Genomic DNA, 57,322 nt, shown 5'->3' on the forward strand with positions numbered 1-57,322 from the left:
GGCCCAACGCTCATACCAGAGCAGCAGCCTGTTGCCAGCGATATAGTTGATAAGACCGTATAGCGCATAGGCACCCGAGGAAATGCCGATCCAGCGCAGCAGTTGAAATGCGCGATCCCTGTCCCGCCCGAACTGCAAGGCGAGCCAGAATATGCCGCCAAAGGTCAGGAGCCGGATCAGTGAAGCGAGCCCGTCCTGCGGCGCGATGGTAACGCTAGCCGCGAGCGGCCTGCCGAGCGCGGTGCCCGCGATCGTCCAGAGCGGATGCGCCCAGCCCTGCACCGGCGTGGTGATCGCCTGAAGCAGCACCCAGATGACCACGACGAAATAACCGATCACGGCTGGCCACAACATGCCCCGCCAGACGATAGGCACGCGTCTCGCCGCCGCAAGCCACGCCCAACCGAGAAGGAGCAGAGCGATGACCAACCCCGCGAGGCTCCAGGCCCAGGGACGATAGCCGCCGAACGGCAAAGCCAGGAGGCTCAACGTCAGGAGCAGCGCGATCCACGGCGCACGTATCATCAAAGCCCGGCCTTTCGCTTGGCGACGAGCTTGGCATAAGCGCTCTCGAAATTTCGAGACAATTCGGGTTCGGACCACAAGGCCGCGCGGATGAAGGGCTCGGCTGCATTCGCGCGCGCGACCTTCGCCACACCCGATCGGCTATTCCGCATGCTCAGCCGCACCTGATCCGCGAGCAACTCGGCAAGCTCGGGATCAACGATGGGGAACATGCGAAAGCCGAGTTCGAGCCGCGCGTTCATCAGCCCGGGGACATAGCGCCCAGTAAGCACCGACATCTGCCAGGCCTGCTGCGCGCCTCGCTTGTCGTTCGCGGCCAGCCGCAGCGCGGCGAGGCGCGCCCAATTATAGGGTGAGGCCGGCGCCGCGGCCAAGGCATCACGCAGCAGCCGTTCGACATCCGCCACATCCCCGGCCGATCGTCTCTGGCTCGACGTCAATTCGAACAGGGCGATCGCCGCATTCGTCCGGTAGCGGGCGGATTCGAAGAACGCTGCCGCGCGCTGATTGGCGCGCGCCGCATCGAGCAATGCATCGCGCGATGGCGATTGCCGTTCCTGGATCTGCGCGAGCGTCGTATCCGCCGAAAGCGCGGTGCATGCGGCGATGAACGAAGGAAGCGACAGCGACAAAAGCAGAATGGCCGGAATGAGGGCAATCAAGATTGGCGCGAGGCGCATCCCGCCACCTCTATGAAGGCGGGTCACGCCTTCGCGCCCTCTGCTTTCGCTATCCCTTGCGAATGGCTCCCCGCTGCCATGGCACCAAAACCCCCTCAGGCTTTGGTGCCATAATAAGCGCCATATCGCGAATAATGATAGCCATAGTCGCCATAGCCGTAATTGGCCTGGCGGGAGATATCGACGCGGCTCAACACCGAGCCGACCAGCGGCGCGCCGACGCGATAGATCTGCTTTATCACATTCTGGACGACCGGCACCGGCGTATGCCCCCAGCGCACGACCAACACCATCTTGTCAACCATCTTGGCGATGATCTGGCTGTCGGTCATCGGCACGAAGGGCGGCGTATCGATCACGACCAGATCGAATTCGGCGCGCAGCCTTTCCAGCAAGCTCGCCATGTGATCGGATCGCAACAGATCAGGCGGATTAATGGCGCCATGACCCGCTGGCAGGACAAGCATGCCGCTCTTGTCGTCCTGCTGCAGCGCCGCCTCAAGGCTCACCTCGCCGCTCAGCACCTGCACCAGACCGACATGATTCTCGACGCCCAGCGCCTGATGCACGCGCGGATGCCGCATATCAGCATCGATGAGCAGCGTACGCGCGCCGGACTGGGCGGACACTCGGGCAAGGCCAACGCTGACGAAGGTCTTTCCTTCCGCCGGCACGGAGGAGGACAGCATCACCAGCTTGGGCGGATTATCGACATCCGACAGCGCCAGTGCGCTCCGCAAGGTTCTAAGCGATTCCGCAGCCATCGCCTGTGGGCGGGCGGTCACCACTTCCTCGGGTCGCTCATAGCCGCCCGTCACGACCGGGACGAAAGCCAGGGTTGCGCCGCCGCCAAGCCCCTCGAGCGCCTCGGCACCGCGCACCGTGTTATCCAGCTTCTCCAGGGCGAGCGAAAGCAGGATGCCGATCACGAGTCCCGCCATGGCCGCCGCTCCGATCGTCGACGTGACACGCGGATAGGTCGCGTTGAGCGGCACGATCGCGGAAGAGACGATACGCGAATCCGCGGTCTGGACATCGACCTGCTGACGCGTCTCCTTCAGCCGGTTGAGGAACAGCTCATAGACCGACTTGTTGGAGTCCGCCTCGCGCTGCAATTCACGAAGCCGGACACTCGCCTGGCCACCGCGACTGACCCGTCCCTCGATGGACCCGAGGCTCGACGCGAGCGTCGATTCCCTTGCCCGCGCAATGGCGACGTCATTGGCAGCGGAAGCAGCCACCTTGCGAACCTCATCCTGGATCTTGCTGCGCAGATCGCGCAGTTCGGCATTGGCATTGATGATGCGCGGATGCCGCTCGCCATAGGTCGCCTGCAGCTCGGCGAGCTTGCGAAGCACTTCGCTTTCCTGTTCGCGCAGGCGTTGGATCAGCGGCGATTCCAGGATCGCGCCAGATGTCTCCACGCCATTCTCGCCGCCACCGGAGCTCAGCGCGCGGAGCTGCGCAAGCTGGGCTTCCTTCGCGGCGCGCTCCGATCGGGCGACGATGAGCTGGGAGTTCAGCTCCGAAAGCTGCTGCGTATCGATGGTGCTTCCGTCTACGGCCCCGACCAGGCCACTCTGGGAGCGATAGAGTTCGGCCGCCCGGTCAGACTGCACCGCCTGCGCGCGTAGCTCGTCGACGCGGTCCTGCAGATAGGCTGAGGCACGACGCGTGGCCTCATATTTCGCATCGATGCCGTCCTGAATGTAGAGGTCGGCGAGCGCATTGGCCATCGCCGTCGCCTTCTGCGGATCAGAAGAGGTCGCGGTGATCGACAGGACATAAGAGCGCGGCACCGCCTCGATGGCAAAGGCCTTGGCGACGGCGGACACGATCGCCGTCCGCCGCTCCGCCGCCTTCAATGGGCTGAGCTTGCCTTCGGGCACCTTCGGCTTTTCCTGCCCGAACCAGCTCTTGGGATTCCACAGGACGAAGCCGCCACTCTTGCGAAGCGCAGAATTAAATTCCGGATCGCGATCCAGCTTCAGCCGATCCACCACCTGTTCCGCCAGCCGGGTAGCGCGCAGGATGGAAACCTGCGTTTCCATCGTCGCCGTATCGGGCGCGAGATTGCTGACGACGTCCTGAACGTCGACCAGCTGTCCCTTTTGCGTCTGTACGGCAACCGTTGCCGTGGCCGAATAGCGCGGAGTTGCCTGCAGCACGACTAGCGCCGCAATCAGCGCCACGATCAGCGCGGTGCCGAGAATATATGCCCACCGCCTGCGGAAGAAGCGGAAGATCTCGCTAAGCTCCGCGCGGGGCTCCTGCGTGGCAAGACCCGTTTCGTGAAACGGCAGGGCGGACGCATATACCATGACGCTCAACTCGCTTGGGGCGGAATTCCGCGATTAAAATTGCGTGCCGACCGCGACCCAGACCTTGTTCCTCGAGAAATTGGAACCACGAACGATCGCAGTCGAATCACGCTTTACCCAGTCATAACCCAGACTTGTGTAGAGATTCCGGTTCAGGGCATATTTTGCAAGGAGGGAGGCCCCATAAACATCATCATTACGGCGGGGGGCAAGGCCCGTATTGGCTCGAACATAATCATTGTGCGAATAACGCGCCGAAGCGGTCAAAGTGAGCGTCCGCAGCAGCTCATGTTCGACGTTCAGGGTGAAGCTGCTCGCCAGGAAACCGCGGTAATTGGGAGTCACCGTCTCCTCGACCTTCCGGTCGGCGGTCAGGCGCACTGCGGTAATCTCGGTAGGGTACCAATTCAATGCCGCACCGAACGAAGCCCGGCTGATCCCGCCGAAGCGAGAATCATCATAGCTGCGATGGAGATATCCGGCGCTGACCTCGCCGATGAGCAGCCGTGTCAGCTCGAAGCCGACACCCGCGGTCGCACGCCATCCGCGGGAGTCGCGATCGAAGGTTGCGTCGTCGAAAGGCAGCCGATAATCGACCTGATCCCATTGAAACCGGCCGATTAGAGCATAGCCGGGCGAGAATTCGTAGCCCAACCGCCCCTCGACCAGATATTCATGCCGATCGCGATCGTCATTGTTCGTGATGCCGCCGCCGATCTGCTCGGCATCATTATAATTATAATATTTATATCCGCCGACAATTCCGGCGCGCAAACGGGCGAGATCCCGCGAAAGGCCCGCCCCCAGCTCGGTCAGCTTATAGACGTTCGGCCGCAAATTGGTGAAGGACGAGTTGGGATCGCCGCGATCTTCATGGCTGCGGCTATAGCCTGCATTGCCCGTCAAATAGGTCCGCTCGGCCAGTTCATAGCGGTTACCACCATTGACGGACCAGTCCGTGCGGCTTTCGCTGTCCCTCTTCGAATACTCGAAACGATCCAACCTGCCCCGCAGATTGGTCGTATAGCGGCCCATATCGCCCTGGATCCCGATACTCGGCGAAAGCCGGATGACGGCATCGTCGGTCTTGTCCTCCAGCGCATAGATATTGTCATCATACATCAAGGCCGCTTCCGCCTTGGGATAGATGATGAAGGAGCCGAGACGCGCGCCCACCGGCTCCAGCGCCGCAGCTTCCGGATCAGCCGCGCGAGGATCGGGAACAGGCACGACAGGCTCCGGCGCGACTTGCGCTGATGCCACCGTCGGAACAGCCACCACACACAGCGCGGCGACCGAAGCCGCGTGAAGACGGCGAGACAAAGCAACCATGCAGCCCCCCCAAAAAAGCTGATAAATGACGCAACAAAGGTCTTGATATATCGGATTATACCGGGCTGGCGTTCGTTGCCGCCGGTTCGGGAACGATCAACGTATCGGCGACTTCAGGCCCCTCACCAGACTCGATAGATCCCGGCAGGTTCCGATCGCCCTCCGCAGCAAGAACTGCGGCCAGATCGACATTATTCGCATTCAGGGCCAACTGGGCCGCCTCGCCGACATCACAAGCTCCGGGCGCCACATCCCGGGTCGCCACCGCGCTCGCCAGGGCCTCGGCCGAGGCCCGGCCGGCCGAACCGACCGAAGCAGCCTTGACCACGACGGCAGCGGACGCCACGCAATCCGCGACAGGAAGCGCATCCAAAGACGCAATGGCGATTACCGCAGGATCGACCGCAGGAACGGCCGCAGCAGCTGAAACGATCCCGGCAACGAGACCGGGCGACGAGGCCACGGCGGCGGCGACGATGGCCGACGCCTGGCCGGGCAAGGCGGTCAGCGCCGCGGTGATGATGGCGGAGGCCGCCGCAGGATGGGCCGTGATGGCGGCCGCGACGATCGCGCTCGCCTGAGCGGGATTTGCCTGCACCGCCGCGGAGATCAGCGCGCCAATCTCCTCCGGCGTCTTGCCCGCGAGCGACGCGACCGTCGCGCCGGCAATTCCGGCAGGATCCTGGCTGGCAACCACCGCCGCCAGGTTCGCCGTGCCGGTGCGCGCGCCGGCAACTGCGACTGCGACCTGCGCTCCAGCCGGAAGCGCCGAAATCACCAGCGCAGAAGCCGAAACGAGCAATCCGATCTTCCTAAAGTCTGCGTCGATCATTACTCAGCCCCCCGCTCGTTATCTTCCCAACATCCTCGATGTCATAAAGTTCCCGGAACATTTAGCATAGGAATTAACTAGAATCCACTTTTTTCGCGGATGCAGCATGACCCGGAAATCGATGCGTTATTCGTCGACCAGCCGCTCCGCCCGATCCGCCTCGATGACGACGCAGGACAGGACACCCGTCGCATAGGCCCCTGTATCCACGGCGATTCTATTGGGCGCGAACAGCGGCTCCTCCACCACCGTATGTCCATGGACCACCCGCCAGGGCATTACCTCCGAAGTGGACAAGAAAGGCTCCCGAATCATCAGAAGATCTTCACGTTGCTGGGCAGCAAGCGGACGACCGGGGCGAATGCCGGCATGGACGAACAGATAGTCGCCCAATTGAATCCACAGTTCGAGCGATTCGAGAAAGCGGCGATGCTCCACCGGAAGCTGCGTCAGCAGGCCGAGACGAAGCTGATTCATCCGGTCGATGCCCGGCGCCCCTTCCGGCCTCACGCCATAGCTTACCAGCGTCGCCATGCCGCCATAAGCGAACCAAATGGGGCCGACCGCCGGATCATCGAGAAAGTGCAGCATCGCATCCTCATGGTTACCCATGAGGAAACGGGCAGGCATGCCGGCAAATCGACCGCCGAGCAGAGCGTCGATCACACCGCGCGACTCGCCGCCGCGATCGATATAATCGCCCAGGAAGATCACCAGCGCCTCGCCCTCGGGAAAGGCTTCGCGATGCCGCCCTATCGCCTGTTCGATTCGCGACAGACAATCGAGGCGACCGTGAACATCGCCCACGGCGTAGACGCGCAATCCCTCGGGCAGGCGAAAGCTGCGCCCGGTCGGACGTCTTGGCCACAGGAAATTGAATAGACTACGGGACATCTCAGCCAATATCCCCTATACAGCGATCGGGTGAATTCAAGACAAGGGATAGGCGCGATATGCGTAACGTTTCCGGGTTCGGTTGGCTGGGAGTGTCCCTATTGTTGCTGACGCCGGTCAGCAGCGCGGTACTTGCAGCCCAGCCCGCAACGACTGCCAGCGACACTCCAGCCATTGTTTCCAACACCCCTCCGGCGAGCGAGACGCCCAACCTCGCCGCGACAACATCCTCCGATGTCGACGTTAACGCCTATCGGCTGGGTGCCGGCGACAAGGTACGCGTCACCGTCTATAATGAAGACACGCTGTCCGGCGAATATGAAGTCGATGGATCGGGCAATCTCGCAATGCAACTCATCGGCGCGCTGCCGGCGGTCGACCGTACCATTCCCGAGATCACCCGTGCGATCGAGGACAAGCTGAAGGACGGCTATATGCGCAACCCGTCCGTCGCCGTGGAGGTGCTGAACTATCGCCCCTTCTATGTCCTCGGCGAGGTGAAGGAGCCGGGCAAATATCCCTATGTCAGCGGCATGACGGTGCTTAACGCCGTAGCACTGGCCGGCGGCTACACCTATCGCGGCCGCAAGGACCGGGTGATGATCGTGCGCGCGGCCGATCAGGACAAGAAGGAACAGCGGGCGGCTCCCACGGAAACCGTCATGCCCGGCGACATTATCCGCATTCCCGAACGATTCTTCTAAATCCCCATCCGACAATTGGCTCCATGTGCCAATTGTCGGGAAGTGGCACCCGTCCGGCCATCCACTGGCGATAATATCGCCCGATGCCGGGCGGGAACGGATTCGTACGACCGTACTCAAACAGGCCACGAATCCAATTATGGTTAACGACTTATAAACCATTCCCGTTAGGGATGACTTGATGGTTGCCCGCGTAGCCTGACACCCGCCACGAACAAAGCGGGTGAACGACATGACTGTTCATGAACTGGCCAGCGGCCTTATCGGAGCAGCCAGGAAGCCAAAGCATTTTGTGCAAAGCCTGAAGCGGGCCGCAGCTATCGCTACGCTGCCTGCGGCCTTCGCCCTGGCGGGCTGCGCCACCATGCCGGCCGCCCCTGCAGGAGGAGCCGCCGCGATGCGCGATGGCGGCATCACGCTTCCGCCGCGCGGCTGGCTCGATTATTGCGGACGCAACGCCAAGGACCCCTCCTGCCTTGCCGTCCAGTTCGACAAGGAGCATTGGCAGCAACTCCTTAACGTACAGGCTTCGCTGCGCGCCATCCGCAGGCAGGATGACAGCCGCAATTCCGGCAAGGCGGATTTCTGGCAGGTCGCCAGCAAAGAGCAGAGCGCGGACTGCGAGGATATTGCGCTTGCCGCGCGCAAGCAGTTGCTCGATGCCGGCTGGCCCCTCTCGGCGCTGCGGCTCGCTACCGCCTGGACGGAAAGGGGCGAATATCATGTCGTACTGACTGTCGACATGATGCGCGAGGGCGAAAAGGCGACCTATATTCTCGACAACCGCTTCGCGACGGTGCTCAGCTATCAGAAGCTCGCCAGCCTGGGATATCGTTTCCACACGCGGCAGGCGGCGCGGGGACCGAACTGGGTCGTGATCGCGTCATGATGCGAACGCCGCGCGCGCCGATCGGGACGCGCGGGCCCATCCACCGCATGCCAGGCAACCGGCGATCCGATGCCCTGATGACGGAAGCCGGCGCAGGAAGCCTCTTCGGAGGAGGGATGTTGCGCCGACCGAGGAGGGATAAGAAGGGGTTCCGATGGAAGGAAGGATGTCAGGCCGAACTGCCCTTGCCATTGGCACGGGCGGGATCGCGATCCCGAACCCATCGGCCGAGGCCATTCTTGATGAGCGGAGTGCCGCAATGCCGGCAGCGCGCGACATAGGCCCGCCCATTGTCACGAACGGACCGACCGGAACGCTGGTGAAGACCGAATAGACAGAAAATAATCATCAATGTCCCCGCCCTCGATGGATATCGGGCATCCTTCGGCTGGCCGGCTCCCATCCTCGCCGGATTATCGCCCTTCACCTTACCATGGGCATGCTGCGGCGCACCATGCCGGTCGACATGACACGGAACAATATCCATGGAAACAGGCGGGCCGAAGCGGGCTGCAGGCGCGGCAGGATGCCCTCCAGCCATATCTACCGTCGGCATGTCGCCTGCTTTCGGGAGATGAATGCGCGTGGGATTCGTTCGCATTTCGAACAATCAAAGGTCCACGGGATGAGAAGATCCATGCCGGGATCGGACGAGCCGCTCGGTACAGCGGAGATTTAGGGCCTTCGATCGCGAGGGAACAGCCCGCCCTTTTAGGGACCGAGTCGGCCCTACCTATATGGAAGAACTGTTCCCGAACCTCCGGCTCAACGACATAATGATGTATCGGCTGCTGCGGAAAGTGCTCGATAGAATGGCACGACCCGCCGCCGTGCCGGCGGGCCTGCGCATTTACGCCATTGGCGACATTCACGGCCGGCGCGATCTTCTCGATTCCCTCATCGCCATGATCGACGAGGACGATCATCGCCGGCGTCCAGCCAAGACGATGCTGATCTTTCTCGGCGATGTCGTGGATCGAGGGCCTGATTCGCGCGGCGTGATCGAACGGCTGATCACTCTCGGCGATTCCCCTCAGCAGACCCTCTTCCTGATGGGCAATCATGAAGAGATGCTGCTTCTCGCGCATGATGGCGATCCGCGTGTCGCAAGCCAGCTCGATCATATTGGCGGACGGCAGACGCTGGCGAGCTACGGCGTCGACGACAGGGAATTCGATCGCAGCGATCCTGAACGCCTCGTTCGGCTCCTAAGGGAGCGCATCCCCAAACAGCATATCGATTTTCTCCGCAGCTTCAGGGATGCAATAGTGATCGGAGACTATCTCTTCGTCCATGCCGGCATTCGCCCCGGCATTCCGCTTGCGGAACAGAAAAGTTCGGATCTCCACTGGATCAGGCACGAATTCCTGGATCATCAGGGCGACCATGGCGCGATCGTGATCCATGGCCACAGCATCAGCGATCGGCCCGAGCAACGCCCCAACCGTATCGGCATCGATACGGGCGCCTATGCCAGCGGCCGGCTGACGGCGATCGGCCTGGAAGGAAGTGATCGCTGGTACCTTGCCACGGACGAGGCGTGATACGGATTCAGCGCCGGCCGGCGCCGGCAAAGGTAATGGGGCTTTCCGCACCATCGGCCGACAGCGCGGACACGCCGAAGAAATTGTCGTCTATATTGACGTTCCGGAGAAACAGCATTGTCTCCTTCTTGACGTCGCGGCTCTCGGTCCAGTCCTGCCGGTCGGCGCGGCGCCAATGGACGCGATAAGCGGCAGCGCCTGGCACCGGATCCCAGGAAATGCTGGTATCCGCGCTCAGCGCGCCGCGAAGAACCGCATTTCCGGGCGCCGCCGGCGCGCGCGCGATCTCGCGAACAGCGGCGATGTTGAGCGCCGTCACCCTGGCCAGATAGGAAAAATCGACGCCGTCGATCGTATCGCCATAGCGCCGGCCATTTTCGGTGCGCAGATCCTGATGCTGGCGATCATAATTCTCGGTCGCCTCGCTGATCCGCACCGCCGGATAGCCCATTTCGAGAAAGGGCGTCTGGTCGCCACCCCGGCCGAAACGGTCGGCGCGGCGGACGGAGACGATCTCGAGCCCGCCCTTGCGTGCGGCGCCGACCCGCTCGATGAGCCGCGCCAGCGCGCGCGATGGCCCGTCATCCTCGCCGCCGCCCGCGCGGCGCGCGCGGATCGCCGCTGCATCCTCCGACAGGAGAATGCCCTCGCTGAACACACGGACCCGATCATCGACATGGTCGCCGCCCTGGCCATGGCTGTTGCCGACGATATCATTGTTGAGCACGGCCGCGATCTTCCAGCCGCGCGCCTTGGCCGTCGCTGCGAGCAGCTTGCCGCCCCACAGCCCCTGCTCCTCGCCCGAAAGCAGCGCATAGACGATCGTCGCCGGGAATTTCTCCTTCGACAGCAGCCGCGCCGCCTCGATCACCAGCGCGCTGCCCGATCCGTCATCATTCGCGCCCGGCGCATCGCTGAGAGCATCCATCACGTCGCTCACGCGGCTGTCGATATGGGCCTGGATGATGATGACGCGTTCGGGATCGGTGGTGCCGCGCTGGATCGCGACCACATCCTCGATGCGCACACCCTGCGGCGCGCGCGGCCCTTCGAAGCGGTCGGCGATCCGTTCGACCGCGAGGCAATTGCCGCAGGCCGCCGAAATCTCGCCGAAACGGCCGGCGGCCCAGTCGCGTGCCGCCCCGATCCCGCGTCGCGGATCGATCGTGGAGGACAGGCTGTGGCGCGTGCCGAACGAAACGAGCGTCTCGATGCTGTGACGCAGCTCCGCCGGGCTGGGCTGCGGCGCTGGAGCAGCCGCGAGAAGCGGCAAGGCCGTGACGAGGCGAAATAACCGTTTCATGGCCGGATCGTTGGGGCATTTTTCTGCCCATCGCAAGCCAATGCCCGGATGAAGCCGTCCGTGCGATTATGGATCGGCGCCCCCGACATGGGATCGGCCAAACCTCCACGCCACATGCCCGGTTCGGTAGTCTTACCGACCAAAGAACCCAGGAGGCTTGGCTTTCCATTGCTTTAGGCGGATGATGCCGTCTCCTCGCAACCGCATCGCGAAATCGGGTGCGGGGATATGCCCTTCCGTGACATCCTTAGCGACAAGGGCATGAGAGGAGAGACGTAGGCCGTCCAGACGATCGAAAAGCCGAAACATGGTGAGACGGGGGATGTTCATGCCTGAACCCAGCCGTGCGGATTCTCTTCTGGATGCGGCCGGCGAAGCCGCGACCGGCGAGAATGAACTGGATTGGATCCTCCTCAATTGTGCGGACCGCACCGAGGCCGATCTCGTCATCCTCGCCTATCGCAGCTTCGGCTTTCCATCCTATAATGTGATTGCAAGCGCAGGCGACGGACGGCTGCTGGGCACGGCGCTGGCGCGCGTGGCCGACATTCCCCTGTCCTCCTCCCCCCTGTTCCGGCGCTGGGCCGAGCCGCCGCTGGTCTGGCTGGATGCCGATGGCGGGCCGATCGGCGGCATTCTTCATATGGGCCTGCAATCCATGGCCGAGCGGCAGCTCGCCCTGATCGCCGTCTATCGACGGGAATCCGCCCTGGCCGCGGACCGGATCATGCAAGTCGCGGAGCGGCTGCATCCTTTCTTCAGTGGATATTTCCGCCTCTGGCAGCTCCATCGAGGAGACAGCAAGCGCATTGCGGGCCTCGAATCCGCGCTCAACCTGTCCCAGCTCGCAACTCTGATCCTGGATGCAGCCGGCGAGGTGATCTTCGCCAATCCGCAGGCGCTCCGACTGCTCGACGCGCGGGACGGGCTGCGCCGGAAGGGCCGCTCGATCGCCGCCATCGCGCTTCCCGATGCCGTGGCGCTCCAGGTCGCGATCGATCATGTCCTGGCCCAGCATTCCCCCAGGCCGCGCGCGGAGCCCCGCAAATCGCCCCTCCTGCGGCTCACCCGCCCGGACGGGCGCCGTCCGCTGGTCGCGACCATCCTGCCGGTCGATCATGCTCCCGGCGAGCGCACCGATCCGGCCGTGATCGTCTATGCGCTCGTGCCCGACGGCGATCTTCGCGCGATGCTGGAGCCGGTATGCAAGCTCCATCATCTGTCGCCCGTCGAAACGCGACTGGTGGTGGAACTGGCCAGCGGGCTTACGCTCGACGAGGCGGCCGAGCGGCTGCATGTGAAGCCGCAGACCGCCCGCTCCTATCTCAAGCAGATCTTCGTCAAGACGGATACCAACCGTCAGGCTGAACTCGTCCGGGTGATGCTTTCAAGCCTGCTGCATATCTCCGCCGAGGCCGAACCCCTCGCCAATAGCGATCTCTGAACGCCGCCCCGACGCCTCTTCCGAGCGGGCTTCGCGCCCGCGCATCTCGCAACGGGATCGTTGCGCCACCATCCCCCCGATCAAGGGCCAAGCCTTTGCCCGGATAGGGGCAAAGGTCACCCGCCGTCAGGGGCAACCTCTCCGACCGCTCAAGATTAGGAGGGTTCCAGCTCCGGGTGGTCCGGGGCTGAGCGAGCCCGAAGGACGCCGGCTTCCCCGGGGGAGGATGATGGCCGTTCCCATGGCGACACCGTTGAACAGAACGGGATGGATAAAGATGAAAACGAACCTTTTGCTCACATCGTCGGCCGTAGCGCTGATGGTGGCGTCCCCAGCCTATGTTCGGGCGGCCGATCCGCCCATCAACACTGTCGAAGCGGGAAGGGCCGCGGCGCAGGACGATGCGAGCGCCAACAGCGACTCCTTCAATGACAATTCCGATGACTCGGATAATTCCGATAATTCCGACAACTCCACCACGGATAATTCGGACAACTCCGATAACTCAGATAATTCAGCAACAGATAATTCGGATAACTCCGATAACTCCGATAATTCGACCACAGATAATTCCGACAACTCGGACAACTCTGACAATTCGGATAACTCCGATAACTCAGACAACTCGACCACCGATAACTCCGATAATTCGGATAACTCAGACAATTCTGATAACTCCGACAACTCAGATAACTCGACTACAGATAATTCCGACAACTCAGACAACTCTGATAATTCGGACAACTCCGATAACTCTGACAATTCGGATAACTCTGACAACTCAGATAACTCGACCACAGATAATTCCGACAACTCGGACAACTCTGACAATTCGGACAACTCCGATAACTCAGACAACTCCGATAACTCAGACAACTCCGATAACTCAGACAACTCCGACAACTCGGATAATTCGGACAACTCCAGCCAAGCCTCGAATGACGGCAATGGCGCAGTCTCCAATGGGGGAGATGCCGAATTCACCGACTCGTCCGTGAGCCAAAGTGGAGAGGCTACCGCCGATACCGGCGCTGCGGCACTGACCAACCAGTTCGGTGCGAATGCGATCGTCGCCTCGGCGAATCTGGCCAGCTATGTCACGGACATCTCGGTGCGCTACGACTCGCCGGAAGGCGATGGAGGTGTCGCCGACAACAGCCTCACGACCGGCGACGCCGCCTTCCAGAACTTCGCCGGCCTGCAAGCGCTCAACTTGAACACGGGAATAGCCAGTTCGCAAAATGCGGCGGTCAATGTCACCGCATCCACGGGTGACATCAATCTCGGCCAGTAATGGCAGCGACGGGCGCGGGGGCGGGCAGCCGCCCCCTCACCTGCAGGAGAGGACCATGAAATCCCTTGTAGCAACCAGCCTATTGGCCATCGCCCTCTCCACCGGGACGACCGCACAGGCGGAACCGGCAGAGGCGACGAATGCTCCGGCCGCGATCGAGGCCGAGCAGGCCTCGCCCTTCGCGGAGGCAACACCCATCAGCACCCGGCAATTGGGCATGGTCACGGGCCAAGCCGATCTGGCGCAGGAGATCCGCGCCCAGAATAACAGCACTGTCAGCCGCAACGTGGTGAGCGGAAACTCCGTCACCGGAACGATCAATTTCGACGATCAGGCCTTTCAGAATCTCAACGGCCTGTCGGTGCTCAACGCCAATACGGGCAATAATGTCGCGATCAACGCATCGATGAACGTGAATGTCTCACTTCAGCCCTGATGCCGCGTCCAGCGCGCGAAAGGCGGGCAGGGCTTGGCTGCTTCTGGCCTGCGCCGCGCTCGGCGCCTGTTCGGCCCGCCCCCTGACCGAGCAGGGAAACCGAATGACCTTCGGCAGCATGCTCGACTTCGGCCTTCCCGTCGAAAGCATGATGGGCCGCAGGTTCCACACCGTCATCCGCCAGCAATATGATTTCAGTTGCGGCTCGGCCGCGCTCGCGACGCTGCTGCGCTATCATTATGATGATCCGCAGAGCGAGCGGAGCGTGTTTCTCGGCATGTGGCGCGATGGCGATCGCGCGCAGATACGTCGCGCCGGCTTCTCGCTGCTGGACATGAAGCGCTATCTGGAGGCGCGCGGGATCACGGCGGACGGCTATCGGGTTGGCCTCGACCAGATCGAAAAGGCCCGGCTTCCCGGCATCGCGCTCATCGATTTCAACGGATATCGCCATTTCGTCGTGGTGAAGGGCGTCGAGGCGGGAAGCGTCCTGCTCGGCGATCCCTCGCTCGGCCTTCGGCGCGAGAAGCCCGCTATCTTCGCACGCCAGTGGAACGGCGTCTTCTTCGTCCTCAACGGTCGCATTGCGGCAGCCCGCCGCCATTTCAACCAGCGGGCGGATCTCGATCTCGCGCCCACCGCCCCGCGCTATGGCGGGGCGGCTCCGCTGGGGCTGGCGGCGCTCGCGCTCACCCGCCCGCTCCCGGGTGAATTCTAGGAGGAAGGGACATGACGGCGCGGCATCTCCTCTCCCTTCTCGCGCTGGCCGCGCTCCCGTCCGCGGCGGCGGCGGCCGTGCCGGATGACAATCCCTTCGGTGCGCCGCCCGTAGCGGATTCGCAGCTCGCTACGATGCGCGGCGGCGTTCGCCTGCCCAATGGCTTCGATGTGGCGATCGGCATCGACATACAGACGCGGGTGAACGGCGCGCTCGCACTCCAGACCGTCTATGCGAGCGAGGGGCCCAATGCGGGCCTCCACGTCTATACCGGTGATGGCGAAACGAGACCCTTGGCTCCGTCGACGGTCCGGATCGAGACGGCTTCGGGATCGGCACGGCCGACGGTGAGCGTGACGAACGGCACGCCACAGAACTGGCCGGTACCGGCCGGCCAGACGCTCGTTCCAGTGGTCGCGAACGGCCCCGGCATGGCCGGACAGGCAGGCCTCTTCAGCCTTCGGGAGGATGATCGGGGCATGGTGGTGACGCTCGATGCGCCCGCGCTCCAGATCCGTCATCTCGTCGGCGAAGCGACGGGTGTCGCGGTCGCCAACACCGCCGATAGCCGGACGATCGACACGGTAAGCGCGGTCAATATCGATCTGAAGGGGGTCGGCTCCCTGTTGGCGCCCGGCATCATGGCTGCCGAGCGGGTGATGCAGGAGGCGCTTCGCGGCCGCTGAAAAGACCGAATCAGGGAAAAGGGAGGGGAAAATGCGCGGGCGATCATTAGCTGCTGTCTCTGGCCTGATGCTGGCCGGCATGTCCTGGGCCAACCCGGCCTTCGCCCAGGCTCCTGCCAAAGACGACAAGGCCGCGCTGCTGGAGGAACTGGCGCGCGAACGGGCCGCGCTCGAGGCGCAGCAGCGGGCGCTGGACGAGCAACGGGCCCGGCTCCGCGCGCTCGAGGAAAGACTGGCCGGCCGGCCCGCGACCGGCCGAGATCGGCCCAATGCCGGGCCGCCGGGATCGGTACCGCTTCCCCCCTCCCCGGCCCCGGTGGCATCCGCACGGACCGGTGCCCAGCCGGTCGGCGAGGCACCGAGCGACCAGCGGCAGGTACAGGTCGCGGTGTTGGGCGAACAGGGCGGCATCATCACCCGGGCGGGCCGGCTCACGGTGGAAGCATCGCTGGAATATGCACGCGCGGACCGCAATCGCGTCATCTTCCGGGGCATCGAGATTCCCCAGTCGGTGCTCGTCGGCGTGTTCGACATCAATGAAAGCCGCCAGGATGTGCTGACCGCGGCGGCGACATTGCGCCTGGGACTGACCGGGCGCCTGGAGACGCATGCGCGCCTTCCCTATGTCTATCGTTCGGATCGATCGGTCCTGGCGCCCGTCGCCGATCCGGCGAACCCCAATGCCGGCCAGATCGACCATCCCGTCACCAATGGCGGGATCGGCGATGTCGACTTCGGCCTGCGCTATCAATTCACCAATGGACGCAACGGCTGGCCCTATCTGATCGCGGGCATGCAGGCGGTGGCACCCACCGGCACCAATCCCTTCAAGGTGCGACGCGATGCGCTCGGCAATGCGCTCGAGGCCGCGACGGGCGCGGGCTTCTGGGGAGCAACGCCCTCGCTCACCGCCATCCTCCCGACCGATCCCGCGGTCCTCTTCGGGACGCTCGGCTATACGGTGAATTTCGGTCGTGACATCGGCCGCCGCATCGGCCCGGCCTTTGTCGATCGCGTCAAGCCGGGCGACGAGCCCGCCGCCAGCGCGGGCATAGCCGTCTCGCTCAATCCGCGCACCTCGCTCAGCTTCGGCTATGCCCATACCTGGTCCTTCGGCACGAAGACGCGTCTGCGCTCGATCGATCCGCGCACGGGCGAACTTGGTGAGCTGAGCAGCACCAAGACACGCGATCTCCAGCTCGGCCGCTTCCTCTTCGGGATCAGCTATCGCACCAACCGGCGGACGACGGTGAACTGGAATGTCGAGCTCGGCGCCACCGACGATGCGACCGACCTGCGCACCACGCTGCGCATCCCCCTGACGATCGACCCCTGACGATCCCTTCCGAAGATGGTCGTGAGCCGGTCGTCAGCCGGCAGCCCTTCGACGCGCGCGCGGCAGGATCGCGCCAAGGGCCGCAGCATAGACATGCTTTCGGCGCTCGCCCAATTCGGCGAGCAGCAAGACGATGCCGATCGTGCCCGCAAATATGATGAGAAGCCCGGCTATGCCCTGCCCGCCGTCCGGAACGATTGCCATGAGCAGGAACAGCACCGGCAGATGCATCAGATAGAGAGTGAAGCTCGCGCCCGACAGCCATTTGATCGGGCGGCGGCACCATTGGAGCAGCGCCGCGCGCTTCCCGAATAGCAGCGCGAAACCGACGATGTTCATCGCCGCGCACAGCCCGATACCGTGGAAATAAGTCCATGTCCGCAACATCTGGTCGCCGTCGCGCACGTGGAAGATCCCATATTCCGCCCCGGCGAACAGACCATATTTGAGGATGAGATAGGCGAGCGCGCTCCCGCCGAACAGGATCATGCCGACTGTCCGTCGGCCGGACAGGAGCCGATACCGGTACAGTAGCTCATACGCGCCCACGCCCAGCATCCACAGCGGCAGATAGAGGATGATCTTGGGCCCGCAGATCAGCGCCCAGGCGGCGAGCGCCAGCCATCGCGCCCGGCCATCGAGATAAAGGGCGAGCCCGAAGAAGATATAATAGCAGACCTCGAAGCCGAGCGACCAGAAAGGGATGTTGGACCCCAGCACGACATGGCTCAGCCACAGCTCATTGGCGAAGATCATGGAGGACAGCACGTCCGGCAAATCCCCCGGCCCGTCGAAATAATAGCGATCCGCCAATATCTGCGGCGCCAGAGCGAGCGTCGCCGCATCGCAGACCAGGGTGACGAGTATGGCAAGCGGCACGACCGAATAGAGCCGCGCCGCCCGCGCCGCGACATAGCTGCGCCACGACGCTTCCCGCTCGACCGTGACGAAGCGGATCACGAAGCCCGACAGCACGAAGAAGAAGGCAACCGCCTCCTGATGATGATTGCCCAATATCGCCGGAATATCGGGGTCGGCGTAGAGGCGCATATGGCCGAGAAGCACCGCGAGCGCCGCAAGCGCCCGCATCAGCTCCAGATAGAGAGATAGTCCGCGTCCCATCCGGATCATCCTCTTCGGCCTGGAACGGAAGCATCGCCGGGAATAGGCAAGAGGCAAAGCCCGGACGATTACCTAGCGCCGGGCCCGGCCGTCGGATGCTCCGGAAAGTTCTGTTTCGGTCAGGAGCCGTTGCGCCATCGCAACGGCCATGCAAGCGCATCGCATGGGAATCTACACGCATTCAGGCGGCGCCGACGCGGCGCTGGCGGTCTGAGGAAACGCAGCGGCGGATGTCCGGGTGAAGCTGCCGAGCGTGAGATCGCCCTTGATCAGCGCGGGCAGCTCGTTCGCGAAATGCTGCATGTGCGGGCGCTCGAGATGCGCGGCCAGTTCCTCGGGCGAGCGCCAATTTTCATGGACGAACCACAGGTCTGGATCCTCGTTCGACTGGTGGACGTCATAGGCGATGCAGCCCGGCTCGGCCCGGCTGGGCGCAATCAGCCCGGCGAGGCGCCGGCCGAGCGCCTGCGAACAGCCGGGACGCGCGCGGATGAAGGCGATGTGCGTGAGCGGAACCATCAGAGTCTCCATCGATAGGTAAAGTCCGAACGCGCCCGCTTGCGGCGCGGCTCAGTCGACCAGCGCTGGCGCCACGCCGTAGCGGGCGGCGGAATGGCGGAGCGAGAGGTTCGGGACGAGCTTGCGGCGCGCATCCTCGAGCTGCCGCCAGTCGGCGATATCGGGCAGCGCCGGGATGGTCACCACTTCACCCATGTCGAGCCCGGCCAGCGCCGCGTCGACCATTTCATGGACGTCCATCACGATCTCGGCCGGCAGATCATCAAGGCTATGGCCCGAACGTTCCCAGATTTCGGTACGCGTGGCTCCCGGCAGCACGACCTGCACGCGGACGCCCTGCGGCTGAAGCTCGCTATGGAGCGCCTGGCTGAAGGCGAGGACGAACGCCTTCGTCGCGGGATAGGTCGGTTCGAACTGATCCGCGAACAGCGCCGTCACCGAGCCGATATTGACGATCGCGCCCCGCCCCCTGGCCGCAAAGCCGGATGCGGCCGCCGCCGCAAGGCGCGTGAAGGCCAGCACGTTCAGGCGGATGAGCGTCTCCAGCCGGTCGGGATCGGCGGTCGCGGCCGGCCCGCCGCCGGCCATGCCCGCATTGTTGACGAGCATGGTGATGCCCCCATCCTCGCGCAGCCGCCGCTCGACATGGCCGAGGTCGGCGGCATCCGAAAGATCGGCCTGCAGCACCTCCACGCTTATGCCATTTTCCTCGATCAGCCGCGCCGCGAGCGCCTCCATCCGCGCCTTGTCGCGCGCGACGAGGATGAGGTCGTGGCCACGCTTGGCAAAGCGGTCGGCATAGGTCGCGCCGATACCGGCCGATGCGCCGGTGATCAGGATCATCTCTTTCGTCATGGCGAATCTCCTCGATGGGATGGCCGGACGCGGCGGCATCCGGCGTGGAATGCGCGGCGCGGCCGCAGGGACCATTTGCCCTGACCTTGTCACCCGGTCGCGCCGCGGCTGCCATCAGACGAGCGGTCAGATCCCTCATATCTTGGTATGGGGAGGACGTAGCCGCGCGCCACCACGCAGGGCGCGGCACTTAAACCAGCGTATGATTTTCACGCGTCCGGTGGCGTGCGAATGCCATGATGCTCCGTGTCATCTGCGGACATGTGCAAGAGGATTTTCGCGTGCCCGATGACATATTGATCTCGGTGATCGACGATGACGAGTCGCTTTGCCTGGCGATGGTGGGGCTGATCCGCTCCTTCGGATATCGGGCAAGCGGCCACGGATCGGCCGAGGCATTTCTTCGATCGGGCGAAATGGCGCGGGCGCGATGTATCGTCACGGACATCCATATGGCGGGCCTGAACGGGCTCGAGCTCAAGCAGCTGCTCGACGAGCAGGAGTGCCATGTCCCGGTGATCATGATGACGGCGCGCACGGAAGAAGCGCTGCTGATGCGCGCGCGAGAGAGCGGTGCGCTATGCCTTCTGCAAAAGCCGTTTCCGGCCGATGCATTGATCGGCTGGATCGACAAGGCGCTTGCCACCTGAATAGCGGACGGCGCAATGATATTGCTTCGCCCATCCTTCGAGGCGCGGCCGCGAAGAGAGAAGCCGGGGACGATAGCAAGCCCATGATCCGATCTGCGCCGGAGCGTCCGGAAGACATTTTGGATCTCGTCACCGAGAGCGTGATCGTGCGTGGCCTCGACGGACGCATCCGCCTTTGGAACGACATGTCCGAAACCATCTATGGCTGGCGGCGGGAGAACGCGCTTGGCCGGCCTCTGCATGGGTTGCTTCATTCGCATCATCCCTTGACCATCGCCGGCATCGAAAGCCTGCTCGCGGAGAAGGGCGTCTGGGAAGGCGAGCTGACCCGCAGCACGGCAGACGGGCGGGAGGTGCGCATCGAGACGCGCTGGATCATGCGCCGCGACGATCATGGTCGGCCGGTGGACATTGTCGAGACCGGACGGGACATGACGCACTTCCCCGAACTCGAACTGGAAACACGCCTCAACACGCATCGCTATCGCAATCTTTTCCAGGCGATGGCGGCATCCTTCTGGGAATTGGACTTCAGCCTCGTCCGGCGAATGATCGAGGATCTGGTGAATGACGGCGTCCGTGATCTGCGCGCCTATCTGGCCGCCCATCCCGATTTCATCCGACGCGCCATGGCGGCAACGCATGTCATCGACGTGAACGAGAAGACGGTGCAGCTTTTCGGCGCGCAAGGACGAGCGCAATTGCGGGGCATGAATGTCGCGCCCTTCTGGCCGTGCGCGAGCGAGTATATCTATGCGCAAGCCCTGGTCGCCGCCTTCGAGAGCCGGCCGCACTATATAGCCGAGACGAAGGTCGCGACGCTCGACGGGCGCGAGATCGACGTGATCTTCACGGTATGCTGGCCCACCGAACATAAGGGGCGGGGCAGCGTGCTCGTCGGCATTATCGACATTTCGGAGCAGGTCGCGGCGCGCGCTGCGCTCGAGCGGATCCGGGCGGAGCTCGCCCATGCCGCCCGCGTATCGATATTGGGCGAGCTCGTCGCGTCGATCGCGCATGAGGTGAATCAGCCGCTCGCCGCGATCGCCACCAATGGCGAGGCCGGCCTGCGCTGGCTGGCGCGGCCCGAGCCGGACGTCGAGGAAGTACGCATGCTCACCGGCCGGATGGTGGCCGATGCGCGCCGCGCCGCCGACATCATCGCCCGCATCCGGGGCATGGCCGCCAAGCGCGCGCCCGAACCGACGCTGATGTCGCTGAACGGCCTGATCGAGGAAGCGATGCTCTTCCTGCGCCATGAGCGCCAGGCGCATGACGTCGCGCTCACGCTCGATCTCGCGCCCGACCTCCCGCCGCTGCGCGCCGACCGCACCCAGGTCCAGCAGGTCGTCGTCAATCTCGCCGTCAATGCGATGCAGGCGATGAACCAAGCCGGCAGCCCCGAACGCGCCCTCAAGGTCCGCACGCGCCCTGCCGGCCCCGCGACGCTGCTCTGCGAGATGGAGGATAGCGGCCCCGGCATCCCGCCCGACCATCTCGAGCGGCTGTTCGACAGCTTCTTCACCACCAAGGAAAGCGGGCTCGGCATCGGCCTTTCCATCTGCCGCTCGATCATCGAGGCGCATGGCGGCGAGATCCGTGCCGCCAACCTGCCCGGCGGCGCCTGCTTTTCCTTCACCTTGCCTGCCGGACCGGCACCGGCGGACCATGCGGCAATTGTGGAATGAAGGGGGGAACCGTCACATGCGATTGCGCGTCAAGGCCGCCTATGCGGCGCCCGGCATCGGCCTTGCGGGGCTTAGCCTCCCGCTCCTGATCTATCTGCCGACATTCTACACGGCCGAAATGGGCCTGCCGCTGGCTGCGGTCGGCGCCGCTTTCCTCATCGTCAGGCTGCTCGACATCGGTTTCGATCCGCTGGTCGGCGCCGCGATGGACAGGACGGGCTCACGCTTCGGCCGGTTCCGAACATGGTTCGTGGCGGGCACGCCACTGCTCCTCCTCTCGGTCTATGGCCTGTTCATGCCGCCGCCGGGGACGGGCCTTATCTATCTCGCCGCCTGCCTCGTCGGAACCTATGCGGGCTGGTCGATCTGCTTCGTCGCGCAACTGGGCTGGGGCTGCACGCTTTCGGACGATTATGCCGAGCGCAACAGCATCTTCGCCTGGTGGCAGATGGCCTATCTTCTGGGCAGCCTGATCATCACCATGCTCCCGCTGCTGCCGCATCTACGCAGCGATCCGTCGCTGACGGTGCCGACCATGGGATGGTTCATCCTGCTCGCGGTGCCCCTGGGCGTGCTGACGGCAATATGCGGCGTATCGGAGAGGAATTCGACGGCCCGGCGCGCGCCTCCCCCGCTGCGGGATTATCTGCGGCTCGTCGTCCGGCCCGGCGTCACGCGGCTGCTTGCCGCCGATCTGCTCATCGCCATGGCGGTCTTCACCAACGGGGCACTGTTCTTCTTCTATTTCGCGGCGGCGCGCGGCATCGGCCGGCCGGACGCGGCGATGCTGCTCTTCCTGACGAATGCGGGGGCACTGCTCGGCGCCTATGGCTGGGGCCGGCTGGGCAGCCGCGTGGAGAAGCATCGGGCGGCCGCGATCGGCTTCGGCTGCTACGCATTCCTGCTCGCGACGCTGCACCTCCTGCCCTTTTCCGGCCTCCTCGCCGGCGGCGCGATCATGGCGCTGTTCGGCGCCACATTGTCCGCCGGCCCCGTGCTCATCCGCTCCATGCTCGCCGATGTGGGCGATCAGGAGCGGTTGCTGAGCGGCGCCGACCATACCGGCCTGCTCGCAGCCCTCTTCTCCAATTCGAACAAGCTCGGCGCGGCGATCGGCCCGGCGATCAGCTTCCTGCTCCTCAGCCTCGCCGGCTTCGATCCGCGCGCGGCCATGCCCACGGACGCCGCCCTTTCGACGCTCACGGGGCTCGCGATCTGGGCGCCCGCGATGATCGGCTTTCTCTGCGCCTGGCTGATACTGGGCCATAGGCTGACCGCCAGCGCGCACGCCGCGATCCGGGCAAAGCTGGCCGGCGCAGAGGCGGCGGCCGGCTGATCACTCATATCTTGGTTTAACCGCGTCAACTCCATGGACGATTGGCCGGCCATCGTCCCGGCCGCATCATCATCGCGACCAGAGCCGATCGTGCACCTCCCCGCCGCAGATCGCGCATGATGCCGATGGAGATATTTATGGCCGAAACGACCGAGAAGCAGCCTACAGGCTATGACGCCGCGCGCACCGCGCTGCTGTTCGTCGATCCCTATAACGACTTTCTGGCGGAAGGCGGGAAGCTCTGGCCGATGGTGGCCGACGTCGCCACCGCCGTCGGGCTGCATGACAATCTGCGCGCGATCACCGCCGCGATCCGCGCGGCCGGCATTCCGATCTTCATCGTGCCCCATCATCGCGCCGAGCCCGACGATTTCGCCGGCTGGGACCATCCGACACCCTATCAGCTCGGCGCCGCGCGCTTCCAGGTCTTCGCCAAGGGAAGCTGGGGCGGCGAATGGCATCCCGATTTCGCGCCGCAGCCCGGCGACATCATCGTCAAGGAACATTGGGGCGGCAGCGGCTTCGCCAACACCGATCTCGACATGCTGCTGAAACAGAAGCGGATCAGCCATGTCATATTGATCGGCCTGATCGCCAACACCTGCATCGAGACGACCGCACGCTTCGCAGTCGAGCTTGGCTACCATGTCACGCTGGTGCGCGACGCCACCGCCGCCGCCAGCCGGGAGGTGATGCATGCTGCGCATGACATCAACGCGCCCACTTTCGCCCATGCGGTGCTCAGCACCGTGGAGCTGCTCGCGGCGCTTCCCTCCGCCTGAGATCCATCGAAACAAAGGAGTATCGCCATGTCGCTGGTCATGGAAAAGCAGACGGCGCGCACCGTTCCGACCCGGTTCATCGAAACGAACGGCCGCACGCTCGCCTATCGCATGTTCGGGGACGGCCCGCCGCTTATCCTATGCCTTCGCCTGCGCGGCGTGATGGACGTATGGGATCCGGCCTTCCTCGATGCGCTGGCCGAGAATTTCACCGTCATCATCTTCGACTATAGCGGCCTCGGTCAATCGACCGGCACCGCCACCTATGATCGCGCGTCGCTCGCCCGCGATGCGAAGGATCTGATCGACGCGCTGGGCATCGACAAGGTCGTCATCGGCGGATGGTCGCTGGGCGGTGTCGCGGCACAGATCTTCACCGCCCTCTATCCGGAACGCACCAGCCATGCGATCCTGATCGGCACCGTCCCGCCGGGCGAACAGCCCCATGGCGCCGAACCCATCTTCCTGCCGACCGCGCTCAAGCCCGATTATACGCTGGAAGACGAATATATCCTCTTCTTCGAACCTGAATCGGCCAAAAGCCGCGCGGCGGCCGATGCCTCGCACGCGCGCATCGCCTCGCGCACGGCGGACAGGAGCCCGCCCGTGCCTGAGGAAACCTATCTGCGCATCGTGCGGGAATCGCATGATCCCAAGGCGGTCTTCCCGGATCATTCGGGCCGCTATGCCGAGTTGCTGGCGAATGGCGCGGTGCCGCTGCTCGCCATTTGCGGCGACCATGACGTCGTCTTCCCGGTGGAAAATTGGTATGCGCTCAATCGCGAATGGACGTCGCTCCACATAATGACCTTCCCGCAGGCGGGGCATGGTCCCCAGCATCAGCATCCCGAGCTCTGCGCCGACATGATCGCGAGCTTCGTCCGCAACACCGCATGAGCCACCTCTGACAGAGACCGATGGCATGCTGTGCCGAGGGTTGCGCGGCTGCCCCCGGGGCCTACATGCCGATGGCGAGCACCGGCCCGTCTCCCGCGGGCGGGCCGGCCTCTCGCATTCCATCCTGTCAGCCGAAAGAGAGCCGATGATCACAGCACAGGGCTATGCCGCCCAAAGCAGCGACACGCCGCTTGCGCCCTTCACCTTCGAGCGCCGCGCGCTGCGGCCCAACGACGTCAGGATCGACATTCTCTATTGCGGCGTCTGCCATTCCGATCTGCACACCGCGCGCGGCGAATGGCCGGGGACGCTCTATCCTTGCGTGCCGGGCCATGAGATTGTCGGCCGGGTGACGGAAACGGGCGAGGCGGTCACCAAATTCAAGCAGGGCGACATTGTCGGCGTCGGCTGCATGGTCGATAGCTGTCAGCATTGCGATGCCTGCGCCGACGGGCTGGAGCAATATTGCGAAAACGGCTTCACCGGCACCTATAATGGGCCCGATCGCGAAACCGGCGGCAACACTTATGGCGGCTATTCGGACGTGATCGTCGTACGCGAGGAATTCGTGCTGAAGATCGGCCATGCGGAGGCCGATCTCGCCGCCGTCGCCCCCCTGCTCTGTGCGGGCATCACCACCTGGTCGCCGCTCAAGCACTGGAAAGTCGGCAAGGGCCAGAAGGTCGGCGTCGTCGGCATAGGTGGCCTCGGCCATATGGGCATCAAGCTCGCCCATGCGCTCGGCGCCCATGTCGTCGCCTTCACCACCTCGCCCGCCAAGCGCGAGGATGCGCTGAAGCTTGGCGCGGACGAGGTCGTCGTCTCGCGCGACGAGGAGGAGATGGCGGCCCATGCCAACAGCTTCGATTTCATCCTGAACACGGTCGCCGCCCCGCACGACCTCGATGCCTTCCTGACCCTGCTGAAGCGCGACGGCACGATGACGCTGGTCGGTGCCCCGGCCGAGCCGCATCCCTCGCCCACCGTCGCCAATCTCATCTTCAAGCGTCGTCACCTCGCCGGCTCGCTGATCGGCGGCATAGAGGAGACGCAGGAGATGCTCGATTTCTGCGCCGAACATGGCATTCTGGCGGACATTGAGACGATCCCGATGCAGGAGATCGAGACGGCCTATGAGCGGATGCTGAAAAGCGACGTCAAATATCGCTTCGTGATCGATATGGCATCGCTGAAGCAGCCCGCCTGACGATCCGGTGGAGCCCGCGGCCCATGCGGGCTCCACCGCATAGGAGCAACCAATGTCCGGAAAGACCGCCATATTGTTCGTATGTCTCGGCAATATCTGCCGCTCGCCGCTCGCCGAGGCGGCATTCCGGCGCGAGGCGGCTCGCATCGGGCTCGATGTCGAGATCGATTCCGCCGGCACGGGCCATTGGCATGTCGGCGAGCCGCCCGACCGGCGGGCCCAGGCCGTGGCCAAGCGCAACGGCATCGACATCAGCAGCTATCGCGCACGACAGGTGACGCGGCAGGATTTCCACCGCTTCAGCCATATCGTGGCGCTCGACAGCCAGAATCTTGCCACGCTCGAAGCGATGCGACCGATAGATGGCGTTGCGGAGCTCAGCCTGCTGCTCGATCATGTCGAGGGGCGGAAGGGCGAGGCGGTCGCCGATCCCTATTATGGCGAGGATGCCGGTTTCGACCTGACCTGGGCCGATGTGACGAGCGGGGCGGAGGCGCTCGCGCGGCGGATTGGAAGGCGGGCGTGAGGACACTCGCCGAGGCGGGCGCAAGGCTGCTCGGCGGCACGCTCCACCGGGCCGATCCGCTGCATGGCGGCGATCTTTCGCAGGTCGTTCGCATAACGCTCGCCGATGGGCGCGAGGCGATCGTCAAGAATGGACCGTCGCCGCGGACGGAGGCGGAGATGCTGCGCGCCATCGCCGCGAGCGGCGCGCCCGCCCCGACCGTGCTCGCGGCGAGCGAGGAGGCGCTGGTTATCGAGCTGCTGCCCACGCAGGGCGCGCTCAACCATGGCTGGGCGAGCCTGGGCCTGACGCTCGCCACGCTCCATGCGGCGACGGGCGATCGCTATGGCTGGGCGGAAGATTATGCCTTCGGCCCGCTTGGCATATCCAATGGCTGGACCGAAGACTGGCCGCGTTTCTGGGCGGAGCGCCGGCTGCTGGTGCATCTGGCCCATCTTCCCACCGATCTGGCGCGCCGCGTCGAGGCGCTTGCCGTCGCGCTGCCCGATCGGCTGCCGCGCAGACCGAGGCCGGCCTTACTCCATGGGGACTTGTGGGGCGGCAATGTGCTGGTCGCAGATGACCAAGTCAGCGGGCTGATCGATCCCGCCTGCTATCATGGCCATGTCGAGGTCGACCTTGCCATGCTGCGGCTGTTCGATCGCCCCAGCCCGGCTTTTTACGAGGCCTATGGCCCGCTCGATCCGGGCCATGAAGAGCGCTCGCCGATCTACCGGCTATGGCCGGCGCTGGTGCATCTGCGGCTGTTCGGTACGAGCTACCGGCCGATGGTGGCGGAACTGCTGTCGGCCGCCGGCCATTGACCGACCGCCGACAGCGGCGCGTCCTTATAGGCCGATCCGCGTCGTGAGCTTGATCTGGCGGGGCAGGCCGACGCCCAGCAGATTATTGCCCGCCGTGCTCCAATAGCGTTTGTCCGTCAGATTGTCGGCATTGAGCTGCAGCGTCAGCCCCTCCGCACCTATTCCGCGGATCGTGTAGCGCGCGGATGCGGAGAAGGTGGTATAGCCATCGACGAAAGCCTGATTGAGCGCATTGACCGCACGCCGGCCGACATAAAAAGCGCCACCGCCTATCGCGAAACCCTCAAGCACGGTCGGGCGATATTCGGCATAGAGGCTGCCGGTCCATTTGGGCGTATTCTCGGGCTCGCGCCCGATCAGCGTCGCCGGTGCCGCCCGCCTGACCTCGGCATCGAGATATTGGCCGGAGGCATAGACCGACAGCGTCCGCAGGATCTCGCCGGTGACAGAGGCCTCGATGCCGCGATAGCGCGAGCGGCCGGCAAGCTTGAACATATTGTCCACCGGATCAGTGAAGGCGAACGGCCGGCTGATCTCGAAGCCGGCAAGCTGGAAGATGACCCCGGCAAGCGCCTCGCCCTTCACCCCAAGCTCATATTGTTTCGATACTGCGGGCGGCAGCACTTCCCCGCCATTGGCATTGTTGATCGGCGCAGTGCCGCCTTCCTCCAACCCCTCCAAATAGGTGGCGTAAAGGCTGGTCCGCTCCGACGGCTTGACGATCGCGCCCACGGACGGCGTCCAGCGCTTCAGCGAAAAGCGGGTGACGGAGCCGTTCGCCGCGGTCGAGCGGCTGCGATATTCGCTGTAGCGCAGCCCGCCCAGCAGTTCGATCGGCCCCAGCTTCGCGCGATCGACGACATAGACGCCGCGATCGCGGACATTGAGCGGGGCGAGCGTGAAGGCGCCCGGCTCCGCCACCTGCACGTCGCGGGGCGTGAAATAATTTTGGACGGCCGTCACCTGGGTCGCGTTGCGGCCATTCTGGAAGCGCCAGTTGCTCGTCGCGCCGACGATCAGATTATGCGCCACAGGGCCCGTTGCGAACGCGCCGACCAGCTCGGTGCGGGCGTTGCGATTGCGATAGCGCTGATCGCGGGTGCGAAAGATACGCAGCGTGCCATTGCCGAAGCCCGGCGAGCCGGGGCGCAGATCGAGGCTTTCGAACTGGCTGAAGTCGCGGTCGCGCTCGGTGATCGCCTGTCCGCCCTCCACGGTCAGCGCGAATTGCGGCGACAGGCGGACATCGACCCGGCCCAGCACATTCGTCGCCCAGGCATCGTAACGCAGATCATGGCCACCTAGGTTCAGCCGGGGATCGGGAAGCGGCGGAAGGTTGATCGCCCCCGACATCGCCGGCGGCACGAGCGGGGAGCCGGCGGCAGGCAACTGGATCGCGGCGGTCTCGGTTACATCCTTGGCGACATGCTCCAGATCGAGCTTGACCGACACCGCCTCGCTCACATCCCAGTCGGCGGCGAGTGCTGCGACATAGCGGTCGCCATCCACCCGGTCGACGCCGGTTTGGACGATGCCCGCCGCGCCATTGAAGCGCAGCCCGAAATTGTCCGTGATCCGCCGGCTGATATCGGCCGTGGCGGCGACTGCGCCATGATCGGTCAGGCTGGACGTGAATTGCGTCACGTCCCGCGTCGCGCGCTTGGTGACAAGATTGATGATGCCCGATGGCGGCGCAAAACCATAATAAAGCGCGCCGACGCCCTTCAGCACCTCGACCCGCTCCTTATTCTCGAGCGGCAGGTCGACGAGGTTGATCGTCGGCAGCGAGCCGTTGAGGCGATAGCTTGTGCGGTTTTCGACGAGGATGCCGCGCACAGCGATATTGTCGTAGGTCGAGCCATTGAGCTGCGAGCGGCTGACGCCGGCCGTGTTGCGCAGCGCATCATAGATCCCCGCCACCGCCTGCGAACGGATAAGCTCCTGCGGCACGACATTGACGGTGAGCGGCACGTCGATGATGCGGGCGTTGCGGAAGGTGCCGACCTGGACGAGATCCGCGCCGAAGCTCTCCGGCCGGTCGGCGGTGACGATGATCTCTTCGAGCGCGACATCGCCACCCTGCTGCTGCGCCTGCGCCGCCATCGGGATCGCAAGCGCGGCGAACGACACCGCCAAATCCTTATATTTCATACAGCCCCCTAAGGAATGGGACATCAGATAATGCGACTTATTCGCATTCGCAATGTTCAAATTCGGCCTGGGGCTTGATCGGGCTGCCTGCCATGGCTTCGCGCCCTCAACATGAAATCGCCCGCGCTCAGGCGAGCGAGATCCGCCGGGATCCTCGCTCGCTTACGAAGCACCGAGCGGATCGCACGGGGCTGTCGACCGAGGCGCGATCCGCGATCGCCCTCATATCCGCCTGCATCTGCCTGCGATCGAGATCGATGAGCACATAGCCCGCATGATCCACGTCGCTATGCCGCACATGGGGATTATTGGCATGGACATCACCGAAGCGCCCGGCGGGCGGCGATGCCGCGCCCAGCGCCGAGGTGACGATCTCCGCACCGATCGCCGCCTCTCGATCAGCACGGCGCAGCTCATTGACCCAGAAGCTGTGCACATCGCCGCTCAGCACGAACGGATTCTGGATCGACGGTCCCGCGAGCCGGTCGAGCAGCCGCGCACGAGCGGCCGCATAGGCATCCCACTGGTCGCTGAACGTCTCGCTGCGCGCGCCGTCCAGATAGAGAGGCGCAAAGAAGATCTGCTGCGCGATCAGCGTCCACGGCCGATATTCGCCGGCGAGGCGCGCCGTCAGCCATTGCTCCTGCGCACCGCCCAGCATGGACCGATCCGGCCGATCGACCTCCGCGCAGCCATGCAGCCTGACATTGCGTGCCATGTTCGGCGCCGCGCAAGGCGGTGCGGTGCGATATTGCCGCGTATCGAGAACCGACATCGAAACAAGATCCGCCCAGTCGAGCGCGCGATAGAGGTGCGGCGCATTGCCGTTCGACCAGAGGCTGGGCCGGATCGGCATATGTTCGAAATAGGCGCGATAGGCAGCCGCGCGCCTCCGGCCGAACAGTTCGGGCGGCAGCCCCTCGCGATTGGCGAGATTGGCATAGTCGTTGAGCACCTCATGATCGTCCCATGTGACGATCCAGGGCGCGGCGCGATGCGCGGCCTGAAGCTCGGGGTCACTCTTGTAGAGCGCATGGCGCCGGCGATAACCGTCCAGATCCTTGGGCTCGGCGGCGCCGAACAAGCGGACTTTCGGCTGATCGGGATAGGATTGCTCGTAAATATAATCGCCGAGCTGGACGATCAGATCGGGATCGGCCGCCACGATATCGCGATAGACCCCGAATTGCGCCTGTTCCCAATGCTGGCAGGACGTGACCGCGAGGCGCAGCCGATCGGCCGTGCGCGGGACGGTCGCGGCGCGGCCTGCCGGGCTGGTCGCGCCGAGCGCGTGGAAGCGATACCAATATCGCCGTCCGGGCGGCAGACCCTCTATCTCCACATGGACGGCATGCGCGCGCTCCGGATGCGCCACTGCGCTCCCCGCGCGAAATATCCGCCGGAAAGACGCATCGCCGGCAACCTCGTAGCGCAGCGCGACAGCCGCCGCATCGAGCGGTTCTTGGCCGGGGCCGACAAGCCGGGTCCAGATCACAAAGCCGTCCTGCGAAGGATCGCCGCTGGCGACACCCAAAGCGAATGGGTCCGTCATTATTCTCGCGCCGGCATCGACGGGGATGGCTGGAGCGACCGCCAGCGCCGCCATTGCGGACAGAATGGCGCGACGATGCCAGAGCTGGTCGAAATATTCGGTCGACATCGGCGTCCGGTAGCGGCCGGCCATGACGCGCCTGTGACGATTGGCCGCTGTCTTATCTTTGTCGCCACCCTGTAATCCTTTTGCCATGGCCGGTGGCTAGCGCGACCCCCGTCAAGAAATCTGACATCGGGGGAAATCGTGAAATCAAGGAAGCAGCTGCTTGTCTCCGCAGCCTGGCTCGCCATTTTCGGCGCCGGCCAGGCCTGCGCTCAGCCCGCCGCGGCGGAAAATGCCGATAGCCGGGCGAATGTCGCGGTTACCGCCTCGTCGGAAGAGGAAACAGCGGACCAGGGCCAGGAAATCGTCGTCTATGGCTCGGGCAAGACGCGGCAGGAGCAGACGGTTTCCGCCAAGGCGATCGAGATTCTCGCGCCCGGCAGCTCTCCCTTGAAGGCGATCGCCCGCCTGCCCGGCGTGGCGCTCCAGAGCTCGGACCCGTTCGGCACCTATGAGCTCGGCACGCGCCTGTCGGTGCGCGGCTTCAACCAGAGCCAGATGGGCTATACGCTCGACGGCGTGCCGCTCGGCGACATGTTCTACAATAATCATAACGGCCTGCATGTCAGCCGCGCGATCGCGGCCGAGAATATCGCGCGCGTCGATGTGTCGCAGGGCGCGGGCGCGCTCGGCATCGCCTCCACCAGCAATCTCGGCGGCAATCTCGAATTCGTCTCGCGCGGTCCGTCCGAACGGTTCGGCGGCGAGCTCGCCGCGGCCTATGGCATGTATGACACGATCCATGTCTTCGCGCGGCTCGACAGCGGCGAGCTGCCGAGCGGAACGCTCCTCTCCCTTTCCGGCGTGTTTCACGATGCCGACAAGTGGAAGGGCTATGGCAAGCAGCAGGATCGCAAGATCAACGGCAAGATCGTCCAGCGGCTGGGCGATGCGACGCTGACCGGATGGCTCAACTATTCCGATCACAAGGAACGCAATTATGCGGACCTGTCGCCGGTCACGCTGTCGCGCATCGGCTATGACCTCGATTTCCTGAGTCCCGATTTCGCGACCGCCGTGCTCCTGTCGCAGGTCAGCGCCAACAAGACGGCGGCGGCGGCGAAGAAGCCGCTTCCCTTCCCGTCCGCCGGCACGGTCTTTCCGGCGCCCTACACCAATGTCAACGACACTTATTATGACAGCGGCGGCCGTCGCGAGGATCTGATCGGCGCCGCGACGCTCGCCGTGCCGGTCGCGCCCTGGCTCGACGTTTCGGGCACCTTCTATCATCATGACGATAAGGGCACGGGCGGCATCTACACGCCTGCCGTGTTCAGCCCCGGCGGCTTCCCCCTGTCGGTGCGCACCACCGAATATGCGATCGACCGCAATGGCGGCATCGTCAATGCGACCGCGCGGCTGGGCGACCACATGCTCCAGTTCGGCTATTGGTACGAGCGCAATGATAGCGCGACCGACCGCAACTATTATGCGGTGAGCGAGACCAACCGGCCGGACGTCACCGACTTCCTCAAGACGCCCTTCCGCAGCGACTTCCTGACCGATCTCGAGACGCTCACCCATCATGTCTTTGTCAGCGACAGCTGGCGCCTGACGGATGCGCTGACGCTCGCCGGCGGGTTCAAGGGCGTGCGGGTGAAGAACAGCATCGTCACCACCTTCGGCACGCCGTTCATTAACGGCTCGATCGCGGCGAAGGACTGGTTCCAGCCGCAGATCGGCGCGACCTATCGGATCGCGGGCCAGGAATTCTTCGCCAACTATGCCGAAAATATGCGCGCCTATATCAGCTCGTTCCGCGGGCCGTTCGGCACGACCCAGGCGGGGTTCGAGGCGATCCGCGGCGTGCTGAAGCCCGAGACGTCGCGCACCGTCGAAGCCGGCTGGCGCTTCGATCTGGGCGATGTCCGCGGCGTCCTCGCGCTTTATGACGTGAAATTCCGCAACCGGCTGCTGGCGGCGTTCAGCGGCGCCAACATCCTCGGCAATCCCAGCGTGCTGCAAAATGTCGGCAGCGTCACCAGCCGGGGCGTCGAGCTGGGCGCGACCTACCGGCTGACGCCCGCCCTGTCGCTCATCGGCTCCTATTCCTACAATGACAGCAGCTATGACGACGACACGCGGGACGGGAAGAACATCATTCCCACCGCCGGCGTCCGCACGGTCGACACGCCCGCGCATCTCGCCAAAGGCGAGATCAACTATGACGATGGCAGCCTCTTCGGCAATTTCGCCGGCGCCTACACGTCCCGGCGCAACGTCACCTATACCGGGGACGTGACCGTCAAGGGCTACACCATATTCGACGCCGCGCTCGGCTATCGCTTCCCCGAAGGCGGTGCCCTGTCCGGGTTCGAGGTGCAGATCAACGCCGTCAACCTGTTCAACAAAAATTACATCGCGGCGCTCGGCTCGGGCCAGTTCTTCAACACCGCGGCCTCGTTGAACAATACGCTCCAGGCCGGCTCGCCCCGACAAGTCTTCGGAACGATCCGCAAGCGTTTCTGATCGAAGGATGCTGGCGGCACGAAAGTGCCGCCAGCATCTCCAGCGCCGGTTCCAGGTTGCGGGACGGCGCCCCTCAGGCCTTCGACCGCGCAGAGCTTCGTCGGGAGCGATGACCCGATGACGCCTGGCTATGCGGCCGACACGCCGTCATAGGCGCTTTTGAGACCCGCAATATCGAGCTTGATCATCTGCAGCATGGCCTGCATCGCCCGCTGGGCCCGGGCCGGATCGGGGTCGCTCAACATCTCGCCGAGAACGGTGGGGACGATCTGCCACGAGATGCCGTAGCGATCCTTGAGCCAACCGCATTGCTCGACCGAGCCGCCGTCGGACAGCGCATCCCACAGCCTGTCCACCTCCGCCTGGTCCGCGCAGTCCACCTCGAAGGAAATGGCATGGGTATATTCGAACCGCATGCCGCCATTGAGCGCCATGAAACGCTGTCCGGCGAGCGTGAAGTCGACGACCAGCACGGTGCCCGTCTTTCCGGCGGGGCTGTCTATCACATTCTTCTGCACCCGATCGATCCGCGAGTCGGGCAGCAGCGACACATAGAAATTGGCCGCTTCCTCGGCCTCGCCATCGAACCACAGGCATGGCGCTATCTTGGACATGGTTTCTCTCCCGGCTTGGTGCCCATGGCAGCCAAGAACGCCGGGGCTTGCAAGCCGGTTGCGCCCTTGCCGGCGAGGCCTAGCGGAGCGCTGCCTCGCCCGGCCGCATCAATGTTTCACCTTGTGGAGCAGCAAAACGATCAGGGCACCGATCAGCAGGCCGACAATGCCCGAGCCGACCGCCGTCACCAGCCACTCGACCGCACCCTGAGCGAAGGGCACCGCATGGCCAGCCAGTTCAGCCAGATGATGGATGGCGTGCGGGATCATGGTCAGCCCGAAATGCTCCAGACCATGAACGATGATGCCGCCGCCTACCCATATCATCGCCGCCGTGCCGATCGCGGACAGCCCCTCCAGTAGCACCGGCATGGCGCGCACGAGGCCGCGACCGATCAGGCGAACCGGCAAGAGCGTCTTCTGCGCAAGATGGAGGCCGATATCGTCCATCTTCACGATCAGGGCGACGACGCCATAGACGCCGATGGTGATGAAGATGCCGACCGCCGCCAGCACGGCCGCCTGCATCGGGAGCGGCTTGTCGGCGATATCGGCAAGCGCGATCGCCATGATTTCGGCCGAGAGGATGAAATCGGTCCGGATCGCTCCGCTGATCTTCTCCTTTTCGAGCGTCGCGGGATCGGTGGCGACGGGCGCATCCTCGGCATGATCGTCATCATGAAGCAGCACTTCCGCCAGCTTTTCGGCCGCCTCGAAGCAGAGATAGGCGCCCCCCGCCATCAATAGCGGCGTCACCGCCCAGGGCGCGAAAGCACTGAGCGCGATTGCCGCCGGCAGCAGGAACAGCAGCTTGTTCCTGAGCGAGCCGAGCGCGATCCGGGCGATGATCGGCAGCTCGCGATCAGGCGTGAAACCCACGGCATAGCGTGGCGTGACGGCCGTGTCGTCGATCACGACGCCCGCCGCTTTAGCCCCCGCCTTTCCGGCTGCGCTGGCAGTGTCGTCGAGCGAAGCCGCCGCAAGCTTGGTGATGCCCGCGACATCGTCGAGCAGAGCTACTAGTCCAGATGCCATTCCACCCCCAATTCGCGGCCCGCGAGGCGCATCAAACCGCCCCTCCACCCGCTCATCCGATTTTCGGGCAAATATGTCACCGTAGAATCGTGTCCGCGGGGCAGAATGCCCTTCAGTCGAGCGTGGTGCGCGAACGGGCGATGGCGATGCTGCCGATGACGAGCAGGAACAGCATCAGCGCGATAATGTCCGGCCCCATGTCCGCGATCACCTGGCCCTTGAGCAGCGCGCCGCGCACGATCCGCAGGAAATGGGTGATCGGGATCGCCTCCCCGATCATACGCGCCCAATGCGGCAGGCCATAAAAGGGAAAGGCGAAACCCGACAGGAAGATCGACGGCAGCATGTAGAATATCGACATCTGCATCGCCTGAAGCTGGCTCCTGGCGACGGTCGAGATCAGATAGCCGAGCGAGAGATTGCCGACGATGAACAGGAAAACGCCGCTCGCCAGCGCGAACCAGCCCGCCGCCGTCCGCGCCATCGGCACGCCGAACAGGATCCGCGCCATCATCAGCACGACGATCGTCTGGATCAGGCCGACGAGGACATAGGGCGCGAGCTTGCCGACCATGATCTCGACGGGCGTGGCGGGCGTTGCCAGCAGGCTCTCCATCGTGCCGCGCTCGGTCTCGCGGGTCACGGCCATGGCGGTCATCATCACCAGCGTCATCGACAGGATGACGCCGAGCAGGCCGGGCACGATATTATAGGCGGTGAGATTCTCCGGATTGTAGAGCCGATGGACGACGACCTCGAAGGGCGCTGCCTGCCGGTCGCCGGGCTCGGCCAGCGGGCCGACCAGCTCGCGCTTCAGCGCCTCGCCCGGCAGCGCGGAGACCGCCCCGATCACGCCGGCGGCCGACAGCGGGTCGGAGGCGTCGATTTCGGCAAGGATCTGCGCCCCGTCGCCCTTGAGCAGGCGCCGCGTGAAATCGGGCGGGATGGTGACGGCCAGCAGCACGTCGCCGCGCCGGATCAGCCGGTCCAGCTCCGCTTCGGATCTCGGCAGATAGCGTATGTCGACATAAGCGGTCCGCTCCATCGCCACGACGACGGCGTTCGCCATCCCGCTATGGTCGTGCGCCAGCACGGCGGCCGGCAGGTGGCGCGGATCGGTGTTGATGGCATAGCCGAACAGGAGGAGCTGGATGATCGGCATCAGCAGAATCATCGCATAGGTGATCCTTTCGCGCCGGAGCTGGGTGAATTCCTTGGCCAGCACGGCATAGATGCGCAGCGCCGAGCCCTTCATCGCGCATGCCCGTCATCGGCCCGATCAGCGGCCTTGCCGCCCATGAGCTGGATGAAGACATCCTCGAGCGAAGGCTCCACCTCTTCCCATCGGAAGGGTGCGTGCTGATAGGGCTGGATCGCTTTTTCCAGCGCGTCGCGATCGGTGCCGCTGACATGGACGGCGGTGCCGAAGGCGGAAGCGCTCAGCACCCCTTCCTTTTCCGACAATATAGGCGACAGGCGGCCGATATCCGGCCCTTCGCCGTTGAAGGTGACGAGGCCGGATCCGGCGATGATCTCTTCCGCCGTCCCGCGCGCGATCAGCCGGCCGTCGAGGATATAGCCGATGTCGTGGCAGCGCTCGGCCTCGTCCATGTAATGGGTCGAAACGAGGACGGTGAGCCCTTGCGTCGCCATCGCATGGATCTCGTCCCAAAATTCGCGCCGCGCCTTGGGATCGACGCCGGCGGTGGGCTCGTCCAGCAACAGCAGCTTGGGCTCGTGAAGCGTCGCGGCGGCGAGCGCGAGCCGCTGCTTCCATCCACCGGAGAGCGCGCCCGCAAGCTGCGTCCGCCGATCGCGAAGACCAAGCCGATCGAGCGCCGCATCCACCCGTTCCCCACGATTGTCGAGCCCGTGGACGCGCGCGAAGAAGATCAGATTCTCCTCGATCGTCATATCCTCGTAGAGCGAGAATCGCTGCGTCATATAGCCGGTGCGGAGCTTGATCGCGTCGCTCTGCGCGCGAAAGTCGAGCCCCAGCACCGTGCCTTCGCCGCTATCGGGGGTGAGCAGGCCGCAGAGCAGGCGCAACGTCGTCGTCTTGCCCGAGCCGTTGGGGCCCAGAAAGCCGGTAACGCGGCCTTCCCCGACACGGATCGCCACGTCCCGCACGACATGCCTGTCGCCATAATATTTGTTCAGCCCACGAACATCGATGACCGCGCTCATCCCGCGCTCCGGGCGAGCGGCGTCACGTCCATCGGCTGGCCGACGATCAGCACGCGCGGCGCGGAAGGAACCGCCTCGACGAGGAAGACGAGCTTGTCGCGCGTCTCCAGGCTGTAAATGATCGGTGGCGTATATTCCGGCCGGGTCGCGACATAATCGACCGTTGCGGTCATACCCGCCGGGCAGCCGTCGCAGGCGATCGCGACCCTCGTGCCGGGGCGAAAGCCGTTCACCATGCCCTGCGGCACATAGAAGCGGACCTTCACCTTCTCGTCGGGCAGTAGGCTGACGATCGCGGCATTGGCGGCGGCCCATTCGCCCGCCTGATACATCACATCCTCGATCCGGCCGGGCGCGGGTGCATGGGGGCTGAGCTGCGCCACCTGCTGCGCGGCATCGGCGAGGCCGGCGCGGCTGCCGCTGATCTGCGCCCGGGCCGAGGCGATGCGCGCCTCGGCCGCCGCGACCTCGCCACGGGCGGCGTCGCGCTGGCGGAAGGCGCTGAGCGACGTGGCGCGCGCCTGGTCGATCTGCTGCCCGGCGACCGATCCCGGCTTCTCGGCCTGCGCCGCGACGAAGCGGGCAAGATCCACTGCGGCGCGCTGCGCCTCGGTCTCGGCCGCGGCGAGATTGGCGCGGGCTTTCCGCAGCTCCGCTTGCTGCGCTCCCGCTTGCGCCTCACTCTCGCCGATCCGGGCGCGCGCCTGATCGGCACGTGCGCCGAGCGAGGTAGGATCGATGCGGAACAGCGGCGCGCCGGCCGGCACCCGCTGGCCGCGCACCACCGACAGCGACGTCACCGTCCCCGCGACAGGCGCGGACATGTAGATGGCGTCGCTGACGACATAGCCGGTATAGCGCGGCAGTTCGTCCCGCCTACCCGATCGGAGCAGCAGCCAGACGAGCAGCCCGATCGCCATCAGCAGACCGATCAGGACGGGGATCGGCAGGATGCGGCGCCGGTGGTCGGGGGCTTTGCCTGCCACTCAATCCTCCCCTTCGCCGGCCGGAGACATGCGCTCATTCCAGCCGCCGCCGAGCGCCTTGTAGAGCGAGACGATGTCCTGCGCGGTCGCGGCCCTGGCCTGTGCGAGCATGTCTTCCGCGCTCCCAAGCGCATTCTGTGCATCGAGCATGTCGATGAAGGGGACGAGGCCATGGCGATATTGCACCCGCGCCGTTTCGAGCGCGTCGCGCGCGGCGGCGTCCGACGCCGCGAGTTGCACCTCGCGCCGGCGATCCGCTTCCAGCCGGGACAGCGCATCCTCGACATCACGCAGCGCGGCCAGCACCGTCTTCTGATAGCCAAGCCATGCCTCGCCGGCCTGGGCCTCGCGTAGCGCCACGGCGCCGCGACGGCGACCGCCATCGAGCAGCGGCAGGCCGATGCGCCCGGCTCCATTCGGCTGGAGACTGTCGATCGAGAGGAGATGGGCGAGCGACGTCGAAACCAGGTTCACGGCGCCGCTGAGCGTGATCTTCGGGAAAAGCGCGGCCGCCGCCACGCCGATATCGGCAGTGGCCGCGGCAAGATGGCGTTCCGCGGCGCGGATATCGGGACGACGGAGCAGAAGCTCGGATGGCAGGCCGGGCGGCACCGACAAAGGCGCAACCGGCGCCGGGGCACGCCTCCTCAGTTCATCCGCAAACGCGAGTGGAGCCTGTCCGAGCAGGACCCCAAGCGCATGAAGTTCGGCCTCCCGTTCCGCGACAAGCCCTTCGCGATCGGCCGCCACCCGGGCGATCTCGCGTTCCTGCCGGCGCGCGTCGAGACTGGTTGCGAGGCCGTTGCGCACGCGGGTGTTGACGAAGTCGAGCAGCATGCGCCCGTCCCGAAGCTGCGCATCGGCAATGGCGATCCGCCGATCGAAGGCCCGATATCGCAGATAGGCGCTGCCGACCTCGGCCGCGAGCAGCACCTGCGCATCGCGCAAGCTCCATTCGGCGGCCTGGCTGCGCGCCCGTGCCGCCTCGACCGCCCGGCGCGTGCCGCCGAACAGATCGATCTCCCAAGAGGCATCGAAGCCCGCCTGATAGGTCGCGAAGTCGCTGCCTGGCAGGCCAGCCGAGCCGAAATCCGGCGTTCCGGTACCGGCGCCGGCGATTTCGGCGATGTTCGAATTCTTGCTGAGCCTGATGTAGCTGCCCTGTGCGGACGCACCGAGTTGCGGCCGGCTGCCCGCACCGGCGATCCGCTCCTGCGCGCGCGCCCCGGCAATGCGCGAGGCCGCCTGCCGCACGTCGAGATTGGCCGCCATGGCCCGCGCGACGAGGCCGTCCAACAGCGGATCCCCCAAGCGCCGCCACCAGCCGGACATGTCCTGCTGAGGCGCGCCCGCATCGCCGCTGCCGAAGCTGGCCGGCACGATCGGCGCGGGCGCATGATAATCAGGGCCGGCCGTACAGGCGGAGAGCGCCAGAGACACCGCAAGCACCGGCCTCGATCTACGCAGCCGATCCGCGGCGGACATGTTCAGCGGCATCCCGACGGTCCTTCGCCGACGACTCTCGACACATATTCTGGTCCGGCCGGAATAGTATCAAATGACCGGCCTATCGGTCAGGGTCGGGCCGGCACGGCCGCGCATGACGCTGCCCCTCTGCTCAACGGCCCGGATATGAACCCGGCCATCCGGCGAAATGCGCTGATCGCCGATCAGGCACGGTTCGGCGGCGCAAGTCCTGCGGCATGAGCCGAAGCGGCGCTCATGCGTTGAACGGGCAAGATCTTGAGGGAGAGCTGCGATGGCGGGCAGGAACGACGGGCGCCGGGGCGCGGGCGACCAGCGCAAGCATGGCCATAATTATCCGGGCCTCGCGCCCGGCCGCGGGCATGAGCGGCATGAAACGCCCATGCGCCTCGACAATGCCGAGCCCGGACGCGATCAACCCGATCTCACCGGCGATGCGGCGATACCGGCGGGTGCCAAGGCGGTGTCATCCACTGCCGATCGGGAACAGCCGAGCGTGCTCGGCGGCGATGTGGCGACACGATCGGGCACCGCGCCGACACCGGACGACGAGAAGAGCGGATAAGCGACCCACCGGGCGCCATCATGCGCCCGCTCATGCATCCGCGGCTGGTGAACGGGCGTTTCGGCGATCCGGCGCTGTTCGTCGAGATATTGCACCAGCGCTCGGCGCTGCTGTTCGACATGGGCGATCTATCCGCACTCAGCGCGCGCGACCTGTTGCGGATCACCCATGTGTGCATCTCGCATATGCATATCGATCATTTCATCGGCTTCGATGCACTGCTCCGCGTGGCCATCGGGCGCGAGAAGCGGATCGAAATGGTCGGTCCGGCGGGCTTTATCGACGCGGTGGGCCACAGGCTTGCCGGCTATAGCTGGGATCTGGTCGATCGCTACGAAACCGATCTCGTCTTCGATGTGACCGAACTTGTCTCGCTGAAAATGGCGCGCCACGCCCGCTTTCGCTTCAAGGCCGCTTTCGCCCGCGAAAACCGGGGCGAACATGCCATTGACGGGGGCATGATCATTGCCGAGCCCGGCTTCCGCGTGACCGCCGCGATCCTCGAACATCATGGCGCCTGCCTCGGCTTTGCAATTGCCGAGCCGGTGCATATCAATGTCTGGAAGAACCGTCTCGACGAGCGGCGGCTCGCCACCGGCGCCTGGCTCCAGCCTCTGAAGAAGGCGGTGCGCGATGGCCTGGGCGATGCGCATCCGATCCGGCTTCCCGACGGCAGCACTGCACCGGTTGGACAGTTGCGCGATCTCCTGAGCATCGGGCCGGGACAGAAGATCGCCTATGTCACCGACGTCGCCGATACGGCCGCAAATCGCGCGGCGATCGCCGCGCTCGCGGAGGGAGCCGATATCTTCTTCATCGAATCGCGCTTCGCCGCGGCAGACCGTGACCAGGCCGCGCGCCGCGCGCATCTGACAACGACGGCCGCGGGCGAGATCGCCCGGCGCGCGGGCGTGCGCCGGGTCGAGCCCTTCCATTTCTCGCCGCGCTATGAGCAGGCCGAACAGGCCATGCTGATCGAGGTGCAGGCCGCTTTTGCCGGCGAAGCGGTGATGCCGGACGGCGCCCAGCCTCATGGCCTTGAACAACCAATATCATAGAAAGCCGCTTCCCGGCCCCTGCATCATGCTCACCGCCCTTCCTCGGCCGGTCTGGCCGACCCATCTAGGCTGGGCGGGGTTGCTTTTATCGCTGATCCCGCGCGGCGGCGGCAATTGGTGGCTCGAATGGCAATGGCAGGCCATGTGGATCTCACCCGGCCTGCCAATCTCATGCTGAAATCCCCTCGCCCCTCACCAGCTCGTGGGCTTGGGATTGCGTTCGTCGAAGCCCTTTTGATGCCAATAGGGATAGATCGGCGTTTGCTGGCTCGCCTTGTCGAGCAAGGCAATCTGCTCAGACGAAAGCGACCAGCCGACCGCGCCAAGATTTTGCTTGAGCTGCTCCTCGTTGCGTGCGCCGATCACGATGTTGGTGACGGTCGGGCGGCTCAGCAGCCAGTTGAGCGCGACCTGCGGCACGGTCTTTCCCGTCTCCTGCGCGACAATTTCCAGCGCATCGACCACGGCAAAGAGATGTTCGTCGTCGACGATCGGCCCGCCCTCGGCGCCGCCCGCCGCGATGCGGCCGTTCTGCACCGGCTGGCCGCGGCGGATCTTGCCGGTCAGCCGACCCCAGCCGAGCGGGCTCCAGACCATCAGCCCGACGCCCTGATCGAGCCCGAGCGGCATGAGCTCCCACTCATAATCGCGGCCGATCAGCGAATAATAGCCCTGATAGACGACATAGCGGGCAAGCCCGTGCTTTTCGGACGCGGCGAGCGACTTCATCAGCTGCCAGCCCGAGAAGTTGGATGCGCCGATATAGCCGATCTTGCCGCTGGTCACGAGATCGTCGAGCGCGCGCAGCGTTTCGTCGACTGGGGTCAGCGCGTCGAAGCCGTGCATGAAATAGACGTCGATATGATCGGTGCCGAGCCGCTTGAGACTGGCCTCGCAGGCGCGCACCAGATGAAAGCGCGAGGAGCCCACCTCATTCGGCCCACCGCCCGTACGGAAGGTCGATTTGGTCGAAATGAGCGCCTGCTGGCGCTTGCCCTTCAGCGCCTGGCCGAGAATCTCTTCGGAGGCGCCCTGCGAATAGACATCCGCCGTGTCGAAGAAATTGACGCCCGCATCGAGGCAGAGATCGACGAGCCGCGTAGCCTCGGCGACATCGGTCTGCCCCCAGCGCTGAAAAAATTCGTTGGTGCCACCAAAGGTGCCCGTGCCGAAACTGAGGACGGGAACCTTGAGGCCAGACCGTCCGAGGTGCCGAAATTCCATATCGAATTCCCCTTATGTCGCGGTTTGATTGAGAATCGCGTCCAGCAAACCAGGAAAGCGGCGCTCGACCTCCTCCCGGCGGGCGCTGTTGATGACTTCGACCCCGCGTCTTTCCGATCGGATCAGCCCGTTTTCGCGCAGGATCCGATGGTGATGCGACACGGTCGACGGCGGCAGCGCCTTGCAGGCCTGGCCGCAATTCATTTCGCCATCCGCCAGCAGCTTGCCGACGATCGACCGGCGTGTCGGATCGGACAGGGCATAAAGAATGCCGTCGAGCGTGATTTCGTCGACCGCAGGGTGATGGAAGGGCCGCGCCATGCGGCCCTTCCTATTCCCTTATTCCTGATTTTCAAGATTATTGAAATAAAGCCGGCGCGGGAGGAGCGGAACCGCTCGCCGGTCGGCCCGAAGTGAGAATGCGGACATTGCGACGACGCTGAAGCCAAGCCTTCGCGCGGCGGGACAAGGGCGAGACCAGCCTCACGCCGTTCACCACCCTGTCGGGAAGCATCTGTTGGTAGAATCTTCCCTGATCGATGACCGGGCAGCTGCCGCATGTGAGCGGCCATGTTATTATGGCCTCGACCAGCGCGAGGGACGAAAGTATGTCCACGACCGCCCCCTCCGAGCCATGGCCCGATCTGCCCTATGCGGATTGGCGCGACAGCGCGCTGACGCTGCAGCTCTGGACCCAGATCGTCGGCAAGATCCGGCTGTCATTGACCCCCTGGCTGAACCATGGCTGGCACGTTCCGCTCTATGTCACCGCGCGCGGCCTCGGCACCTCGCCCATAGCGACGGGCGGAGAGATTCTGGAGATCGAGTTCGATTTCATCGGCCATCGCCTTGTCCTGCGCACCAGCCGCGGCGAGGAACGGACGCTCGCGCTTCGACCGCAGACGGTCGCCGACTTCCATGACCGGCTGATGAGCCTCCTGGCGGAGCTGGGCATCGACGTCAGGATCAGTCCGAGGCCCAATGAAGTCGCCGATCCGATTCCCTTCGCAGAGGATCGTCTGCACGCGGCTTATGATGCCGAGGCCGTCCATCGCTTCTGGCGCACGCTGATCCAGGTCGATCGCATCTTCAAGATCTTCCGCAGCGGCTTCCTCGGCAAGGCGAGCCCGGTTCACTTCTTCTGGGGCGGCTTCGATCTCGCCGTGACGCGCTTTTCCGGGCGCCCGGCACCGCTTCATCCCGGCGGCCTGCCCGGCCTGCCCGACACAGTGACGCGCGAAGCCTATTCGCACGAGGTCAGCAGCGCCGGCTTCTGGCCGGGCAACGACGCCTTCCCCCAAGCGGCCTTCTATTCCTATGCCTATCCCGAACCCGCCGGGTTCCGGGAGCGGCCGATCACGGCCGGTGCCCGTTTCGACGCGGGATTGGGCGAATATATTCTGCCTTATGACAGCGTCCGGTCCGCCGCCTCGCCGGATGCGCTGCTGCTCGGCTTTCTTTCCACGACCTATGCTGCGGCGGCCGATTGCGGAGGCTGGGACCGCGCGGAACTGGAATGCCCTTTGGGTATCGCCGGGCGGCCGCGCGCCGTCGCATCGACAGACGTGTAGTCATGGCGCTCCGGGATCGGCATCATCCCGATTTCCCATCCGGAGTTTGCAGATGACCTTGCTGATCGGCATATCGGGCAGCCTGCGCAGACATTCGTTCAACGCCGGCCTGCTGCGCGCCGCTCAGGCCAGCGCGCCCGCGGGGACGCGCCTGGAGATCGCGCCGATCGCGGACATTCCGCTCTACAATGCCGATGTCGAGGAGGCGGAAGGGATTCCGCCCAGCGTCACCGCGCTGAAGGAGGCGATCGCCGCGGCGGACGGGCTGCTGCTCGCCACACCCGAATATAACAACGGCATTCCTGGCGTATTCAAGAATGCGATCGATTGGGCGTCTCGGCCGCCTGCCGATATTGCGCGCATCTTCGCGGCCAAGCCGGTCGCGATGATCGGCGCCTCTCCTGGAAGCTTCGGCACGATCCTCGCCCAGAATGCGTGGCTGCCGGTGCTGCGCACGCTCGGTGCGCAGCTCTGGACAGGCGGTCGCCTCATGGTCCCGCACGCCGCAAAGGCCTTCGATGCCGAGGGGAACCTCATCGATGAGACGGTCCGGACACGGCTGGGCAAGTTCATCGCCGATTTCGTGGCGTCGCTCGGCTGAAGATCTTGCCCACCACGCTCCCGGGCCCCGCGTCAGGGAACGATAGGCAGCCACACCGCGCTCGCCTGCCCCGGCTCATGGAAGATGGTCTGCGTCGCGGGCTTGTAATCTGCCGCCTTGGCATTGAAGATGTTCGGCACATAGGTCTGCGGATTGCGGTCATAGAGCGGGAACAGACTCGACTGCACCTGGATCATGATGCGGTGACCCGGCGCGAACACATGGTTCACATTGGGCAGGCCGAACTTGTAATTCTCCACCTTGCCGGGTGTCAGCGCGCCGGGCTTGTCGAAGCCGTGGACATAGCGGCCGCGATAAATCTCGATGCCGATCGGCAACTGATATCCCGCCAGCTTCGGATGCGCGGACTGCTCCTCGGGATAGACGTCGATCAGCTTCACGACCCAGTCGCTGTCGCTACCGCTCGTCGCCGCGAACAGATCGACCATCGGAGCGCCCGCAATGTGGACGGCCGCGTCGAGCGGCGGCGTGACATAGCTCAGCACGTCCGTGCGATCCGAGACGAAACGCTGGTCGCTCACGAGCCACGGCTTCCAGACATCCGCATCGCGAAGATGAATCGGGCGAGGCACGAAGGGCACGGGCTTCGCTGGGTCGGAGACATAGGCGTCATGCCCTTGCGCGGAAGGCGCCTTGAAGCTGAGTCCGAACCCGGCCTGAAGATAGAGCGGCGTCGGCGTGCCCGTCGCCGGCCAGGCCGAAGTCGCCTGCCACCTGTTTTCGCCGGTAGCGTAGGTCAGCACCGGAGGCGTATTCGCCTTGGGCGCTTCGTCCTTCAGATATTGATCGAGGAAGGGCTTCATCGTGTCGCGGCGAAATTGCAGGCCGGTGTCGCCATCGAATGCCAGGACGCCAAGGCTCGATCCGTCATAATTGACCCCGCTGTGCCGCCAGGGGCCGATGACCAGCGACAGCATGTCATTATTCTTGTCCTGCGGCTCCAGCGCCTTGTAGACCGCCGGCGCGCCATAGCTGTCCTCCTGGTCCCACTGTCCCACGACCAGCATCGTCGGCACGGTCAGCTTGCGCCGGGCAAGCAGCTTGTCGACCGCCTGCTCCTGCCAATAGCTGTCATAGGCGGGATGCTCCATCAGCTTCCGGGCGAAGGGGAAGGCATCGACGCCATAGGCGCGAGCGAAATCGCCGGCCGATCCCGCCGCGAGATAGGTGACATAGTCGTCGCCCGATCCATAGGGCACGGGCCCGCTCCCCGCCTTGGCGGTCTGCCCGATCACATAATCGAAGCTCGGCTGGCGGAACGCGCCATTGTGGAACCAGTCGTCGCCGATCCAGCCATCGACCATCGGGCTTTGCGGTACGGCCGCCTTGAGCGCCGGATGCGGATCGACAAGCGCCATGAGCGAGGTGAAGCCCAGATAGGAAGAGCCGGTGATCCCGACCTTGCCGTTGGATTCGGGCACATGCTTCACCAGCCAGTCGATCGTGTCATAGGCATCGGTCGCATGGTCGACCTTGGTGGCGTTGAGCGGCCCCCGCAGCGGGCGGGTCATGACATAGTCGCCCTCGGATTTGCCCAGCCCCCGCACGTCCTGATAAACGCGGATATAGCCGTCATTGACGAACTCCGCGTCGGCGATCGGCAGAATCTCCTCGATCTTCTGGCTCGGATTGCGCCATGTGGCCCTGCCGGCATCATAGGGGGTGCGGCTGAGCAGGATGGGGCCGCGCTTCGTGCCCTTGCGCATGACGATGACGGTGAACAGCTTCGTCCCGTCGCGCATCGGGATCATCACTTCGCGCCGGACATAATCGGCCTGCGCGCGGACCGGATCATAGACCTTGACCGTGTCCGGCGTCATCGCCGCCGTCTGCGCAAGCGCCATGCTCGGCGCGCACATGGCCGCCAGCATGGCAAGCGCCGTCAAATGCCTCGCCCTGCCAATCCCCATCTCGCTTCCCTCAATCCTGCCAATGATGCGGCCAGCTATAACCATGGCCCAACCGAGCAAGGAAGCGATGAAAACTGATAACGCCCCAGTTGATGAAGAAACGTTGCCGATCGGCAGCGCCAAACCTGAATATTTTGCCGACCGCAAACCTCTCAAATGACCATCTCGACGGGAGAAGACGAACATTCGGAGCAGGATCGACCAACCCACTCGTCCACCAAGCGCCTATGCTGGCGCATTGAGATATGTTCGCCGGAATGGCTCCGGCTCTGGAAAAGCCACTCGCCATCGCGATGGCTATGCGCTCCGGCCAGGCTCTCGACGATGCGCGACGGCAGCGGAAACAAGGTCACGAAGCGTTCGGCAAGCGCGCGGCCGCCTTCGATCGACAGGGCGATTGCCGGTGCGCTCCCGGTGAAGACCAGATCCGCCTGATCGAGCGCATCGCGCGCCACCGCGATCCATCCATCCGCGAGGCGGCAGGAAATGTCACCAAGATGTCGAATGAGGGCGTGTTCCTGGAAATCGTGCCCAACGAGAAGATCGTCTTCACCAATGCCTTCAGCGCGGGATGGATTTCGCAGGACCCATTCATGGTCGCGATCGTTACCTTCGAGCCGGAAGGAGCTGGAACCCGCTACACCGCGTCCGCCACTGGGACCAGGAGACGCTGAAACGCCATGAAGCGATGGGTTTCCACCAGGGCTGGAGCGTCGCCGCCGGGCAACTCGCCGAAGCCGAGGCGGCGGCGACCGCAACGGCCATCGGCTGAACCGCAACCGCTGTTAGGGCGCCATCCGGCCCTCCGCCCGCCCATCTGCAGGGAGAAACGCCATGAGCTATATTGACGGCTTTGTGATCCCCGTTCCAACCGACAAGAAGGAGGCCTATCGCGACATGGCCGCAAAGGCGGCATCGGTCTTCACCGAATATGGCGCGACGCGCATCGTGGAATGCTGGGGTGACGATCTGCCCGAGGGCAAGATTACCGACTTCAAGGGCGCGGTGAAGGCGGAAGAGGGCGAGAATGTCGTCTTCTCCTGGATCGTCTGGCCATCCAAGACGGTGCGAGACGAGGCCAATAAGAAGATCATGGAGGATCCGCGCATGAAGATGAGCGACGACATGCCCTTCGACGGCAAGCGCCTCATCTATGGCGGGTTCGAAATATTGCTCGATAGCGGGGCATAGGCCCGACGGAACAGGAGCAGTCTGACGGGGTTCTGCGCAAAGAGGCTTGGCTAAGCGACAAAGCCCGGAAATGGGGCCGGAAATGGGAAAGCTCGACGGGCAGATAGCCTTGGTTACAGGCGCGAGCTCGGGCATCGGCAAGGCTACCGCCATCGAGTTCGCCCGTGAAGGCGCGTCGATTTTCATACTCTACCATAAGGATGACGCGGAAGCCGAGGCCGTCAAATCCGAGATCGAAGCGCTGGGCGCGCGATGCGCCACCGGACGGGCGGACGTCGGGTCGGAGCCGGACATCCTATCCGCCTTCGCCGCCTGCGCGCAGAAGCTCGGAACGCCAACGATCCTGGTGAATAATGCAGGGATCGACTCCGCGGGCATCCACGTCGCGGATATGACGCTGGACCGCTGGAACGAGACGATCAGAACCAATCTCACCGGCCCTTTCCTGTGCAGCAGGGAATTTGTGCGCGGCCGCCAGAGCGACGCCGGCGCAGGCAAGATCATCAATATCAGCTCGGTCCATCAGGATATCCCGCGGGCAGGCGCAGCCGATTATGATGCTTCCAAGGGCGGCCTCCGCAATCTGACCACGACGCTCGCGCTCGAACTGGCGCCGCTCAAGATCAATGTGAACAACATCGCCCCCGGCATGGTCCTCACGCAGATGAACCAGGAAGCGATCGACAATCCCAAGATCATGGAGGAGCAGATCGCCAGCATTCCGTGGAAGCGCGCGGCCGATCCGAAGGAGATTGCAAGGCTCGCCGTCTATCTGGCATCGCAGGATGCGGACTATGTGACGGGCGCGACCTTCGTGATCGATGGCGGCCTCATGCTGAATATGGGCCAGGGGGCTTGATCGCATGAGGGGGTTCGTCGTCGAGAATCTCGAACCGCTCTCGCTCGCGCGCGGCCCGCGAATAGCAGGCATGTATGCGCTCAGCCCCTACGTCTGGAAGGAAGGCGATGCCTACTCCTTGATGTTGCGGATCGTGCCGGACGAGCCCAATCCCGCCGACAAGATCGCGCGCATCCATTATGGAAGATCCAAGGACGGGCTGCATTTCATATTGGATGACGAGCCGGTCATCGCGCCCGGCCCGGATGCGGACGATCTCGACGGATGCGAGGATCCGACCGTGATCGCGCTGCCGGAAGGCTATTTCGTCTATTATACCGGATGGAACGAGACCAGGAAGGAAGGCAAGCTGCTGCTCGCAAAGGGCCCGGATCCGAAGCGTCTCGCGAAGATTGGCGTGGCGATCGAATCTGCGCCGGATCGGCGCAATCCCAAGGAAGCGACGGTGATCGCGACTCCGCAGGGCGATTGGCGCATGTTCTTCGAATATGCGGCCGGCGAAGCGTCCAAGATCGGTGTTGCGCGGGCGGCCACGGTGGACGGGCCCTGGAGCCTGGCCCAGCCGCTATGCGCGGCGCGTCCCGGCCGATGGGATGGGTGGCATATCAGCACCGGGCCCGTTTGGCAGCCCCAGCATGGCGCGCCCATCATGTTCTATAATGGCGCAAATCAGAACGCGCATTGGCGTATCGGCTGGATCATGCTGGACGCGAGCTATGTTCAAATTGTGGAACGCGCCGAGGAACCTCTGATCATTCCTCCGCCACCGGAGGGGGACGCCACGGACATCGCCTTCGCTGCCTCCTGCATATCGGAGGGGGATTTGGTGCAGCTCTATTATTCGGTGGCAGACAAGGACATGCTGCGCGCCACTTTGAGACCGATCTGGAATTGAGGATCTGAACGCGATCGAGTGGAAAGGCCGGGCGCGACCCTTTATCGCATGGCCGATGCGTGAAGACGTCCTGCGGCTGACCGCCGTTTCAAAATCCCTGCCGGGCGGGCGGCGGCTGTTCGAGGGCCTCGATCTCGTGCTGGCAGCGGGGGAGCAGGTCGCCATCCGCGGCGAATCCGGGGTCGGAAAGTCGACCTTGCTCAACATCGTCGCGGGGCTCGATGCGGCCGATAGCGGGGAAATAATGGTCGCGGGCAGGAATCTCGCCGGGCTCGACGAGACGGAGCGGACGGTAATTCGGCGGGACAAGATCGGCTTCGTGTTCCAGGCCTTCCATATTCTGCCCTATCTCGACCTCGCCCAGAATGTCGCCTTTCCGCTCATCCTCCAGAAAATCCCGCGGTCGAAGGCGATCGCGCGGGCGGGCGAGCTGCTGGATGCCGTGGGCCTGGGAGAGCGACGGCGAAGCTATCCCAAGGAGCTTTCGGGCGGCGAGCTTCAGCGTGTCGCGATCGCGCGGGCGCTGGTGCATGAGCCCGCCCTGATCCTCGCCGACGAGCCGACCGGCAATCTCGATCCGGATACGGCCGAGCAGATCATGGCGCTGCTCGGCCGGAGCGTGAAGCAGCGCGGTGCGGCCATGCTCCTCGTGACTCACTCGCCGACCGCCGCGGCGACCGCCGACCGGCAATTGCTGCTCACGCCGCACGGGCTGGTTCCGGCCCATGGCTGAGACGGGCGGCGGATGGCGCTGGCTGATCGCCGGAGAGCTGCGCGCCTTCCCGATGCGGTTCCTGCTGGCGGGACTTGCCATCGCCATCGGCGTTGCGCTCGCCTTCGCCGTCCATGTCATCAACCGTTCGGCGGCCGACGCCTTCGGCCAGGCCGTGCGGAGCGTCTCGGGCGGATCCGATCTCCAGATAAGCGGCGCGAGCGCGCTCGGTTTCGACGAGACGCTCTATCCACGGCTGATGGCGCTCGAGATCGTCGCCGATGCGAGCCCGGTCGTGCAGCTCAGGGCCATGATCGGCGAGCAGAACAAGCCGATCACCCTTCTCGGCCTCGACATGCTCCGCGCGCTTACCGTTTCGCCGAACCTGATCGGGCGGACTTCGGCGGAAGCAGGCGAAGCCGAGGCCGCGCTGGACATGGACGCGCTCTACCTGTCCGAAACCGCGCGCGCGCAGAATGGCCTGAGAATTGGCGGCCGTGTGGACGTTCGTGCGAACGGCCGAAGCCATAGCTTCACCATCACGGGCGACCTGCCGGGCGTGGATGCGGGGCAGGCGATCGGAGTCATCGACATAGCGACAGCGCAATGGCGGTTCGGCAGGCTGGGAATGCTCGACCGGATCGACCTGAAGCTCGCGCAAGGCGTGTCGATCGAGGCGGCGCGCAGAGCCGTCGAGACGGTCCTTCCCGGCAGCGCGCGATTGACCGATGCCGAGGCCGAGAGCCGCCGTGGCGACACGCTGTCGCGCGCCTATCGGGTGAATCTCGACATGCTCGCGCTCGTGGCGCTGCTGACGGGCGGCTTTCTCGTCTATTCGGCGCAATCCCTTTCCGTGACGCGGCGGCTGCGGCAATTTGCGCTGCTGCGGACGCTCGGCATGCAGAAGCGCGCGCTCGGCGCGCAGCTGCTCGGCGAAGGCGCCCTATTGGGGATCGCCGGATCGCTCCTCGGGCTCGCGGGCGGCTATGCCATTGCCGGGGCCGCGCTGAGATTTGTCGGCGGCGATCTCGGCGCCGGCTATTTTGGCGGCACCTCTCCCAAGCTCCACTTCGCGCCCATGGCCGCGCTCCTGTTCCTTTCCTTCGGCATCGCGACGGCCGTCGCAGGGAGCTATGTGCCCGCCCGGCAGGCAGCGCGGATCGCGCCTGCCCAGACGCTGAAGGATGCCGGCGATCCGGTCGATCCGCGCGCAGCGCCCAAAGCTTGGCCGGCCATGGCGCTGATCGCCCTAGCCACCCTTTTCGCCTTCCTCCCGGCGGTGAACCGGCTGCCGCTGTTCGGCTATCTTGCGGTCGCGCTGATGCTTGCCGGATGCGTGGCCGGCATGCCGTGGCTGGCCCGGACGCTGCTCCGACCGCTTGCCCGGGCCGACAGCCGCCTTCCCTCCCTCGATCTGGCCCTGCATCGCCTGCTCGGTGCGCCCTCGCAAGCTTCGACGGCGTTGGGCGGGATTGTCGCGAGCACGGGACTGATGATCGCGATGGCCGTGATGGTGACGAGCTTCCGCGGTTCGGTGGATGACTGGCTCGCCAGCTTCCTCAGCGCCGATCTTTATGTGGCGGCCGCGTCGAACGAAGCCTCATTCGACGCGGAGACGCAGAGACGGCTGGCGGATACGCCCGGCGTGGCGGGGATCGCGTTCAGCAAGAGCCTATCCATGACGCTCGATCCGGAGCTTCCTCCCGTCCTGCTGCTGGTCCGGCCGGTCGCCGGGCCCGGCTATGAGCTGCCGCTGATCGAGAAAGCCCGACGCCCGGGCGTCGGGCTTGCGCTGTGGCTGTCCGAGCCCGCGGCGCGGCTCTACGGAGCCCGGCCCGGCGCGCCCATTTCGCTCCCGATCGGAAAGGAGGGAGAGCCGGCAAGAGCTTATGTCGCCGGTATCTGGCGCGATTATGCACGGCAGCAGGGCGCCATCATCATCGATGCCCGCGATTATATAGCGCTGACCGGCGATGAAATGCGGAGCGAGGCGGCGGTCGATATTGCGCCGGGCGCATCGGTTCCGGCGGTGCGTGCCGCGATCGAGGCGAGGCTGCCGCCCGATCTCGCCGGACGCGTCAGTTTTGCCGAGCCCGCCTCGCTCCGCGCGCGGGCCTTGGCGCTGTTCGATCGCAGCTTCGCGATCACCTATGTGCTCGAGGCGATTGCGATCCTGATCGGGCTTGCGGGCGTTGCCGCGACGATCTCGGCGCAGACGATCGCGCGGATCAAGGAATTCGGCATGCTCCGCCATGTCGGAATGACGGCCGGGCAGATCCTGGCCATGCTGGCGAGCGAAGGCGCGCTGCTTGGGTTTATCGGCGTCACCGCGGGAATTACCGTCGGGCTCGCGCTGAGCCAGATCCTCATCCATGTGATCAACCCGCAATCCTTCAACTGGACCATGGCGACGACGATCCCATGGGCCCTGATCCTGGCCGTGGTGGCGGCCCTGATCATCACTGCGGCCGGGACGGCGGTGATCGCCGGGCGGCGGGCGGTATCGCGCGACGCGGTGCGCGCCGTGCGGGAGGATTGGTGATGCGCTGGCGGCACATGCTCGCCCTGCTCGCGCTTGGCATAAGCTGCGCCGGGCCGGCGGCGGGGCCCGATCCGGACTATCCACCGGTCATGCCCGGCGTCGAATTCCGCTTCCCGCGGGACCATGGCGCGCATCCGGCCTATCGCACCGAATGGTGGTATTTCACGGGCTGGCTGCAAGGCGCGGATGGAAAGCCGCTGGGCTTCCAGATCACATTCTTCCGCTCGCGACCTTCGGCGGACCCATCGAATCCGAGCGCCTTCGCGCCAAGGCAGATACTCTTCGCCCATGCCGCGCTGTCCGATCCCGTGAAAGCCAGGCTGATCCACGATCGGCGCATCGCCAGGGCGGGTTTCGGACTCGCGACCGCCGCAGAGGGCGATGCCAGGATCAGGCTGCTCGACTGGCGCCTCGACCGACGCGCCGACGGGATCTTCCGCGCGCATGTTCCAGCGCGCGATTTCGCGCTGGACCTCGCCTTCGCACCGACGCAGCCGGTGATGGTGAATGGCGATCGCGGCTATAGCCGCAAGGGCCCGCGCCCGGAGCAGGCGAGCTATTATTATTCCATGCCGCAGCTGGCGGTGACCGGGACGGTAGTGAAGGACGGCAAGCCGATCGCGGTCAAGGGACGCGCCTGGCTCGATCGCGAATGGTCGTCCACTCTTCTTCCGCCCAATGCCGCGGGCTGGGATTGGACCGGGATCAATTTCGATGATGGCGCTGCGCTGATGGCCTTTCAGGTGCGCGGACGTGACGGCCATCCGATCCATGCGGGCGGCACGATGCGGCGGCCGGACGGCAGCCAGATCGTCCTCGCCCCCGCCGATGTCCGGTTCGTGCCGCGACGACGCTGGCGCTCACCGCAAACGGGCGCCGTCTACCCCGTCGAAGCGGACTTCATCGTCCGATTGCCCGAAGGCGTGAGACGCGTCCGCCTCAAGCCGCTGTTCGACGCGCAGGAGCTTGACGGGCGCGCAGGCGCGATGCCGGTCTATTGGGAAGGATTGGTTTCGACCCAGAGCGGGCGCGGCTATTTAGAGCTGACCGGATATGCAGGCGCGCTTCGCTTTTAGCGCAGCCTTGCACGTCGGCGTCTCACGACCACAGCGTCCATCATGGCACGCCGGAATTGCCGCAATTCTGCGCACATCCCAGGCTGCGCGCCGAAATGTCCGGGAAGGCAGGGAATTCAGGAAGGGGTGGTGCCGCTTACAGGACTCGAACCTGTGACCCTCGCATTACGAATGCGATGCTCTACCAACTGAGCTAAAGCGGCGAACCGGCGGGCTCCTTATCAGCGCGTCCGATCGAGCGCAACCGCCTCTGCGCTTTACCGATCATCAACCGTCCCTGGTGCAGTCTTTCATCCGCGGGACAGTCCCGCCGGAGCAGCGTCGTGATGGAAGATGGATCGCGGAGCGAGGCAAGCGGGACGATCGACCGGGACTATCCGGCCGCGCTCGAGCCGATGATGGAGCCGCCGCCCGCGATCGGCGCACGCGAGCGCCGCATTCATGCCCGCGCGCATGATCATTGGCAGTCCCTGCTGCGCGGCCGCGCCTTTCCGTCGATCGCGGAACTTGACGGCGCATGGCTGCGCGGATTCGCGCCGCATGCCCTGCTGATCGAACTATCCGGCACCAAGCCGTCCATCGCCTTCATCGGCGAAACGCTCCGCGACGAGGCCGGGCTCGGCGCGGAAGGCCGCCTTGCGCTGGCCGACATGCCGGAAGGCTCGCTCCTGTCGCATCTGGCGACGCGCTATCCGCAAGTCCTCGCCCGCCGTGCCCCGATCGACTTCGAGGCCGAGCTGGCCGGCGATCATGGCGACATCCTTCTCTATCGCGGCATCCTGCTGCCCTTCTCGTCCAACGGCAGGGACATCGACCATATTTACGGCCTGCTGAGCTGGAAGCTGCTCACGCCCGAAGCGCTGCCGGCGGATATCGTCACCGCCATGAACGGCCTGTTCGGCGATCGCCCGGCCTTTCCGTTCGCATTGTGCGAGTCGCCGTGGAAGATGGCGCACGCCTGATCGGGCTGGGTAGCGCTTTGTTGCGCCGCCACCCTCCGCCGCGAAGCTAAAATAACCCCACGCCCCATGCGCGACATGCCCCGTTGCGATGTGAAGCAACCGTGTGCCCGATCCTTGTACCGGCTCTGGGCGGCGCGCATATCCCCGGCTACGAAACGACACGGGCCCATATGATGCGCCCATGTGCGAAGGAGCAGGACGAATGAATGCCACCCGGGCGATCCAGGGCGACGAGACGCTTACCGCATCCGAACAGGCATTGGCTGCGGCATTGCTCGATGGCGCGCTGCCCGGGGAGACGGACGGGTTCGATGCCGCCGCCCGCATGTCGGCCGCCGCCTTTCTCGCCCGCATCGCCGCGCATCGCCGCCCGGGCACGCCCGCCTTCGCGCTCGAAACGCTGGGGGGAGAGGGCGCACGGCGGCGGATGCGGCTCGGCATCGTCAATGACGACATGCCCTTTCTGGTCGATTCGATCGCGGGCGCGCTCGCCGCGCACCGGATCGACATTCATCGCCTGCTCCATCCGATCGTCTCGGTCCGCCGCGATGCGGAGGGCGGGCTTCAGTCCATCCTCCGCGGCGATGCGAGCGGCGAACGGCGCGAATCGATCGTCTATCTGGAGGTGGAGCGCGCCGATGCGCGCGTTCGCCGCGCGCTGGAGCGGGAGCTGGGCGACGTGCTGGCCGATGTCCGCGCCGCCGTATCCGACTGGCCGAGGCTCCAGCTCGCGCTGCGCGAGGAGGCCGATGCCATGCCCGACGGCGAAGGCGCGGCGCTGCTCCGCTGGTTTCTCGAACGGCATTTCACGCTCCTCGGCCATCGCATCGAGACCGCGGAGGGCATCGCCCCCGGCGGGCTCGGCATCTTCCGCCGCCCCGGCCAGCCGCTATGGAGCGATGCGGTACGCAATGCCGCGATCCGCTGGTTCGAGCGCGGATGCGAGGCGCCGCTGATCCTGAAGGCGGATCGCATCGCCACCGTCCATCGCCGCGCGCCGCTCGACCTGCTCGTCCTGCCGGTGCGCAATGAGGGCCGCATCACCGGCCTCTCCATCCATGCCGGCCTGTGGACGAGCGCCGCGCTCCGCGCCCCCTCCGACCGGGTCCCGCTGCTGCGCACGCGGCTCACCGCGATCGAGGAGAAACATGGTTTCGATCCCACCAGCCATGCCGGCAAGACGCTGCGCCATGTGCTGTCCGCACTGCCGCATGATCTGCTGATCGGCATCGATCCCGCCGGGCTGGAATCGGTCGCGCTCACCGCAATGTCGCTCGCCGATCGGCCGCGGCCCAAGCTGGTGCTCGTGCCCGGCACGCTCCGCCGTCATCTCTTCGCTTTCGTCTGGCTGCCGCGCGAGGCGCTGTCGACCGCCCGCCGCGTCGCGATCGGCGCGCTGCTCGAAAAGGCCGCTGGCGCCACTATCTCAAACTGGGCGCTCGAACTGGGCGAAGGCGATCTCGCGCTCATCCGCTACACGCTCGATCTCCCGCACGGCGCCGAGCTGCCCGATGCCGCTCCGCTCGATGCGGAGATTGAGGCGATGCTGCGCGGCTGGGCCGTGGCGGTCGAGGATCATCTGGCCGATCGGGGCAATGCCACGCGCGCCACGCGCCTAACCCTCCACTGGGCGGAAACCTTCCCACCCGGCTATCGCAACCGCTACCATCCCGCCGAAGCCGCGCTCGATATCCAGCGCCTCGCCGCCCTTACGGACGATACGGCCCGGGGCGCGCGCATCTATCGCGCCACCGGCGATGGGCAGGCGAGCCTGCGCATCAAGACCTATCGGCTCGGCGGCCTGATCCCGCTCTCGGAAGCCGTGCCGGTGTTCGAGAATTTCGGCTTCGTGGTATTGGAGGAGATCCCCACCCCGCTCGACGGCGGCAATGCGGGCTATATCCACGAATTCCTCGTCCAGGCGGATTCGCCCGCCGCCGCCGATGCGCTGATCGCGCGCGCGCCGCTGGTCGAGGAAGCGATGGCGGCTGTGCTCGAGGCCCGCGCCGAAAATGACGCGTTCAACGCGCTGATGGTTTCGGTCGGCCTCGATCCGCGCGCAGTGATCCTGTTCCGCGCCTGGTTCCGCTATCTGCGCCAGACCGGCGTTCATTATAGCCTGCAGACGGTGATGGACGCGCTGCGCAAGGCGCCCGCCATCGCCCGCGCGCTGATCGCCTTGTTCGATGCGCGCCACGATCCGGCCGGCCGGGGCGATGCCAAGGCCG

The 57,322-nt window shown here is 65.0% G+C and carries 53 protein-coding genes and 1 tRNA gene (2 of these 54 cut by a window edge); 32 read left to right on the plus strand and 22 right to left on the minus strand.

Features of this window, described 5'->3' with window-relative positions; genetic code table 11:
• The 6 genes from CLG96_RS03170 to CLG96_RS03195 all read right to left on the minus strand — a co-directional run.
• Positions 1-525, minus strand: the 5' portion of a protein-coding gene (locus CLG96_RS03170) for an O-antigen ligase family protein (protein ID WP_107966378.1). 900 nt of this gene lie to the left of the window's left edge; 525 of the gene's 1,425 nt are visible here — the first part of the coding sequence; it begins with the start codon at positions 523-525; its stop codon lies beyond the left edge, outside the window.
• Entirely contained in the window at positions 525-1,205 is a 681-nt protein-coding gene (locus CLG96_RS03175; RefSeq protein ID WP_107966379.1) for a hypothetical protein, read from the minus strand. The genes CLG96_RS03170 and CLG96_RS03175 overlap by 1 nt, the downstream gene beginning before the upstream one ends.
• Before the next feature lie 95 nt (positions 1,206-1,300).
• Entirely contained in the window at positions 1,301-3,526 is a 2,226-nt protein-coding gene (locus tag CLG96_RS03180) for a GumC family protein (protein WP_107966380.1), read from the minus strand.
• 33 nt (positions 3,527-3,559) lie between these two features.
• Positions 3,560-4,756, minus strand: coding sequence for an outer membrane beta-barrel protein (locus tag CLG96_RS03185; RefSeq protein WP_165799504.1), 1,197 nt, complete (start codon positions 4,754-4,756; stop codon positions 3,560-3,562).
• A gap of 157 nt (positions 4,757-4,913) precedes the next feature.
• Positions 4,914-5,690 carry a hypothetical protein gene (locus tag CLG96_RS03190; RefSeq protein WP_107966382.1) on the minus strand — a complete coding sequence of 259 codons (777 nt, stop codon included), beginning with the start codon at positions 5,688-5,690 and terminating at the stop codon, positions 4,914-4,916.
• Between the two features lie 126 nt (positions 5,691-5,816).
• Complete coding sequence (locus CLG96_RS03195) at positions 5,817-6,584, minus strand: metallophosphoesterase (RefSeq protein WP_107966383.1); 768 nt, start codon at positions 6,582-6,584, stop codon at positions 5,817-5,819.
• A gap of 59 nt (positions 6,585-6,643) precedes the next feature.
• Between CLG96_RS03195 and CLG96_RS03200 the strand changes: the two genes are divergently transcribed.
• The 3 genes from CLG96_RS03200 (at position 6,644) to CLG96_RS03215 (ending at position 9,721) form a co-directional block, all read left to right on the plus strand.
• Positions 6,644-7,288 (plus strand): polysaccharide biosynthesis/export family protein, encoded by a 645-nt coding sequence (locus CLG96_RS03200; protein WP_107966384.1) that lies wholly within the window; start codon positions 6,644-6,646, stop codon positions 7,286-7,288.
• A 397-nt stretch (positions 7,289-7,685) separates the two neighbouring features.
• Positions 7,686-8,177, plus strand: a complete 492-nt coding sequence (locus tag CLG96_RS03205) for a transglutaminase-like cysteine peptidase (protein WP_165799505.1) — start codon at positions 7,686-7,688, stop codon at positions 8,175-8,177.
• Between the two features lie 737 nt (positions 8,178-8,914).
• A complete protein-coding gene (locus tag CLG96_RS03215) occupies positions 8,915-9,721 on the plus strand; it encodes a metallophosphoesterase family protein (RefSeq protein WP_243395580.1) in 807 nt (268 codons plus the stop codon).
• Between the two features lie 7 nt (positions 9,722-9,728).
• Here CLG96_RS03215 and CLG96_RS03220 read toward each other — a convergent pair whose 3' ends face one another.
• Entirely contained in the window at positions 9,729-11,024 is a 1,296-nt protein-coding gene (locus tag CLG96_RS03220; RefSeq protein WP_107966387.1) for a M28 family peptidase, read from the minus strand.
• 328 nt (positions 11,025-11,352) lie between these two features.
• Here CLG96_RS03220 and CLG96_RS03225 point away from each other — a divergent pair, with 328 nt between their 5' ends.
• The 6 genes from CLG96_RS03225 (at position 11,353) to CLG96_RS19100 (ending at position 16,938) form a co-directional block, all read left to right on the plus strand.
• On the plus strand, positions 11,353-12,468 hold the full coding sequence (locus tag CLG96_RS03225; RefSeq protein WP_165799506.1) for a helix-turn-helix transcriptional regulator: 1,116 nt from the start codon (positions 11,353-11,355) through the stop codon (positions 12,466-12,468).
• 277 nt (positions 12,469-12,745) lie between these two features.
• Positions 12,746-13,762, plus strand: a complete 1,017-nt coding sequence (locus CLG96_RS03230) for a hypothetical protein (protein ID WP_207796539.1) — start codon at positions 12,746-12,748, stop codon at positions 13,760-13,762.
• 55 nt (positions 13,763-13,817) lie between these two features.
• Entirely contained in the window at positions 13,818-14,198 is a 381-nt protein-coding gene (locus CLG96_RS03235; protein ID WP_133175327.1) for a hypothetical protein, read from the plus strand.
• 103 nt (positions 14,199-14,301) lie between these two features.
• Positions 14,302-14,916 (plus strand): C39 family peptidase, encoded by a 615-nt coding sequence (locus CLG96_RS03240; RefSeq protein WP_107966390.1) that lies wholly within the window; start codon positions 14,302-14,304, stop codon positions 14,914-14,916.
• An 11-nt stretch (positions 14,917-14,927) separates the two neighbouring features.
• On the plus strand, positions 14,928-15,602 hold the full coding sequence (locus tag CLG96_RS03245) for a hypothetical protein (RefSeq protein ID WP_107966391.1): 675 nt from the start codon (positions 14,928-14,930) through the stop codon (positions 15,600-15,602).
• A 31-nt stretch (positions 15,603-15,633) separates the two neighbouring features.
• Complete coding sequence (locus tag CLG96_RS19100) at positions 15,634-16,938, plus strand: transporter (protein ID WP_133175328.1); 1,305 nt, start codon at positions 15,634-15,636, stop codon at positions 16,936-16,938.
• Between the two features lie 33 nt (positions 16,939-16,971).
• Here CLG96_RS19100 and CLG96_RS03255 read toward each other — a convergent pair whose 3' ends face one another.
• The 3 genes from CLG96_RS03255 to CLG96_RS03265 all read right to left on the minus strand — a co-directional run bounded on the left by CLG96_RS03255 (position 16,972) and on the right by CLG96_RS03265 (position 19,434).
• Positions 16,972-18,060 (minus strand): acyltransferase family protein, encoded by a 1,089-nt coding sequence (locus tag CLG96_RS03255; protein ID WP_165799507.1) that lies wholly within the window; start codon positions 18,058-18,060, stop codon positions 16,972-16,974.
• A gap of 171 nt (positions 18,061-18,231) precedes the next feature.
• Positions 18,232-18,579: a putative quinol monooxygenase gene (locus tag CLG96_RS03260; RefSeq protein WP_207796541.1), complete on the minus strand. Its 348-nt coding sequence runs from the start codon at positions 18,577-18,579 to the stop codon at positions 18,232-18,234.
• A gap of 51 nt (positions 18,580-18,630) precedes the next feature.
• Complete coding sequence (locus CLG96_RS03265; protein WP_107966395.1) at positions 18,631-19,434, minus strand: SDR family NAD(P)-dependent oxidoreductase; 804 nt, start codon at positions 19,432-19,434, stop codon at positions 18,631-18,633.
• A 236-nt stretch (positions 19,435-19,670) separates the two neighbouring features.
• Here CLG96_RS03265 and CLG96_RS03270 point away from each other — a divergent pair, with 236 nt between their 5' ends.
• The 8 genes from CLG96_RS03270 (at position 19,671) to CLG96_RS03305 (ending at position 27,323) form a co-directional block, all read left to right on the plus strand.
• Entirely contained in the window at positions 19,671-20,084 is a 414-nt protein-coding gene (locus tag CLG96_RS03270; protein ID WP_243395581.1) for a response regulator transcription factor, read from the plus strand.
• Between the two features lie 83 nt (positions 20,085-20,167).
• Positions 20,168-21,772: a PAS domain-containing sensor histidine kinase gene (locus CLG96_RS03275; protein ID WP_165799508.1), complete on the plus strand. Its 1,605-nt coding sequence runs from the start codon at positions 20,168-20,170 to the stop codon at positions 21,770-21,772.
• Positions 21,773-21,788: 16 nt separating this feature from the next.
• Positions 21,789-23,108, plus strand: coding sequence for an MFS transporter (locus CLG96_RS03280; RefSeq protein ID WP_165799509.1), 1,320 nt, complete (start codon positions 21,789-21,791; stop codon positions 23,106-23,108).
• Between the two features lie 137 nt (positions 23,109-23,245).
• Positions 23,246-23,890, plus strand: a complete 645-nt coding sequence (locus CLG96_RS03285) for a cysteine hydrolase family protein (RefSeq protein ID WP_107966809.1) — start codon at positions 23,246-23,248, stop codon at positions 23,888-23,890.
• A 27-nt stretch (positions 23,891-23,917) separates the two neighbouring features.
• Positions 23,918-24,787, plus strand: coding sequence for an alpha/beta fold hydrolase (locus tag CLG96_RS03290; RefSeq protein ID WP_243395582.1), 870 nt, complete (start codon positions 23,918-23,920; stop codon positions 24,785-24,787).
• 145 nt (positions 24,788-24,932) lie between these two features.
• Entirely contained in the window at positions 24,933-25,994 is a 1,062-nt protein-coding gene (locus tag CLG96_RS03295) for an NAD(P)-dependent alcohol dehydrogenase (protein ID WP_107966398.1), read from the plus strand.
• Positions 25,995-26,046: 52 nt separating this feature from the next.
• Positions 26,047-26,520 carry a low molecular weight protein-tyrosine-phosphatase gene (locus CLG96_RS03300; RefSeq protein WP_107966399.1) on the plus strand — a complete coding sequence of 158 codons (474 nt, stop codon included), beginning with the start codon at positions 26,047-26,049 and terminating at the stop codon, positions 26,518-26,520.
• Positions 26,517-27,323, plus strand: a complete 807-nt coding sequence (locus CLG96_RS03305; RefSeq protein WP_107966400.1) for a fructosamine kinase family protein — start codon at positions 26,517-26,519, stop codon at positions 27,321-27,323. Before CLG96_RS03300 ends, CLG96_RS03305 begins: the two co-directional genes overlap by 4 nt.
• 24 nt (positions 27,324-27,347) lie before the next feature.
• On the opposite strand, the gene CLG96_RS03310 is transcribed toward CLG96_RS03305, so the two are convergent.
• Complete coding sequence (locus tag CLG96_RS03310; protein WP_165799510.1) at positions 27,348-29,474, minus strand: TonB-dependent siderophore receptor; 2,127 nt, start codon at positions 29,472-29,474, stop codon at positions 27,348-27,350.
• A gap of 127 nt (positions 29,475-29,601) precedes the next feature.
• Positions 29,602-31,158 (minus strand): alkaline phosphatase D family protein, encoded by a 1,557-nt coding sequence (locus CLG96_RS03315; protein ID WP_165799511.1) that lies wholly within the window; start codon positions 31,156-31,158, stop codon positions 29,602-29,604.
• Positions 31,159-31,272: 114 nt separating this feature from the next.
• Here CLG96_RS03315 and CLG96_RS03320 point away from each other — a divergent pair, with 114 nt between their 5' ends.
• Positions 31,273-33,600 carry a TonB-dependent receptor gene (locus CLG96_RS03320; RefSeq protein ID WP_107966403.1) on the plus strand — a complete coding sequence of 776 codons (2,328 nt, stop codon included), beginning with the start codon at positions 31,273-31,275 and terminating at the stop codon, positions 33,598-33,600.
• A 128-nt stretch (positions 33,601-33,728) separates the two neighbouring features.
• On the opposite strand, the gene CLG96_RS03325 is transcribed toward CLG96_RS03320, so the two are convergent.
• The 6 genes from CLG96_RS03325 to CLG96_RS03350 form a co-directional block, all read right to left on the minus strand.
• Positions 33,729-34,214 carry a VOC family protein gene (locus CLG96_RS03325; RefSeq protein ID WP_107966404.1) on the minus strand — a complete coding sequence of 162 codons (486 nt, stop codon included), beginning with the start codon at positions 34,212-34,214 and terminating at the stop codon, positions 33,729-33,731.
• A gap of 108 nt (positions 34,215-34,322) precedes the next feature.
• A complete protein-coding gene (locus tag CLG96_RS03330) occupies positions 34,323-35,249 on the minus strand; it encodes a DUF808 domain-containing protein (RefSeq protein WP_107966405.1) in 927 nt (308 codons plus the stop codon).
• A gap of 112 nt (positions 35,250-35,361) precedes the next feature.
• Positions 35,362-36,504 carry an ABC transporter permease gene (locus CLG96_RS03335; RefSeq protein WP_107966406.1) on the minus strand — a complete coding sequence of 381 codons (1,143 nt, stop codon included), beginning with the start codon at positions 36,502-36,504 and terminating at the stop codon, positions 35,362-35,364.
• Positions 36,501-37,436 (minus strand): ABC transporter ATP-binding protein, encoded by a 936-nt coding sequence (locus tag CLG96_RS03340; RefSeq protein WP_107966407.1) that lies wholly within the window; start codon positions 37,434-37,436, stop codon positions 36,501-36,503. Before CLG96_RS03340 ends, CLG96_RS03335 begins: the two co-directional genes overlap by 4 nt.
• Positions 37,433-38,422, minus strand: coding sequence for an HlyD family secretion protein (locus CLG96_RS03345; RefSeq protein ID WP_107966408.1), 990 nt, complete (start codon positions 38,420-38,422; stop codon positions 37,433-37,435). Before CLG96_RS03345 ends, CLG96_RS03340 begins: the two co-directional genes overlap by 4 nt.
• Positions 38,423-39,919 carry an efflux transporter outer membrane subunit gene (locus CLG96_RS03350; protein WP_107966409.1) on the minus strand — a complete coding sequence of 499 codons (1,497 nt, stop codon included), beginning with the start codon at positions 39,917-39,919 and terminating at the stop codon, positions 38,423-38,425.
• A gap of 262 nt (positions 39,920-40,181) precedes the next feature.
• Between CLG96_RS03350 and CLG96_RS03355 the strand changes: the two genes are divergently transcribed.
• On the plus strand, positions 40,182-40,472 hold the full coding sequence (locus CLG96_RS03355) for a hypothetical protein (protein ID WP_107966410.1): 291 nt from the start codon (positions 40,182-40,184) through the stop codon (positions 40,470-40,472).
• 20 nt (positions 40,473-40,492) lie between these two features.
• Positions 40,493-41,530 carry an MBL fold metallo-hydrolase gene (locus CLG96_RS03360; protein ID WP_107966411.1) on the plus strand — a complete coding sequence of 346 codons (1,038 nt, stop codon included), beginning with the start codon at positions 40,493-40,495 and terminating at the stop codon, positions 41,528-41,530.
• 192 nt (positions 41,531-41,722) lie between these two features.
• Here the strand turns inward: CLG96_RS03360 and CLG96_RS03365 are convergent, their stop codons facing one another.
• Together CLG96_RS03365 and CLG96_RS03370 are read right to left on the minus strand one after the other, a co-directional pair.
• Entirely contained in the window at positions 41,723-42,754 is a 1,032-nt protein-coding gene (locus CLG96_RS03365) for an aldo/keto reductase (RefSeq protein ID WP_107966412.1), read from the minus strand.
• Between the two features lie 12 nt (positions 42,755-42,766).
• Positions 42,767-43,075, minus strand: a complete 309-nt coding sequence (locus tag CLG96_RS03370) for an ArsR/SmtB family transcription factor (RefSeq protein ID WP_107966413.1) — start codon at positions 43,073-43,075, stop codon at positions 42,767-42,769.
• 287 nt (positions 43,076-43,362) lie between these two features.
• On the opposite strand from CLG96_RS03370, the gene CLG96_RS03375 reads away from it, so the two are divergent.
• A complete protein-coding gene (locus CLG96_RS03375; protein ID WP_107966811.1) occupies positions 43,363-44,325 on the plus strand; it encodes a DUF5996 family protein in 963 nt (320 codons plus the stop codon).
• Between the two features lie 52 nt (positions 44,326-44,377).
• A complete protein-coding gene (locus CLG96_RS03380; RefSeq protein ID WP_107966414.1) occupies positions 44,378-44,926 on the plus strand; it encodes an NADPH-dependent FMN reductase in 549 nt (182 codons plus the stop codon).
• Positions 44,927-44,958: 32 nt separating this feature from the next.
• Here the strand turns inward: CLG96_RS03380 and CLG96_RS03385 are convergent, their stop codons facing one another.
• Positions 44,959-46,806 carry a CocE/NonD family hydrolase gene (locus tag CLG96_RS03385; RefSeq protein WP_243395627.1) on the minus strand — a complete coding sequence of 616 codons (1,848 nt, stop codon included), beginning with the start codon at positions 46,804-46,806 and terminating at the stop codon, positions 44,959-44,961.
• A gap of 10 nt (positions 46,807-46,816) precedes the next feature.
• On the opposite strand from CLG96_RS03385, the gene CLG96_RS18605 reads away from it, so the two are divergent.
• The 8 genes from CLG96_RS18605 (at position 46,817) to CLG96_RS03425 (ending at position 54,132) form a co-directional block, all read left to right on the plus strand.
• Entirely contained in the window at positions 46,817-47,017 is a 201-nt protein-coding gene (locus CLG96_RS18605; protein WP_165799464.1) for a hypothetical protein, read from the plus strand.
• 85 nt (positions 47,018-47,102) lie between these two features.
• Entirely contained in the window at positions 47,103-47,531 is a 429-nt protein-coding gene (locus CLG96_RS19415) for an SRPBCC domain-containing protein (RefSeq protein WP_423828179.1), read from the plus strand.
• Between the two features lie 160 nt (positions 47,532-47,691).
• Complete coding sequence (locus tag CLG96_RS03400) at positions 47,692-48,048, plus strand: DUF1428 domain-containing protein (RefSeq protein WP_107966416.1); 357 nt, start codon at positions 47,692-47,694, stop codon at positions 48,046-48,048.
• Positions 48,049-48,130: 82 nt separating this feature from the next.
• Complete coding sequence (locus CLG96_RS03405) at positions 48,131-48,907, plus strand: SDR family oxidoreductase (protein WP_107966417.1); 777 nt, start codon at positions 48,131-48,133, stop codon at positions 48,905-48,907.
• Positions 48,908-48,911: 4 nt separating this feature from the next.
• The gene (locus CLG96_RS03410) at positions 48,912-49,802 is read left to right on the plus strand and encodes a glycoside hydrolase family 130 protein (protein ID WP_107966418.1); all 891 of its coding nucleotides are present in this window, start codon (positions 48,912-48,914) and stop codon (positions 49,800-49,802) included.
• Positions 49,803-49,857: 55 nt separating this feature from the next.
• Complete coding sequence (locus CLG96_RS03415; protein ID WP_107966419.1) at positions 49,858-50,535, plus strand: ABC transporter ATP-binding protein; 678 nt, start codon at positions 49,858-49,860, stop codon at positions 50,533-50,535.
• On the plus strand, positions 50,528-53,056 hold the full coding sequence (locus CLG96_RS03420) for an FtsX-like permease family protein (RefSeq protein WP_107966420.1): 2,529 nt from the start codon (positions 50,528-50,530) through the stop codon (positions 53,054-53,056). The genes CLG96_RS03415 and CLG96_RS03420 overlap by 8 nt, the downstream gene beginning before the upstream one ends.
• Entirely contained in the window at positions 53,056-54,132 is a 1,077-nt protein-coding gene (locus tag CLG96_RS03425) for a lipocalin-like domain-containing protein (RefSeq protein WP_243395583.1), read from the plus strand. The genes CLG96_RS03420 and CLG96_RS03425 overlap by 1 nt, the downstream gene beginning before the upstream one ends.
• A gap of 127 nt (positions 54,133-54,259) precedes the next feature.
• Here CLG96_RS03425 and CLG96_RS03430 read toward each other — a convergent pair.
• Positions 54,260-54,335: transfer RNA gene (locus tag CLG96_RS03430), tRNA-Thr, on the minus strand.
• 120 nt (positions 54,336-54,455) lie between these two features.
• On the opposite strand from CLG96_RS03430, the gene CLG96_RS03435 reads away from it, so the two are divergent.
• Entirely contained in the window at positions 54,456-55,094 is a 639-nt protein-coding gene (locus tag CLG96_RS03435; RefSeq protein WP_133175330.1) for a PAS domain-containing protein, read from the plus strand.
• A gap of 202 nt (positions 55,095-55,296) precedes the next feature.
• On the plus strand, positions 55,297-57,322 hold the 5' end (the start) of the coding sequence (locus CLG96_RS03440; RefSeq protein WP_107966422.1) for an NAD-glutamate dehydrogenase. Its footprint extends 2,624 nt past the window's final position; only the first 2,026 of its 4,650 coding nucleotides appear in the window; it begins with the start codon at positions 55,297-55,299; its stop codon lies off the right edge, out of view.

This window comes from Sphingomonas oleivorans, from assembly GCF_003050615.1.
Taxonomy (GTDB): domain Bacteria; phylum Pseudomonadota; class Alphaproteobacteria; order Sphingomonadales; family Sphingomonadaceae; genus Sphingomonas_H; species Sphingomonas_H oleivorans.

Excerpts from the sequence above, each read along its gene's own strand:
- CLG96_RS03175 (WP_107966379.1), bottom strand. The coding sequence starts at position 1,205 with ATGCGCCTCGCGCCAATCTTGATTGCCCTCATTCCGGCCATTCTGCTT.
- CLG96_RS03180 (WP_107966380.1), bottom strand. The coding sequence starts at position 3,526 with ATGGTATATGCGTCCGCCCTGCCGTTTCACGAAACGGGTCTTGCCACG.
- CLG96_RS03190 (WP_107966382.1), bottom strand. The coding sequence starts at position 5,690 with ATGATCGACGCAGACTTTAGGAAGATCGGATTGCTCGTTTCGGCTTCT.
- CLG96_RS03195 (WP_107966383.1), bottom strand. The coding sequence starts at position 6,584 with ATGTCCCGTAGTCTATTCAATTTCCTGTGGCCAAGACGTCCGACCGGG.
- CLG96_RS03200 (WP_107966384.1), top strand. The coding sequence starts at position 6,644 with ATGCGTAACGTTTCCGGGTTCGGTTGGCTGGGAGTGTCCCTATTGTTG.
- CLG96_RS03205 (WP_165799505.1), top strand. The coding sequence starts at position 7,686 with ATGCGCGATGGCGGCATCACGCTTCCGCCGCGCGGCTGGCTCGATTAT.
- CLG96_RS03215 (WP_243395580.1), top strand. The coding sequence starts at position 8,915 with ATGGAAGAACTGTTCCCGAACCTCCGGCTCAACGACATAATGATGTAT.
- CLG96_RS03220 (WP_107966387.1), bottom strand. The coding sequence starts at position 11,024 with ATGAAACGGTTATTTCGCCTCGTCACGGCCTTGCCGCTTCTCGCGGCT.
- CLG96_RS03225 (WP_165799506.1), top strand. The coding sequence starts at position 11,353 with ATGCCTGAACCCAGCCGTGCGGATTCTCTTCTGGATGCGGCCGGCGAA.
- CLG96_RS03230 (WP_207796539.1), top strand. The coding sequence starts at position 12,746 with ATGAAAACGAACCTTTTGCTCACATCGTCGGCCGTAGCGCTGATGGTG.
- CLG96_RS03235 (WP_133175327.1), top strand. The coding sequence starts at position 13,818 with ATGAAATCCCTTGTAGCAACCAGCCTATTGGCCATCGCCCTCTCCACC.
- CLG96_RS03240 (WP_107966390.1), top strand. The coding sequence starts at position 14,302 with ATGACCTTCGGCAGCATGCTCGACTTCGGCCTTCCCGTCGAAAGCATG.
- CLG96_RS03245 (WP_107966391.1), top strand. The coding sequence starts at position 14,928 with ATGACGGCGCGGCATCTCCTCTCCCTTCTCGCGCTGGCCGCGCTCCCG.
- CLG96_RS19100 (WP_133175328.1), top strand. The coding sequence starts at position 15,634 with ATGCGCGGGCGATCATTAGCTGCTGTCTCTGGCCTGATGCTGGCCGGC.
- CLG96_RS03255 (WP_165799507.1), bottom strand. The coding sequence starts at position 18,060 with ATGGGACGCGGACTATCTCTCTATCTGGAGCTGATGCGGGCGCTTGCG.
- CLG96_RS03260 (WP_207796541.1), bottom strand. The coding sequence starts at position 18,579 with ATGGTTCCGCTCACGCACATCGCCTTCATCCGCGCGCGTCCCGGCTGT.
- CLG96_RS03265 (WP_107966395.1), bottom strand. The coding sequence starts at position 19,434 with ATGACGAAAGAGATGATCCTGATCACCGGCGCATCGGCCGGTATCGGC.
- CLG96_RS03270 (WP_243395581.1), top strand. The coding sequence starts at position 19,671 with ATGATGCTCCGTGTCATCTGCGGACATGTGCAAGAGGATTTTCGCGTG.
- CLG96_RS03275 (WP_165799508.1), top strand. The coding sequence starts at position 20,168 with ATGATCCGATCTGCGCCGGAGCGTCCGGAAGACATTTTGGATCTCGTC.
- CLG96_RS03280 (WP_165799509.1), top strand. The coding sequence starts at position 21,789 with ATGCGATTGCGCGTCAAGGCCGCCTATGCGGCGCCCGGCATCGGCCTT.
- CLG96_RS03285 (WP_107966809.1), top strand. The coding sequence starts at position 23,246 with ATGGCCGAAACGACCGAGAAGCAGCCTACAGGCTATGACGCCGCGCGC.
- CLG96_RS03290 (WP_243395582.1), top strand. The coding sequence starts at position 23,918 with ATGTCGCTGGTCATGGAAAAGCAGACGGCGCGCACCGTTCCGACCCGG.
- CLG96_RS03295 (WP_107966398.1), top strand. The coding sequence starts at position 24,933 with ATGATCACAGCACAGGGCTATGCCGCCCAAAGCAGCGACACGCCGCTT.
- CLG96_RS03300 (WP_107966399.1), top strand. The coding sequence starts at position 26,047 with ATGTCCGGAAAGACCGCCATATTGTTCGTATGTCTCGGCAATATCTGC.
- CLG96_RS03310 (WP_165799510.1), bottom strand. The coding sequence starts at position 29,474 with ATGAAATATAAGGATTTGGCGGTGTCGTTCGCCGCGCTTGCGATCCCG.
- CLG96_RS03315 (WP_165799511.1), bottom strand. The coding sequence starts at position 31,158 with ATGGCCGGCCGCTACCGGACGCCGATGTCGACCGAATATTTCGACCAG.
- CLG96_RS03325 (WP_107966404.1), bottom strand. The coding sequence starts at position 34,214 with ATGTCCAAGATAGCGCCATGCCTGTGGTTCGATGGCGAGGCCGAGGAA.
- CLG96_RS03330 (WP_107966405.1), bottom strand. The coding sequence starts at position 35,249 with ATGGCATCTGGACTAGTAGCTCTGCTCGACGATGTCGCGGGCATCACC.
- CLG96_RS03335 (WP_107966406.1), bottom strand. The coding sequence starts at position 36,504 with ATGAAGGGCTCGGCGCTGCGCATCTATGCCGTGCTGGCCAAGGAATTC.
- CLG96_RS03340 (WP_107966407.1), bottom strand. The coding sequence starts at position 37,436 with ATGAGCGCGGTCATCGATGTTCGTGGGCTGAACAAATATTATGGCGAC.
- CLG96_RS03350 (WP_107966409.1), bottom strand. The coding sequence starts at position 39,919 with ATGCCGCTGAACATGTCCGCCGCGGATCGGCTGCGTAGATCGAGGCCG.
- CLG96_RS03355 (WP_107966410.1), top strand. The coding sequence starts at position 40,182 with ATGGCGGGCAGGAACGACGGGCGCCGGGGCGCGGGCGACCAGCGCAAG.
- CLG96_RS03360 (WP_107966411.1), top strand. The coding sequence starts at position 40,493 with ATGCGCCCGCTCATGCATCCGCGGCTGGTGAACGGGCGTTTCGGCGAT.
- CLG96_RS03365 (WP_107966412.1), bottom strand. The coding sequence starts at position 42,754 with ATGGAATTTCGGCACCTCGGACGGTCTGGCCTCAAGGTTCCCGTCCTC.
- CLG96_RS03370 (WP_107966413.1), bottom strand. The coding sequence starts at position 43,075 with ATGGCGCGGCCCTTCCATCACCCTGCGGTCGACGAAATCACGCTCGAC.
- CLG96_RS03375 (WP_107966811.1), top strand. The coding sequence starts at position 43,363 with ATGTCCACGACCGCCCCCTCCGAGCCATGGCCCGATCTGCCCTATGCG.
- CLG96_RS03380 (WP_107966414.1), top strand. The coding sequence starts at position 44,378 with ATGACCTTGCTGATCGGCATATCGGGCAGCCTGCGCAGACATTCGTTC.
- CLG96_RS03385 (WP_243395627.1), bottom strand. The coding sequence starts at position 46,806 with ATGTGCGCGCCGAGCATGGCGCTTGCGCAGACGGCGGCGATGACGCCG.
- CLG96_RS18605 (WP_165799464.1), top strand. The coding sequence starts at position 46,817 with ATGGCAAGCGCCGTCAAATGCCTCGCCCTGCCAATCCCCATCTCGCTT.
- CLG96_RS19415 (WP_423828179.1), top strand. The coding sequence starts at position 47,103 with ATGTTCGCCGGAATGGCTCCGGCTCTGGAAAAGCCACTCGCCATCGCG.
- CLG96_RS03400 (WP_107966416.1), top strand. The coding sequence starts at position 47,692 with ATGAGCTATATTGACGGCTTTGTGATCCCCGTTCCAACCGACAAGAAG.
- CLG96_RS03405 (WP_107966417.1), top strand. The coding sequence starts at position 48,131 with ATGGGAAAGCTCGACGGGCAGATAGCCTTGGTTACAGGCGCGAGCTCG.
- CLG96_RS03410 (WP_107966418.1), top strand. The coding sequence starts at position 48,912 with ATGAGGGGGTTCGTCGTCGAGAATCTCGAACCGCTCTCGCTCGCGCGC.
- CLG96_RS03415 (WP_107966419.1), top strand. The coding sequence starts at position 49,858 with ATGCGTGAAGACGTCCTGCGGCTGACCGCCGTTTCAAAATCCCTGCCG.
- CLG96_RS03420 (WP_107966420.1), top strand. The coding sequence starts at position 50,528 with ATGGCTGAGACGGGCGGCGGATGGCGCTGGCTGATCGCCGGAGAGCTG.
- CLG96_RS03425 (WP_243395583.1), top strand. The coding sequence starts at position 53,056 with ATGCGCTGGCGGCACATGCTCGCCCTGCTCGCGCTTGGCATAAGCTGC.